Origin of the sequence: Dyadobacter soli, assembly GCF_900101885.1 — a bacterium.
Lineage (GTDB): Bacteria > Bacteroidota > Bacteroidia > Cytophagales > Spirosomataceae > Dyadobacter > Dyadobacter soli.
Genome location: NZ_FNAN01000019.1, coordinates 57,672 through 115,342, shown reverse-complemented (window position 1 = coordinate 115,342; position 57,671 = coordinate 57,672). Strand labels below are relative to the sequence as shown.

Here is a 57,671-nt window from a genome sequence, read left to right as displayed (position 1 = left end):
CCCAGCTTCATTTTAGTCAGCTGTGTTTCCTTGAAGTTCGCGGTAACCCATGGCTTGTGGGTGGAGATAATGCTGAACAGCGACTGTCCGGCTTGCAGGTATTGGCCCAATTGCGCATTCACTTTGGATACGCGTCCGTCGGTCGGTGCGGTGATCACGGTGTAGGACAGGTTCAGTTCCGCATTCGCGATTTCCGCCTGACGAACCTTGATATTCGCATTCGCTACGGCAGATTGTACTGAGGTAGCTCTGGTTTGACGACCGGCTGCTTTTGCCTGACGTTCGGCAGCACCTTTTTGCGCTTCCAATACCGCCAATGCACGTTCTGCTTTTTGTTTTGTCGCTTGCGCCTGTTCAAATTCCTGTTGGGTGATCGAATGGTCCTTGATCAGATTTTCATAACGGGCGAAATCCTGGTTGGCTCTCCATACGTTCACTTTCGCTTCTTCGATCTGCGCCGCTACCACTGCAATGTTTGCTTCGTAAGTAATGCCGCTGGCCGCCGATGCATTGGTCGTTTCGTGTGCGACAGTCAGGCTGCCTTCCGAACCTAACAAGCCCGCTTTCGCCCGTTCGAGTTTGATAACCTGGTCGCGGTTGTCGAGTACGATGAGCGTATCGCCTTTTTTAACGGTCTGGTTATCTTTTACCCGAATCTCGGTCACATAACCTGAAATTCTTGGGATTACCGGGCTGATATCCGAATCGATCTGCGCGTCGTCGGTTTCTTCGTGATGTTGTCCGTGGTTATATTTTGTAAAACCCCAGGTGCCGCCGCCAATAATGAGCACGGCCAGGATAATGAGGAAGCGGTTATTTTTCTTTTTAGGTGCTTCTTCGGTGGTGTTTTTCGTTTCCATATTCAATTTTGAATGATCCGCCGTGGAACGGGGAATTAGTGAATGACTGAATGATTGACCGGGTCGCCGGTGCGATGATTGAATATTTTTGGGAGAATGGAGGAGGGAGGAAAGGGAGGAGGGATTTTTTAACCTGAGGATTCCCTTCCTCCGTTCCTCCATCCTCCCTTTCCTCCCTAATTAATTACGCCTGCTGTTTGCTCTAACTTCTTATACGCTACTACCGCATCGGCTTTCGCGGCTTCGTAGTCGATGCGCGATTGCACCTGAGCCACATCCGCATCGAGCAGCTCGGTGGTGGTTACCAGGCTGTTATCGTATTTATTTTTGGTAATGCGATAGTTCTCGTTGGCCTGATCCACTGCTTTCGCGTACACATCGATCTTGCGCTTGCTCAGCACGTAGTTGTAATAGGCGGTGTTTACTTCCAGATGGATTTTATCGAGAATAATCTGCTCGTTGGTTTTCAACTGGTAAGCCTTCGTGCGTGCCTGTGCGATCTTTGCACCTGATTTCCAGAGCGATGCGACGTCGTATTTAAAACCGATGCCTGCATTTACCGCATTAGGAACGGTAACTACACCCGGGATACTCAATGCGACGTAACCCGCTGAAAGTGCTACACTTGGATACAGATCTGCTTTCGCTACTTTGATGTCGCTATCGGCTGCTTTCTGGCGGATTCCGTTCGCGGCAAAATCCTTCCGGTGCGACAGCGCCGTTTGTTCCCATTCGGCTGCATTACCTTCTTCTTTCAATAGGGCAAAGCTGCTGGAATCGGCTTCGAGCACGGTTTCTTCCGGCAAGCCGAGCAGCAGGTTCATGTTGATGGTGGTAATTTTCAAATCGTTCTGCGCATTCAGCAACGCCAGTTCCACATTCGACTCCTGTAATTTGGCTTTCATCAGGTCGTTGCGGGCAAGCATTCCGTTCTTTTCGCGATTCGTAAATTCCTGTACGCGCTCACGCTCACTGGTAAGGTTTTCGGCTACCAGGTCGACGGCCTTTTTAGCTTTATAAAGGTTACCATAGGCGGCCACGGTGTTTTGAACTACGGCTTCGCGGTCGTTGTCGGCGTCCAGCTTAGCGGCTTGCTCGACATATTTGGCCGATTCGAGGCCGTATTTGAACCGGAAACCCGAAAACAACGGCAGCGATGCGCTCGCCATTCCGTACATCGCCTGATGTACATTCGGCATGCCGCCCGAATTGCCGGTACTGTCGCTACCTTCCTGCTTGATTTTGAGGTTCACATTGGGCGAGTTCACCCGCAGGTACGAACCCGAAACGCTCAGGCTCGGCAGCTGGTTTTCTTTCACCTGACGGATACCCAAACCTGCCAGGTCGATGTTGCTCTGGCTCAGTTTCAATTGCTTGCTGTTTTGCAGGCTCATGGTAATGGCCTCTTCCAGCTTGATCGTGCGTGCGCTTTGTGCGTACGAATGGCCGGCCACAGCAATCCAGACGATCCCGGCTGCCAGACTGACCATTCTTCTAATTCTGGATGTGGTGTTCATTGGTTATTGTTGATTTGAATAAGTTCTTAAGATGTTGGCTCAACTCGCCACGGAGATGCGTCTGAAATTCCTCCTCGCTCAGGTGGCCGAGGTCGTTGATTATCTTGTAAAAATCCTGGGAGGCAAGTGCGTAATTCACTGTACCATAAAGTGTTGTAGTCACCAGGCTCACATTAATATCCTTCTTGAAATCCCCAGCCTCCTGCCCTTCGCGGATCATCCTTCTGATCAGTTCCACATTCCGCAGTTTCAACCCGCGTATATATTCCGTGATCACAGGCGTACGCTCCGACGACAGTTGCTCGCGCAGCATAATGTTGTGAAAGCATTGGTTGCCCATCAGCCGGTCGATCACACTATCGATAAAGACATTGAATTTTTGAAGAGCGGAAAGCTCGCTGGCCATCACCAGTGTTTCGAGCCGGGAGCTCGACTCCGTCATGCGTAGCTGGAAAAGCGCCTCGATCAGCTTTTCCTTCGAACCGAAATAGTAGGATATCATCGAGACGTTCACATCCGCTTCCTGAGCGATATCCCTCACCGAAGTACCGGCAAAACCTTTCTGTGAAAACAGCCGCTCTGCCACTTCTATTATCTGCAATTGTTTCGCGTTGTATTCCATTTAAGTAGGTCATTAACAAGGGATATTTTTCTTCTTTTTGCTAATGACAATACAAAGGTAACCGGCTTTAAAGTAAAAATCAAACGATCGTTTGATTTAGTTAAACAAACGTTTGATTATTAGAAGCAAATATTGGATTAATACCATTAAAGTTTTTTAATCTTATCATTAAAAAACAATTAATAGTTGATTATCAATCAGATAAACACATAACAATGCAACCAGGCAGCTCAATGCAACCCGCTTTTATCATACCAGGAAATTGAGATTTTACTTTATACGCCCCGGGTTTTCGCTCACGAATGCACCCCAGCCGCCCTTCTTGGCCTTTTTGGAACCGGTAGTGCCCGTGGAAGCCGGTGAATTGGCGTGGTACTGATGGCAGATCGCGATCGCGATGCCGTCGGTCGCATCCATGAACTCGCGGCTGAGCTCCATTTTGAGGATCTTTTCGAGCATATAGGCCACCTGCTCTTTAGAAGCATTACCGCTGCCGGTAACGGATTGTTTTACTTTCTTAGGAGAGTACTCTACGATCGGAATGTTGCGGGCCAGCGCGGCAGCCATGGCCACGCCCTGCGCACGGCCGAGTTTGAGCATAGACTGGGCATTTTTACCATAAAACGGATCTTCAATGGCCATTTCATCGGGCAGGTAATCTTCGATCAGCTGGGTGAGGCGTTCAAAGATTTTCTTCAACTTCAACTCGTGCGTACTATATTTGCTCAAATGAATCACCCCGTACTGCACCAGCGAAATCTGCTGTCCTTTGACCGATATCACCCCGTAACCCATCACCTGCGTGCCGGGGTCGACCCCAATAATGACCTTTTCCGAAACCTCCGTTTTTAACATGGTGCAAGATAAGGAACTCTCCATTCCAAAGCCAAAAAGCAATCAGGCAAAGCTGCTCTGGGTAGTCAAACTCGTGGTGACGGCACTGGTACTGAGTTACATTTACCGCACATTCCGGAATGAACAAAAGGGCATTGGAGACATAGGTAGCGTTTTCGGAACGATATGGTCCGTGCAGAATGCGCCGGTGTTTGCAGTAATGCTTTTGCTCGTACCCATTAACTGGGCGCTGGAAAGCCTCAAATGGCAGAAACTCATCTCACGCATTATCCCGCTTTCCTTCCGCGACGCCATGCGCGGCACGCTCACGGGCCTGGCGGTAGGCGTGGCCGTTCCCGCGCAGCTGGGCGATACGCTCGGGCGCGTGGCCGCATTGAAGTCCGACCGCCGGCTGGAAGCGATCGGCGCGGCGCTTATTTCAAATGGTATCCAGTTTTATGTTTCAGTGCTCGCAGGCTCGTGCGGCTGGATTTACCTGAACGACCAGCTCGCTATCCCCGAAACAGCGCGGTCGGTGGTGAATTGCATATTAATCGCGATTGTCTTTCTGGGCCCTGCATTGCTCCCGTTCCGAAAGCAAATCGACAAATGGGAACCTTCGCGTCCGATTTTTGTAAAAATAAAGGGATATTTAAATGTCATAGGGAGCTATACGCCGTCGGAACTGGCTACGGGCACAGGTTACGGGCTGCTGCGTTACTTTGTTTTTCTTTCCCAATTTGTACTCGCATTGTCGCTGTTTGACTTTCAGGTGAGCGTCTTGCAGCTCGCAGCTTGCGTTACATTGATTTTTCTGGCCAAAACATTGATACCGGCAATCAACGTCCTGGGCGACCTGGGCTTGCGCGAATTTACGGCACTCGTGGTATTCGCCCCGTTCAAACTTCCTGCCGAGCAGATCATCGCCGCAACGTTCCTGATCTGGATACTGAATGTCGTGGGCCCGATCCTGGTCGGGATTTTCCTCGTTTGGAAATATAAATGGAAGAAATCCCGATGAGCGGCGCTGCATTTAACTCCTGGATCGCACTGGTTATCTGGATACTGCTGGGCAGTTATGCCGTCTTTACCTTCGCGTTGACTTTCCTATGGGCCAGAATCCGTAAGCCTGCGGCAACAATGAGCATTCCCGCGGACTTTTTGATCACCGTCATCATACCTGTCCGGAATGAAGCCGAAAACATCGTTGCCCTGCTCGAAGATCTCGACCGCCAGACCTTGCCCACCGCCCATTTCGAAGTACTGGTCATGGACGACAGTTCCACCGACAATACCGCCGACATCGTGCGTGCGTTCTCAGCAAATGCAAAGGCACGGATAAAACTCACTCCCCTCCCCGACGAACGCACCTCAGCGCCCAAAAAGCGGGCGATCGAAACGGCCATGACGCTTGCAATGGGCAAGCTCATCGTCACCACCGATGGCGACTGCCGCGCGCAAGCCGGCTGGCTGCACGCGATCGCGACGTGCTACCTGCATACAGGCGCGAAGCTCATCAGTTCGCCAGTCACATTCACGGAAGAAGCCAGCCTCACCGACCATTTGCAAACCGTCGAATTCGCAAGCCTGATCGGCAGTGGGGCGGCTTCGATGTCGGCAGGCTACCCTTCCATGTGCAACGGCGCGAACCTCGCTTACGAGAAGGCCACTTTCCTGGAAGTGAATGGTTACGATGGCGTACGGCACATTGCCTCCGGCGATGACGAGTTCCTCATGCACAAGGTCGCCGCACGGCACCCCGGCTCGGTACGGTTTCTCCGCCACCGCGACGCCATCATCCGAACCGCCCCGCACCGGAACTGGGCCAGTTTTTACCGCCAGCGGAAACGTTGGGCCAGCAAATGGAAACATTACCAGAACAAAACCCCGCTCGTCCTCGCGGTTTACATTTTCGCGAGCAATTTTTCTGCGCTGCTCGCGGGAGGGCTTGCATTAACGGGGAGCATTTCCGCATTTGCTTTTTGGGGCATGCTGGCTTTGAAATGCATTCCCGAATGGTTTTTCCTGGGTTCGGTTCTTAATTTCCTGGAAAAACGAAAGTCGCTCATATTCATCCCGGTAACCCAGATATTTTACTCGCTCTACGTCTGCTTTTTCGGATTGGCTGCCCAGAAGGGGCAATATGAATGGAAAGGGAGGAAGCTTTCGTGAAATATGACTGCCATATAAAAAAGCTGCCAGCAAAATGCCGGCAGCTTTAAGTTTCACATAACGCTATATAAGATCAATTCATTCTACTTTTTGAGCACCTTGGCGGAATGCTTTCCCTCTGCATTTACCACATTCACAATATACATTCCTTGCGCCAAAGCTTGAACATTAACTTTGATTTCTGTTTGAGCGGTCGCCGGCATTGCCTGGTAAACCTGCTTTCCTCCTAGTGTGAATATTTCGATTTTTTTCACCGGCGAGAAACTTTTGACATTCATTTCGTCCTGGGTCGGATTTGGAAAGAAGTCCACTGCCAACCGGGCATCGCAGGTTCCGGCTTGCACGCTGCGGACTGCGCTGTACTCGAATGTCTCGTCGGTATCTACCTGTTTCAGACGATAATAGTAGGTCTTTACAGGTACTGACTCTGATGAAAAAGGTGTGTCGTTGAAACTATATGTGGCCTTGATGGCGTCGTAATCGATCCGGGCAACGGCATTGTAAGTCTTTGCATCTGACGAGCGTTCGACCTCGAAATGCGAGAAATTTTTGGCTTCGGTTACCTTCCATTTCAGTTCCGCATTGCAATTTACATTTTGTACAGCAAAATATGCTAATGTTACCGGTAAAGCTGTTGCAGGAGGAGGCGATGTGTAACAGGTTGAGGTTGACGCAGGATAGGTGATGTTTACCACGGTCGACGGGTTTACAGTCACCCGGATGGTTGCGCCATCGGTACGCAACGAGCCGTAACGATCGCTCGGGTCCTCTACCCATTTGCTGTTTTCCTGCTTAAATCCAGGCCACGCAACGCCATTTCCATTGATATCCACCGCAGCACCGGGAAAAAGAAGGCTGCCTGTAAGCGGCAGGCCGCTGTCTTCCTGGATCACTTTTCCTTCCGAATTGATCCATTCGATTTTTGCCGTCTGGCCGGCGACATCGTAGTTTGGAGTGACATTATAATCCAGCCAGGCCGCATTTTTCACACATTTCGAAGATGCGGCAGCGTCGATTTTCTTTTCAACCGGTTCCGGGATCGATGGGAGGAACGGCCAGAAATGTACTTCGTCGCTTTTGTGTACAAAGCTTTTTGCGATGATTTGTCCGTTGATATTTCCGTTGTTCTCTTTCACCACATCGGCTTGCGGCGCGAAAATGGTACCGCTGATCTGCGCATTTCCGCCTAATGTCAGGCCTTTGGTCGCATCCGGGAAGTTATAGATTACGTAGCTGCCCTGAGGATCTGACAATCCGCCGAAACCGGGGAAGTTGATTTTGTTACCGCCCGTCTGTCCACAGAATGTAGGAAAATCTACGATATTGATAATCAGCGCAAAGTTATTATTCGGTGAAGTTTGTCCCAGTTGCGGGCCTTGCGGAATGCCTTCGATGTTTGAGTTTCCGATTTTATTCCAAACGGCAGCCGAAACGGTCAGAACGTTGATTTTGTTGGGATCGACGATGATTTTAGGGTTGTTGCCGATCACGCTGGGATCCAGGTACGGTCCCATTTTGGCCGATTCGACGATATTACCGTTCTGATCGCGGATGGGGAGGTTGTCCGCCATTTCTTTCAGCTGGTTCGACCGTTTAATAAATGTCGTGAACGCACCGTCGATATCGATCTGGTCTGCGCCCGTTCCGAACACATTTTCACAAACCGGATTAACCAACTCACTAACGCTGGGCGACCAGGTATTGATGTTCGCATTGATCGTGATATTAGGTGTTTCCCAATACTGCTTGTTGTCTTCGGTAATGCGGATGGTTGAAGCTGCATTGTTATTATCCTTGTACCAGACTTTCAGGTTTGTGCCTGATGTGCTGGAAGGGTTGCAGTTACCGATTTTCACGTAGTTGTTACCATTTACCGTGAGGCTTCCACTATTGAGCTTGACCGCCCCGCGAACCGCCAGACCGATCGATGCATTGTTTACGAAAAACACACCGTGCTGATTGTTGAAGCTGATCTGGTATTGATTCGTAGTTACATTCCCACCGACTGCAATCGGGCCTTCGGTTTCGTTGGTTTGCAATGTTGCATCACCTCTAAGGAATATATTGAAACGCCGTGCAGCAGCGGTAGGGCTTTGCGCGGATACTTGATTTGCGATTAACAAAAAGAGTACTAACAGATTTAAGAGGAGAGGTTTGGCAGACATAATGTTGAGTCGTTTTATTTTCTTGCTCAACGAAATTAGACCACCCGTTTCGATCCGTTATTTTTTTTGTGACCACCCCGGGGTTGTTTGGGGTAATATCAACGTTTTCGGGGGTGACAACCTGCCAAAAAATTGCACTAATCGAAGATAATACACACGCATCGACAAAATAGTATTAAGCCTTGCCAAACGTTTTTAATATCAAATTAAGCGCATTAGTTCTACATAAATACCTTAAAAACGCCCAGTATTTCTAGAATTCCGTATTTTACAAACCGTAAAATATTCGATTTCTGCCTTTTAACCTCATTTTAACAACTATAACATTTTCAAGACGCTTTTCAGCACCTATCACAAAGAAGCCGGGCACAGGTCCCGGCTTGTCCAATTATTTGTAAAGGCTTCGTCTACCCTATTTATAGCTCGATCGCTTTTTCAATTCCTTTAATTCGTTCTGCATTTCCTGCAACATGCGCATCAGTTGTTGCATATCCGTCTGCGGCTCGGGAAGTGCCTTACTATGGAAGCTGTAATATTCCCAGAGCTCTATCACCTCCCCGATCGGCACCGTGTAGGCGAAGTATTGTTTATTGAATGATTGAAGCAGCATCGTACCTGCCTCCTGATGAATGGTAACCTGCTTGAATACGAAATCCTGGTCGCCTTTCAGGATCACAATGCAGGGTGTCTCCGGCTTCACGGTCGTCCAGTCCTGCACGTAGCGGGTGATGATATCCGCACCTTCGGGTACCGGCAGCATGGAATCGCCGACGGTCGGGAACATCCGGAACGTTCCGTTTTTAGGCACGGTAGGCAGGTTGAAGCGCGGTAATGTGGCCAGGAACTCCGGGTCGGCGTAACCGGAGCGGTATCCTGCCCGCGCCTGCACGGGTACGTATTCGATGTTCTCCTTATCTTCCTTATCAACCGTAATGGCCAGCACGCGGATCTGGTCGCCTTTCATGAACAGCTCGCTGCCTTCTTCCAGGTCTTTCAGTTTCTGGTCGGAAAGCTTGCTCAGCTCTATTTTAAGAAGGCTGTCGATACTCATCCGGAAATACTCCGAGAAATTGATCAGGTCGTCGACCGTTGGATTGGCCGTCCGGCCGCTTTCGATCGCATTGAGCTTCACCCTGCTGATCCCGAGCTTTTCCGCCAGCGCTTCCTGGCTAAGTTTCTGACGCAAACGGAGGAACTTGATATTGACAGACCAGAAAATTTCCTGCGCACCCATGAGTTGATATTTTTAAAATCAGACATAAGATATTATCAATACCAAAAGTAGCAGCAATTTTTATTTTTCCTACAAAAAAGTGCACAAATAATTTTGTTTAACTATTTTTGAAAAAGATTAAACAAAAAAATGTCGACTTATTCGATACGGGACCTCGAACGCATTACCAGCACCAGGGCGCATACAATCCGCATCTGGGAGCAGCGTTATGGCCTGCTCGAACCGGAGCGTACCGACACCAACATCCGCTTTTACAACGACGACCACGTCAAGAAACTCCTCAATGTGTGCACGTTACTGAACCGCGGGATGAAAATCTCGCATATTAGCCAGCTCACCAACGTGCAGATCAGGGAAGAGATCGACCGCATTATCGCCGAGTCATTGCATACCGACCAGCACGTGGAGGCGTGGATCAATCAGGCGGTGATCGCCATTGCCGCCTACGATGCGCCAACGTTCCATCGAATGTTCGCCGACGCCGTCCAGCGTCTGGGCATCGTCGCTACGTACGAAAGAATCCTTTATCCCCTACTCGTGCGCACAGGCCTGATGTGGACGAAAGACGCATTACTGCCTGCGCAGGAGCACTTTTTATCGAACCTGATCCGCCAGAAACTGTTTGCCGCAATAGACGCGCTGCCAGTACCCGAAGCCGGCGAACAGCAATGGCTGCTTTTCCTGCACGAAGGCGAGGAGCATGAAATCGGCTTGCTTTTCGCCTATTACCTGCTCGTACGTGCAGGCCGGCACGCGGTGTACCTGGGCTCGCGCGTACCTTATGCGGACCTGCAAGCCGCGGCGTCCGACATTACGCCTACACACATTTATACCTTTTTCGTAGCCAACCAGCCCGAACATCGGGCGCAGGAACTACTCGGCCAGCTTGCGCAGGATTTTCCAAACTGCCGGATTTGCTTTTCAGGCGGCGTAGACCGCCCGGATAATACCCCGCATATCAGTCAAATCGAGTCCATAGAACAAATGTTTGAAATCATCGGAACGGATGCCGGACACACCCATTCATAATATTGCAGGTAAAAAGTCGGTCGGCATTATCGGTGCCGGCTTTGCGGGCATGGCGGCGGGCGCTATCCTTGCCGGCGAGGGGCATGACGTCACCGTCTTTGAGAAAAACGATACGATCGGCGGCCGTGCGCGGACTTTTTCTGAAAAGGGTTTCACTTTTGACATGGGCCCGAGCTGGTACTGGATGCCTGATGTGTACGAACGCTTTTTCGAACGGTTCGGACGCAGCACAGCGGACTTGTACCAGCTTCGCCAGCTCGACCCGGGTTTCGCAGTCATTTTTGAAGATAATGCAGCCATCGACATTCCCGCCGATTTCGAGGAGCTATGCCTTTTATTTGAACAAATAGAAACCGGCGCCGCAGAGAAGCTCCGCCGGTTCATCGCCGACGGGGAGTTCAAATACCGCGTGGGAATGGATGACATGGTGTATAAACCGGGCCATTCCATTACCGAATTCCTGAGCCTCCGGCTTTTCGGTCAGGCATTGCAGTTGCAGCTTTTCAGTTCGTTCAGCAAACACGCGCGGCGGTTTTTTAAGGATCAGCGGTTGCTCGCATTGATCGAGTTTCCCGTGCTTTTCCTGGGCGCAATGCCCAGGGACACGCCTGCATTGTACAGTCTGATGAACTACTCGGGCCTCAAACAGGGCACTTTCTACCCAATGGGCGGGTTCGGGAAAGTGGCCGATACGTTTCAATACATTGCCCGGCAAGCGGGTGTGCAGTTCCGCACCTCCCAGGCGGTCGAAAAACTGGAAACTGCTGGCGGGCGCGTAAAGCATATCCATACGGCGGGGCGTTCGGTGCAGATTGACGCCGTGATCGGCAGCGCGGATTACCGGCATATCGAGCAGGCGCTGCTGACGCCCGGGGAGAGGCAGTACGAGGACAGTTACTGGCAGGAACGCACTTTCGCACCTTCTTGCCTGCTATTTTACCTCGGCGTCGACAAGCGCATTGCGAAGCTACGCCACCATAACCTTTTCTTCGACCAGGATTTCGGGCTGCATTCGGAGGAGATCTATAAGGATAAAAAATGGCCTACTGCGCCGCTTTTTTACGTCTGCTGCCCGTCGGTTACCGATCCGTCCGTAGCGCCGGAGGGGCATGAAAACCTGTTTGTTCTCATGCCCATTGCCACCGGGCTGCCCGACCCGGAGCCTATCCGCGAGCATTATTACCAATTACTGATGGACCGGCTCGAAAAATTCGCCGGCGAAACGATCCGCGACCGGGTGGTTTTCAAGAGAAGTTACTGTGTTTCCGATTTCAAAAACGACTACAATGCTTACCAGGGCAATGCATATGGGCTGGCCAACACGCTCCGCCAGACGGCCATTTTCAAGCCCAAACTAAAAAGTCCGAAAGTAAATAACCTGTTTTTCGCCGGCCAGCTCACCGTTCCGGGCCCAGGCGTTCCCCCCGCGATCATTTCCGGCACCATTGCCGCCCATGAAGTTCTCAAATACCTAAACAGCCAGTTATGAAGAGTCTTTTTGATGAATTATCGGCATCGTGCAGCAAGAAAACGACGCAGTTGTACAGCACCTCGTTTTCGCTGGGCATTTACTTCCTGAAACCCTCGCTGCACCGGGCGATCTACGGCATTTACGGGTTTGTACGGCTCGCCGACGAGATCGTGGACAGCTTTCATGGCTACGACCAGGAGGTAATGATGGCGCGCATCCGCAAGGAAACACAGGAAGCCATTCATGAGGAGATCAGTATCAACCCGATTTTGAACAGTTTCCAGCACGTGGTGCATGCCTACGCGATCGAATGGGAGCTTATCGATACGTTTTTGAAGAGTATGGAAATGGACCTGCTCAAAAAGGAACACACGCAGGACAGCTATCAGGAATATGTGCTCGGCTCGGCGGAGGTGGTGGGCCTGATGTGCCTGCGTGTTTTTTCAGAAAACGATACTGCATTATATGATTCATTGAAACCTTACGCCATGAAACTCGGCGCGGCTTTTCAGAAAGTGAATTTCCTGCGGGACCTGAAAGCCGATTATCAGACGCTCGGCCGCACTTATTTTCCGGGCGTGAATTTCAACCACTTTTCTTACGCCGATAAAGCGGAGATCCAACGCGAGATAGAGGCCGATTTCGAAGAAGCGCTGATCGGCATTCGTCGTCTGCCAGCGAGTTCGCGCAGAGGGGTTTACCTGGCTTACTATTATTACAACAAATTATTCCTGCGGATTAAGGAAACACCGCCGGAAAAGGTAATGAATGCAAGGATACGGATCCCGGATATCGACAAGTTCGGACTGATGTTTCGCTCGCTGCTGAGGCACCAGTTTGATCTTTTATGACGTTTTTGTGTTGTAAAGGGAGAATACTCCCACAATACAAAACCTGAAACCCACCATCCTATGAACGACCAAGTTGTGCTGGTAACGGAAAACGACGAAGCCATTGGCCTGATGCCCAAGCTGGAAGCCCACGAAAAAGGAGTGCTTCACCGCGCATTTTCAGTATTTATTTTTAATTCCAAAAACGAAATGCTCCTGCAAAGGCGGGCATTCGGCAAATACCACTCGGAAGGGCTGTGGTCGAACACCTGTTGCAGCCACCCGCTCCCCGGAGAGCCCGTGCACGAGGGTGCCGTGCGGCGCCTGCGCGAGGAAATGGGTATCGAAACCGACCTGGAATTCCTCTATACCTTCCAGTACCGCGCCGATCTGGAAAACGGCCTTACGGAGAATGAATTAGACCATGTTTTCTACGGCGTTACCGACGCCATTCCGGCCATCGACCCGGCAGAGGCAAGCGAATACAAATACCTCTCCGTAGCTCAAATACAGGCCAATATCGCGCAAAACCCGCATGCTTACACCGAATGGTTCAAGATATGCATGCCCGTAATCGCCCGCAGGATCGGAAGTTAACGCAACCAAAACCTTAAAAACCAGCCTTATGCCACACTGGACACTCAACGTTCTCATTACCCTGGCCGCATTCGTGGCAATGGAATGCGTGGCCTGGCTGGCGCATAAGTACCTGATGCACGGGTTATTGTGGTCGCTCCACCACGACCACCACCAGCGCGACGACGGCGATTTTTTTGAAAAGAACGACTACTTCTTCGTCATCTTCGCCACGCCGGGCATTACCTTCCTGTGGTTTGGGCTCGAAGCGGGTTTCAATTACCTGTTCTGGATCGGGCTGGGCATTACCATTTACGGCTTCACGTATTTCGTGGTGCACGATGTATTTATCCACCAGCGGTTCAGGGTTTTCAGAAATACCGATTCGGCGTATCTGAAAGCCATCCGCCGGGCGCACAAAATGCATCACAAACACCTCGGCAAGCACGGCGGCGAATGCTTTGGAATGCTGTGGGTACCGCTGAAATATTTCCGTGAAGCCCAAAAAGCCGTCGCGAAATGAAATTGCTCTATTTGCTGGTCGACCTGGGCGCCATTTCGGTGCCATTATTGGCCTCATTTCATCCCAAAATCAGGCTCGACAAGCATTGGAAGGCACTTTGGCTGGCCATATTGATTTCGGCGGTGCCGTTTATCATCTGGGACAGTTATTTTACTAAAATCGGCGTCTGGGGCTTTACGCCGCAATACCTCACGGGCTTCGGGCTGTTCGGCCTGCCGATCGAGGAAATACTGTTTTTTATCTGCATTCCTTACGCCTGCATGTTTACCTACTATTGTTTTAGGCTCTGGAAGGGACATTTGCATTTAAATGGAACAGAAATAGTTACCTCCATATTTATAGGCCTTTGCCTCCTGCTCGGCCTGCTTGGGGCGGGACGGTACTACACATCGTCCGCGATGAGCTGGCTTGCTATTTTTCTGATCTATTTAAAATGGCAGGCCAAGCCGACATGGCTGGGGCTATTCTATTATTCGCACCAGTTTCTGCTCATTCCGTTCGTGATTGTGAACGGCATACTCACCGGTACGGGGCCTGAGAAACCGGTTGTGTGGTATAATAATGCGGAAAACCTCGGCGTACGTATCCTCACCATTCCCATTGAAGATGTCTTCTACGGAATGCTGCTCCTGCTGCTGAATGCATTTCTTTTTGAGTATTTCCTCCAAAAATCGGAAAAGAAAAAGCTTTCAGAAAACCTCCCCGTGCGTGAGCGAAACGAGCTTTGACGTGAGCCAGGGCATTTTACCGAGCATTTTTAACGCCAGATCGGTGGTGCGGCTTTTGCCGAAAAGCTTTTGTAAATGGTAGCCCGCCCTGATCCGCGTGCCGAAAGCGGCATTCCAGGTACGGTGGTAGTTTTCCAAAGCCGATTCGTAGGTCTGGTTTCCGGTAAAAAAAGGAAGTAGTTGTGCGACAAGCAATTTCGAGGCGCGCATGCCCATACTCATGCCATTGCCACAAAGCGGCGTAATGGAGCCCGCCGCATCACCCAGCAGGAAAATACCGTTTGAATCGGTTTGCTTTTTGTGGAACTGCACATTACTGATTACCAATGGCTGCGCATTTACAAAGTCGGAATTTTTGAAATAGTTTTTCAAAAAAGGGTTTCGGAATAAAACCGCGTCTTCCATTTGCTTTACGTCCTTACCATTTTGAAGCAAATTGCTTGCGGTAGTGAGGTAGCACAGGCAATGCCAGTCGCGATCCACTATGGAAATCCCGCAATACCCGTCGCTGAAATTATGCAGCTCGATTCGGTTGGCGGGAAAATCGGTTTTGATATGGTATTTAACGCCGATATAATTCTGGTTATCGGTATCGAATGCATTAGTTTCTGAAAGCTGAATGAATTGCGGCGCGTATTTCCCGTAACTTCCGCACACTACTTTGGAAGTAAAATCCCCGGCGGAAGTGCGGATATGAAAACCGTCGGCCGCATTCCCGTGCACGTCCGTAACACGACATCCCTGCATCACGCGCACGCCCTTACGCGAGGCTATTTCAAAAAGGTAATTATCGAGGCTATACCGGCTGATACCAAAACCACCCATTCCGAGCTGGTGGTTCAGCATAAATCCGCGATCGGAACTGATGCCGAGGTAATCGATTTTGGGCAATGAAAGATCAGCAAGCGGCAGTCCCAAACTTTCCAGGAAAGGCCAGCTTTCCATTGAAATATATTCTCCGCAAACCTTGTGGAACGGATATTTATTCTTTTCAAAAACCACCGTCGAAATGTCCCTGTCTGCGAGTTGAATGGCCAGACAAAGCCCCGCCAGGCCGCCGCCGATGATGGCGCATTCGAAATGTTCAGTCTGCGTTTCCATAAACGATCACTTCATGCCTGAATGCCCATTTGTTACGCACGGAAAATCGAGTGGCACCCGATTGTTGCAGTATTTCCAGCCATTCTTTCTTTTTAAAACCCCTTAACACAGAAAGCGGTGCGTCGTTTTTGACTAAGTATGATTTTGAAAAAAACCTCGTCAAAGTTTTGATCGAATAATGCGCCACCGGGTTCCTTTCCAGGTCGTTGATCACCAGGATCGCCCGGTTGCTCAACGCAAATTGCACGAGTTCAACCAATTCGGCATTGGTAAGATGATGACAGAAAAGACAAGCGTGGATGATATCGACCTTCGCCAAATGCCGGTAAGTGTTGCGGTAATCGTCGCAAATGAGCGTTACGCCGCTGTTTTTGAGATTTTCTTCGGCATACGCTATGCAATCCGCCTTCAAATCGACGCCGTAAAGCTCAATATCAAAGCCGGTTTTGCGGTTCCATGCGGCAATGCGTTTGAGCGTATCGCCTCCGCCGCAGCCGATATCGACGAGCGCATAACGCCTCCCCTTTTCCAGAATACGTTTCAATGCATTGAACGAAATGTCATAACCGCCGAGCCAGTGGTTGATAAAATCCAGCTCCCGGAGGTTTTGAAAAAGGTCCGCGGAAGGGATATCATCTGCATCGAGCAGCTCCTTTTGCAAGCTTCTATGCCTGAACATAGCGCAGCTGCATGGTTTCGATGCTCAGCCCCGGGCCAAATGCGGCCGTGAATATGCGATCGCCAGAATGTTCCGGTTTTGCTTTTTCCAATACTTCTTTCAGGACAAACAGCACCGTCGGCGACGACATATTTCCGTAATTTTTAAGGACATTATAGGTAGGACCGAGCAGACATTTGTCCAATTCCAGAGCGGACGCAAAATCATCCACAATGCGCTTTCCCCCGGGATGTACCGCCCAGTGCCGGTAATCCTCCGGTTTCAGCCCTACCGCTTTGAGCATAGGACGGATATTCTCGCGGATCAGATCGGGCACATAGGACGACAAATTCATGATAAAACCCGTCTCGGAAAGCTGCCATGCCATATCCGAATAGCCATTATGCAATACCATCGAATTGAAGCCGTCGATTTTGACCGGGTGCAAATAGCGGTCGTCGGGCTGCGACGATACCAGCAATGCGGCCGCGCCGTCGCCGAAAATCATGTTGGAGAGCAGGTAATCGTCATTATACCGCTTCTGGAAATGGATCGTACAAAGCTCGGTACACACGACGAGCACCTTTGCATTAGGTCGGCTTTTACAGATCGCATCCGCATTTTTCAATGCAAGAATGGCCGCATTGCAACCCATAAAATTGACGCTGCTGCGCTCGATTGTCGGATTTAGCTTCAACTCCCGCATCAGCTCGACGTCCAGGCCCGGCGCGAAAAGTCCCGTACAGGTGACGGTGATCAAGTGGGTAATGCTCTTTTTGATATTTTCAAAACCAGCTATTTGTCCGATGGCTTTTATCGAAAGCGCGGTCGCATATTTCTGGTAAAGCTGCATGCGCTCCGAAAGCGTCGGCTCCGGCATTAATGCGGCATTCCGGTTGAAAAACGTGAATTCTTCGGGCTTTTTATTGAAATCGGGGATTACGGAATAGCGCTTGTCGATGCCCGTTTTGCTGGCGACGATCCTGATTTTCCGGCGGGTATTCAGGTCGTCGGTCGAACGCAGGTAGAAATCGGTGAGCGTTTCCTGTGCATAACCATATTCGGGAACGGCTGTTTCAATAGAGGATAGATAACTCAATGGAATTCTGTTGATAATAATTAAAACGATGAAACAACTATTCATACAAATCGCCGCTACCCAGTTCATCCGCATGGTATTCCTGAAATTGGCCTGCCGCCGGTCTTTCCAAACCAACGTAAACCATATCCCGAACCAGATCACAATGGGGACGAAGAACACCTGGACAATGTAAAAAATCATTCCAAGCTCCCTGGTCGTAAAGTACAAATAATAAAACACATTGCAGAGCACAAACATGGCCGCCGTGAAGGCAAAAGTGCCGATATAGCCCAATTTGTAGCTCAATGTGATCACGCCGTCGCGCTGGTCCTGCTCGTGCTGGTATACCTGCGTGAGCGGGTACGCGCCTGCGATCTGGAAGGAGCAGCCCAGTAACACGAAGATATTGGCCGTGTCGAGCCGCAACGCTCCGCCCGAAATGCCGGCAATCGACATGTAATAGGTAAATGCTCCCTGAAAAATCACCACCGTCAGAAAACCGATGAAGGGGTACCTTTTCAGCCTGATCTGCCGCGAGCTATACGCCCTCGATGCGCCGATATACAGCACCATGCACAATGCGAACAATGTATTTACGAAAACGAGCGCCAGAACGGTTGCGGCGACATCCAAAAAAATGGTGAGGTAAAAGAGCTCGCGGGTGGGCAGCGGCGGCTTTTCCAGTCCGCCAATGCTGTCCTCGTCCCGGTCGACGTAGCTGTTATAGCCGTTACTGGCCGGATAAACCAGGAAATGGATGATCAGAAAACTCCACAACGCCTGCCTGTGCACCACCGTCTCGGCCTGGCTGTAAGCGAAAAGAAACAGCGGCGCGAGGAAGAATGAGAACGGGATTCTCAGGAGTTTGACAGTGTTGCGGATGGATGATGGCATGGGGCCAAGATAGCGAAAAAAGCGAGATGACCGCCGACCACTGACCGCCGACCGCCGAAAGCGTGGCATGCGGCCTGGCGGCCTGACCATAGGCCTGCGGCCTGACCATCGGCCTGGCGGCCTGACGATGGGCCTGGCGGCCTGACCATAGACCATGTTTTCGTTGCTATCGTATCCAGACTTCATGGTCGATGGTCAGCTGCGCAGCAGCAAATGGTCTATGGTCGACCATTCGCGGTCGGCGGTCGGCGGTCGGCCGTCAGCGGTCAAAATGCCGATCGCTACCCTTCACCACGGGTCGTAATGCGCAGCTGATGCGTATTAAACACCTGCGAGTTAGCTGCGACGCTTTTGGTGAGAAAAACGCTTCCGCCTATGACGCTGTTTTCGCCGATGACGGTGTCGCCGCCGAGAATGGTCGTCCGCGCGTAGATAATGACGTTATCGCCTACCGTCGGGTGGCGTTTCGTATTGTAAAGTTCCTTCGCAACCTGCAATGCGCCGAGGGTGACGCCCTGGTAAATACTCACATTCTTCCCGATCACCGAAGTAGCGCCAATCACAATGCCGGTACCGTGGTCGATCATGAACGGGACGCCTATCGTCGCTTCCGGGTGGATATCGACGCCCGTTTTGCCGTGCGCATATTCTGTGAGAATGCGCGGCAGCACCGGAATTTGCAGAATGCTGAGGTTATTGGCGATCCGATACACCGCGATGGCGTAAAAGCCGGGATACGACACGATCACTTCGTTCACGCTCGTCGCGGCCGGGTCGTATTCGTGGATTTTGCTGGCGTCCAGGCGCAGGTTTTTGTAAATCGTTTCCAGCTCATCGTAAAAAGAAGCTACTTTTTGTTCGATAGCAATCTTTTTAGGATCGAGGTAACTGAGCAGGATGTTTTCGAGATCGATCTGATTTTTCTTTAAAATACCTTCATAGGAGGTCTTTTTAGGCAAATTATTGCTGGGAAAGAGAAAATGGATCAGGTCGTCGAGCCAGGCTGTGGCATCATGCCAGGAGGGAGTCGCCTCCCACTCGGCATGATGCGTTTTTTTAAGAAGATCGATGAGAGATGATGGCATTGGGGTGGTTTGATGAGCGGATTAGCGAGATGACCGCCGACGGCCGACCACCGACCACCGATCGCGCGTTGGTTCCGTAGGACGGTCATGCTCAGCGACTATCAGGTAATGTCTCTTGTAGTCTAAAATTGGTCTTTTGCGTTGGAAGTCACACACGAACGATCGGCGGTCAGCGGTCGGCCGTCGGCGGTCAACTCACCTCCTCTGCCCACTCAACCGGTGCAGCGTCCCCACCAACACATCTACTTCCTCGCATGTATTATAAAATGCCAGCGAGGGACGTACGGTGGTTTCCAGGCCGAACCTTCTCAGAATGGGCTGTGCGCAATGGTGGCCGGAGCGTACGGCAATGCCTTCCTTGTTGAGCGCAGCACCTACTTCTTCGGTTTTGTAACCATCCAGAACAAACGATAGTACCGATGCTTTCTCCTTAGCGGTACCGATCAGGCGCAAACCGGGCACATTTTTCATCAGGCCCGTCGCATATTCGAGCAGAAAATGTTCGTATTGGTGGATATTCTCAATACCGAGCCGGTTGACATAATCGAGCGCCGCACCCAAGCCCACGGCATCGGCGATATTGCCGGTGCCTGCTTCGAAGCGTGATGGTGCATTATGGTATTGAATATGCTCGAATGTCACGTCCACAATCATATTTCCCCCACCCTGCCACGGCTGGGTTGCATTCAGGATGTCCTCTTTTCCGTACAATGCGCCAATGCCGGTCGGTCCGAATACTTTATGCCCGGAGAAAACAAACCAGTCACAATTCAGGGCGGTGACGTCCGTGCGCAAATGCGAAACGGACTGTGCGCCATCCAGTAGCACTTTCGCGCCCGCAGCATGTGCCATTTCGATGATCTGTTTCGCAGGCGTTACAGTTCCCAAAGCATTCGAAACCTGCGTAAAGGATACGAGTTTGGTTTTGGGGTTCAATAGTCCGGCGTATGCGCCTAGGAGAATCTGGCCGTCGTCGTCTACCGGAATCACGCGCAGTACCAGTCCTTTTCTGTCTGCTAACTGCTTCCAGGGAACAATATTCGCGTGGTGCTCCAAGTGGCTTACAATGATTTCGTCGCCGGCATGCAGGTTTTGGTCACCCCAGGTTTTGGCTACGAGGTTAATGGCCTCCGTGGTACCGCGCACAAATACGATCTCATTCACCGAACCCGCATTCACGAATGCCCTCACTTTCTCACGCGCGGCCTCGTAGGCGTCCGTTGCGCGGGCTGCGAGCTCGTGCGCGGCGCGGTGGATATTGGAATTTTCGTGTTCATAAAAATAAGTGATCCGGTCGATCACCTGTTTCGGCTTCTGGGTAGTGGCTGCATTGTCGAACCAAATCAGCGGCTTGCCATTCACGCGTTCCCTGAAAACCGGGAAATCGCTCCGTACCCGGTTCACATCGAAGGGTATCCGCCCGATCGGGCTCTGCACGGCACGGCCCAGCTGGTCGCGGTCGTTACCGACGTGAATGTTGCTCAGCGAAAATGGCGAATAGCTGTGCGGCAAAAAGTTAGCGGCACCGGGGATATGCTGTTTTTCTCCGAAATTTTCATTCAGAAAATAGTAGGACGGCAGCGATGGCGACGCGCCTGAATAAGGCAAACGCGCAGAGCTTCCCGGCGACACCCCAACCCCGGCAACTGACGGTGGTACATGCCCATCCGTAAAGTGCGGATCGGGCAGGCTCGTTTGCGGTTCGTCCAGGTTAAAATCCTGATGCGAATGCGAGTTCGATAGCGATTGCCCGTCTCCGAACTCCTGCTGAATGATACCCAGCATTTTCTGCGCCCTCGGGTGGTCTTCGAGGTTCGGCGAGAATACGGGAGATGGCATTTCGCCTGGTAATGCCTTGAAAAACTCGTTGGCGAGCCGCTCCAAAGCACCTGAATCGGGAAAATTGCCAGGAAGACCGCCGGGGAGTCCGTCCGTCAGTCCGTCAATATCTGTACTCATGGTAGTTACCGATTTCTACATCTTCCAAAACCGCAATCGCGTCGTCGACCAGCACGGCCAATGAGCAGTAGAGCGACACCAGGTACGAAGCAATGGCCTTGTCGTTGATGCCCATAAAGCGGACAGAAAGGCCCGGCGACTGCTCACCCGGCAGACCCGGTTGGTATAATCCCACTACACCCTGGCGACTTTCGCCGGTACGGAGCAAAAGGATTTTCGTCTTGCCGTTTTCAATGGGCACCTTGTCCGAAGGAATCAGCGGAATGCCTCGCCATGTGATGAATTGGGAACCGAAAAGCGAGATCGTCGGAGGCGGAACGCCTTTGCGCGTACATTCGCGACCGAATGCGGCGATGGCCTGGGGATGCAATAGGAAGAAACCGGGCTCTTTCCATACCTTGGTCAGCAGGTCGTCCAGATCGTCCGGCGTGGGCGGTCCGAGGCGGGTCGAAATTTTCTGCTTGTCGGCCACGCTGGCAAGCAATCCGTATTCGCCGTTGTTGATCAGCTCGCTCTCCTGGCGCTCTTTAATGCTCTCGATCGTCAGGCGCAGCTGCTCGCTGATCTGGTTGTAAGGTTTGCTGTACAAGTCAGACACGCGGGTATGCACGTCGAGCACCGTTTGCACGGCCGTCAGGTTGTATTCACGCGGGTTTTCGACATAATCGATAAAAGTATGCGGCAACTCGCGCTCATCGCGACGGGAGCAATCTACCTCCGCCGTGCTGCCTTCTTTCACTTTGTTGAGGCGGTACACGCCCGACTCCACGGGGATCCAGTTTAGCAAATGCGTAAGCCAGCGCGGCGTGATCGCCTCGAACTGAGGCACCGTACGGGTTGCGATCGCCAGTTGCCGTGCTGCCACGTCACCGAGCGCAGTTTGATTTTGGTTTAACTTGGCCATTCTGTATTTGATTATTAATGAGAAACGAGCTGTATGGCGCCACAAAGCATTGCCAGGGCGCGGCCGGATTAGCGACCACAAACATACGTGAACTATAAATCAGGCATTTAAAGAACCACAGAACCTGCCACCAGCCCTTTTCAAGCCCATTTCCCAAATCGGCCGGCACCCGTAGATTGTACCAATTTAGTGTTTTCATATCTCAAATACCAGAAATAAAATTCGCCGTTTCACCAACTTCCCAGATTAATATTTGGCATATTTTCCTATCGTTTTAATAGAATTCGTGGATTGATCGATTTGGCAGCTTACCACTAAAAATATTCTATATTAATTCGATAGACTTTATATTATATTATCTTTTTTCTTAGCTTTGGACTTCTCAATCTATCATTTCACTATGCAAGCGGGCAATCTGATCGATATTTACAAGAACGAAACCATCGCAACGGAGGCATTCAAGGATTTCAGGTTACGGCGTGGGATCGTCTGCAAGAAATGCGGCGGTACCCATCATTACTGGCTCGCGCCCAAAGAGCAATTCCAGTGCAAGCAATGCCGGTTCCGCACCACATTGCAAAGCGGAACCGTGCTTGAAGGCAGCAAGCTTCCGATCTCGTATTTTTTCATCGCGGTATATATGATCCTGAAAAAGGGCAACACCTTCACGATCCAGGACTTCCAGGAAGAAACCGGCCACAAGTACTATGAGCCGCTTTACGATTTCATCCGGAAAGTACGGACATACCTAAACGCGAATGATCCGAACACTGTCCTCATTGATCTGGTGGAGCTGTTCAATTACCATCTGGTCAGTCGGAAGTTTCCGGAGCGGGCGGTGCATGATTAATAGTTTATTTTGAAGCTGTTTTCGGCATACAAAACTTCACCACCCTTGATTTTCACGTACGCGCGAAATGTAACCGCGTGCGTGCCCGCAGGGAAACCGATATTTACAGTTTCCGTGATCGACCCCTGCTTTGGCTCACCCTTAAACTTCACCACCGGATTGGGGCCGTCGAGGACTGGCTCCATGAAAGTCGGTTCAACTTGGAACAGGTATGCCATCCCGTACTCTTCGATCGGCACATTCCCTATTTTTTCGAAATTGACATTAAACTTCTCGACCAATCCGCCAAGCGGATGCAGAATAGCCTGGCCTGTGCGTATGTCGGGCATAATCTTCTCCTCCGGCTTGACATCATTCTTATGCGAATGCTTCGTGCAGGAAAGTGTGATGATACCGGCCAACAAAATAATCAGCCAGGAAAACCGGCGTGTACAGTTGAAATGTTTTTGATTGATAACCATAATTGCGTCGCATTTTTCGCAATTATAATATCACCAATCACCGATCCCCCAACCTATCCACCAAGCGGCAATCGCTCGTTTATTAAACGGCTTACCGAGGCCTAGAAAGTCTTGTTTACCCGGTTGGAAGCGTAGCGCACTTCACCACCGGCCACTTTCGCGTAGGCGCGGTAGGATAATGTGTGCGTACCTGCCTGCAAACCGATGTTGAATGTCTTTGAATTTGCGCCCAGCTTCGGGGCTTCGGTGAATTTTGCCGTGGGGTAGGCGCCGCCGATGACGAGGTCTACCGCGGTGGTATCGGGCAAAAACGCATACACAATGCCGTATTCCTCGATCGCTACATTGCCCAGGCTTGTGAAATTGAGGTAGAAATTGTCGATCGCGTCGCCTTTAAAAGTGGCTATACCAGTTGTCAACTCGGGAAGTGCCCTGGTCGGCGCAGGCTTGGGATCGTATTTCGGGGCGCAGGAAACGGCAACGAACATCATCAGCGCGCCGGTCAAAAGAAGAAGGTTTTTACAGTTGGTGAGTTTTTGAGTGAAAGTCATAATGTTTGTTACAGCAATTTTATTTAAATCTAAATCTTTGGCCCGCACGGTAACCGTACGATAACAGGTCAACGACCAGGCGGCCTCCGGTTATTATGAAACGACGCATTTATTTATAAACTTCCTTTAAGTCCTTTTCAAATAATGTATAAGGATCGTGATAAAACTTCACGAAATCAGCCTCGCTGACCTGGCCGGGGAAGGGAGCGTAGTAATGCGTGGGACTTTTGGTATCGTTGCGCCATACGAGCACGTAGGCCAGCTGCAACTTGTCGGCTTTCAACGTTTTCAGTAATGTCTCCGTCCACCAGGCAGGATTGGGAATGCTTTCCAGGCCTGTTTCGGTGAATGCGGCCAGCTTTCCGGCTTTCAGGGCATATTCCGAGACTATTTTGAGCTTTTTCACGCCTGCTTCGAGATTGTACTTGCCGTCCCGGCCGAAATCGCCGTAGTTGTCCATACCCACCATATCCACCCATTCATTGCCCGGGTAACGTTCGAGGAATTCGTATTCGGAGGTGAATTTATTGTCAGGGGAAAATGCGTAGATGAAATTGTGCACGCCCAGCTGGTCGCGCAGGTATGAGACCGTGAAACGCCAGACGGCGATAAAATCCTCCTTCGAAGTATGCCCCTTACCCCACCAGAACCAATCGCCGTCGAATTCGTGGTATGGCCGGAAGATCATCGGGGCCAGCGTGCCGTCCTTGCCTTTGACCGAATGGGCGAAATCGGCGATGGTTTTGAGGATCAGCTTATATTGCTCGTGATGCGAACCGCCCGGCTTGATGAGCGCCATCGCAGGCTTTGAAACGCCATCTTTCCAATAAAATCCGCCTTCCGACGCCGGATTGGCGAAATGCCAGGCCACGGTGGTAATGCCGCCGCGGTTGTAGGTCGCCACCACATTCTTGCGCAATGCCTCCGCGGTTTTAGCGATCTCCTCCGCGGGCCGTCCCGACAGCCCCATAAAATCGATGCCGATAACCGCCGGATGCGAGCCCGTCACCGATTTTACATCCGAGCGCTCCGCATCGCCCGACCAGCCGTGGCCGTATTCCGTGGCGTGCTGATGACCAAAAAGAATGTGTTGTTCAGAAAGCTTTTTGAGGTTTCGATAGAGCGCCGCCGTCTCAGGCGTTGCTTTTGGATCGATTTGCGCTGTTGCGGCTGCGATGCAGAGCAATGCAGTTAACAAGCTCATTACAAGACTTTTCATGCGTGTATGGTTCAAAATTTGAGATCCTACAAAGATGAGAAATAAATAATAGCTACCAATCGACGCATTTACCCTATCAACTCCGAATAAAATTCGAAATTATCTTCCTTTTCACGAACTCTTGCGAACTCATAGTTGTAATAGAAGAACTATATTCAAAATATAAGCCATATTTTTGAATATAATTCTATTTGAACCCAATCACACAGTGTATGAACGGTACAGATATTGTTCTGGACAAAACCGACCTCAGCATTCTCCGCCTCATGCAGGAGAATGCGCGTATGACGAACGCCGACCTTGCGCGTGAGCTGGAAATGGCGCCCTCGGCGGTGCTCGAAAGGGTCAAGAAGCTCGAACAGAAGCAGGTGATCGTCAAATATACGACACGTATCAGCCCCGTTGCGCTGGGCCAAACGTTGCTAGCATTCATTGCCATGAAATCGTCGGAGGGAATGGGTAGTAACAACACCGCCAAAGAGCTGGCAAAAATTCCGGAAGTACAAGAGGTTCACCACATTGCGGGCGACGACTGCTACATGGTGAAGGTCCGCACGGCCGATTCTGCGTCGCTCATGGAACTGATGCGTAACAAGTTCAGCAAAATCCAGAATATCACGTCCACACGCACCACGATCGTCCTCGAAACGGTCAAGGAAGAGCAACAATTAGTTATACCAGAAAAATGAAGTAGCCATGCAAACATCAACAAAAGCGCCGTCAACATTCATGGTGGTACTGGCATTCGCCACCGTTTACATCGTGTGGGGATCCACCTATTTCTTTATCCAGCGAGCCCTGGAAGGCTTTCCGCCGTTTTTCCTGGGCGCATTCCGCTTCATCATCGCCGGTGCATTGATGCTCGGTTGGAGCCTGATGCAAGGCGAAGAAGTATTTTCCTGGAAAGTGATGAAACCCGCCGTCGTGACGGGTTTATTGCTGCTATTTGTCGGTAACGGGACTATTATTTGGGTAGAACAATTCCTGCCTAGCGCAATGGTCGCGATTATGGTGTCGTCCGCGCCGCTGTGGTTTGTGCTTTTGGATAAGCCGAAATGGTCGGAAAACCTCAGCAACAAATCCACCATCGTAGGCCTGGTAATCGGTTTTGCAGGGGTGATATTGCTGTTTTATGAAAAAATAATGGCTACCATGTCCTCGATGAACAGCAGCCGCGACCTGTTTGCGATGGTACTCGTCGTGTTCAGCTCGATGGCCTGGGCGGGAGGTTCATTGTATTCCAAATATAACTCAGTATCCAACTCCGCCACCGTCAATTCTACCTGGCAAATGCTGGCTGCCGGCATTGCGTTCATCCCTGGCACGTTTCTATCCGGCGAATGGACGTCCATTAATCTTTCGGCCATCCCGACTAATGCCTGGCTATCAACCACTTACCTTATCCTCGTAGGTTCGATCGCCGGTTTCAGTGCTTATGTGTGGTTGTTAAAAGTGCAGCCCGCCACCAAAGTGAGTACTTATGCCTACGTAAACCCTGTCGTAGCCGTGCTGCTGGGCATTTTCTTCGCCCACGAAACTATCACGCCCTTGCAGATTTCCGGGTTGATCGTGATTTTGGGCAGTGTACTTTTGATTAATTTACACAAATACAGAAAGCCCAAGCAGGTTGCTGCTACTTGCTGATTGGAATACGATATAATGTTAAATGCCGCGGGAATATCATTTCCGCGGCGTTTTCGCTTGTAAGGGAGCTCCATCCGGAGCTGTCTCGTATTAACTAACTCTATTTTCTACAAACAGGGTGCCGCGCTGCGGCTTATTTTCAACAACACAATGAGCCATCCATCACCCGTTCAACTTCCGAAATGTCGCGGTTTCGGCGGATCAGCGTCATGATTTTTTCGAAATCGATCAGTTGCGAAGCTTCGAATGCAATCACGCCTACGAAACTTTTGCCTCTGCTGATGAAGTTCAGGTGCTTGATCTTCGCCCCGTTTACAGATTCCACACTGGAAGTGATTTTGTGCAGATTCCCGGCATTCCGGTAAATGATCCGGAGAAAAAAGGTTTTACTCATTGGTCTTGATGGTTATGTGGTTTGTTGAGAATATTTTTTTTGACCGCTGACGGCTGACGACCGACCGCCGATTTGTTGTTCTGACTTCGGCGGTCGGCGGTCCTACTATCATTACGCCCTTAGCTACCGTTTGGTGCCAAAGCAGTACATTAAATTTTGTTAAAATTGAAATAAGAGGAACCTGAATTCCGTCGTGAGGCCCTCTCCTTTTCGCGCAATTATCCCCAGCTCGCGATCTCTTTCCAGCCTGCCCGCCCCGATACGGCCAGGTCCGACTCATAGATCCGCGTGATAGCGTCCACCACCACATCGAGTTCTTCGAATGTATTGAATTTGGAAAACGAAAACCGCACATTCTCCTTGTCGGTCTCGCACGCAAACGCCTGTATCACATGCGACGTACCCCCGCCCTGGCAAGCGCTCCCGCCCGACACCGCAATACCGATCTGATCCAGTTTTGCAACGATACTGCCCGTACTCAGACAGGGAAACGAGACATTCAGCACGTTAGCGACGCTATTTTCGATGTATTTGCTCTCGCCATTGTAACAAACCCCCTCGATCCCGCTTATCGCCAGCTTCGATACCAGGTATTGTTTGAACTTACACATTTTGGTTTGGGTCGCTTCCAGGTTACGGTATGAAACTTCCAACGCTTTGGCAAGTCCTACAATGCCCACCACATGCTCCGTTCCACCGCGCTGGCCCCGCTCCTGCCCTCCGCCGTAGATCAGCGGTTTGAGTTTATGTTTTTGATTGATGTAAACGAATCCTACGCCTTTTGGCCCGTGAAACTTATGCGCTGAGCCCACCAGAAAATCGATATCCGCCTCCTGCAAATTGAAATGTGCCTTACCCATGGTTTGGGTGGTATCTGTAAAAAACACCGCATTGTACCGCCGAGCCAGCACGCCGATCGCGTGAATGTCGGTAATGTTGCCGATCTCGTTGTTCCCGTGCATGAGTGCAATGAGCGTGCGTGGGTTTGCGCGGAGGAGGTTTTCGAGGTGGTACAAATCGACATTGCCGCGTTCGTCCAGTTTCACGAAACTGGTTTCGATATCGCCGTCCTTCTCGTGGCGTTTGAGCGTTTGCAGCACCGCCTTATGTTCGATGCGGCTTGTGATGACGTGGTTGAGCTCATACTCCTGAATCGCGCCCGACAATGCCAGGTTAATGCCTTCCGTCGCACCGGCAGTGAAATAAATCTCCTCCGGCGAAGCGCCCAGTAGCCCGGCCACCTTGCGGCGCGCATTGTCAACGGCTTCTTTCACTTTCCTGCCGGCGCCGTGCGCCGACGAAGGGTTTGCATAATGTGTCGTCAAAAACGGCAGGATCGCCTCGATCACTTCCGGGTCCAGGGCGGTCGTAGCCGCATTATCCAGATAAATTTCCATGTGTCTCTGGTTTGTTGTTGATCAAAGTTTGTTGGCGGCAAGGCACAGGTCACCAAGGCCAGAACAACCTGATTAACTGCGCAATACCTGATTCACTCAGTGGTTGGATTTTCAGATTTATCAATAGAATTAGGTTGGGGCACCTTGACGAGTCACAGGTTGCCAGAAGATCACAGAGCCTAACCTCTCCCTTCGTTCTCAATAAATCTACAAATTCGATAGACAAAGATTGATAAAAGATTTTTAGAATGCAAAAAACGAGGGCGTTTTTTACACTTGAAATTTGAACGAGGGCGTTTTTTTGATATTTTTACCTTCGTTCTCAAAACGCAGGTAAAAAACGCCCTCGTTCTTCCTATGCAATACAGTCCATTAAAACCATACGATAATCTGCCTGATTTGCCTCCAAAGGGCAAAATGGAAACGAAAACTGTATTCAAAAAGGTAATTTCGGCCAGCAGGGCATTATCGGAATTGAAAGGAGCTATCACGAACCTGCCCAATCCGCTTCTGTTTATCGACACGATCAACTTACAGGAAGCGCAGGCCAGTTCGGCCATCGAAAATATCATCACCACGCAAGATGCGCTTTTTCAGGCGTCCATTGTCGACAAGAATATCGAGGACGCCCCCACGAAAGAGGTAATCCATTATAAAGATGCCTTATGGTATGGCCTGGAAGAAATCCGGAAAAGGCCTATCCTGACGACCAACCTTTTCATTGCCATCATGCAGATCATCAAGGAAAACCAATCGGGCATCAGGAACATCCCGGGCACTCAACTCAAAAACCCCGCAACGGGCCAGGTGATTTACACCCCGCCCGACAGCGAAGAGGTAATCCGTAAAAAACTCGCGGCACTTGAACATTTCATCAACATCGACGACGACCTCGACCCGTTGATCAAATTGGCATTGATACATTACCAGTTTGAAGCAATACACCCGTTTTTCGATGGTAATGGGCGCACGGGCCGCATTATCATGCTGCTTTACCTGAAACAATGCGGCTTGCTGGATTTGCCCGCGCTCTATTTGAGCAGCTACATTCTTAAAAACAAGAACGCCTATTACCTCAACCTTCGCCACGTCACAGAGAAAGCTAACTGGGAAAACTGGATCCTTTACATGCTGGATATGATTGAAGTTACGGCGCGTGAAAGCCGCACCAGAATCGAGCATATTGCGGCATTGATGAAGGAAATGGGAGAAGAAATACAAAAAACGCTTCCGAAAATTTATTCCAAAGATTTGCTGGAAGTGCTTTTCCGGCTGCCCTACACCAAAAGAAGCTCGCTGGAAAACGCGGGACTGGGTAATATCAAAACCGTCGGGAACTACTTGAAAAATCTCGAAGAAAAGAATTTCCTGCAAAGCGTAACAGTCGGGAAAGAGAAACTCTACCTAAACTTCCGGCTTATGAACGTACTGAAAAGTTAGAGCGGCGCTACTCTTCGCAGCCGCTTGCACATCCATCCCGCCACTTTGCTCATTTGATTGCTTTTTCAGCGGGACAAAGCCTAGTTTGCGCGCAATACTCATCTGCAAACTAAACCTCCCGGACTTTGGCAAATGCTGCTTCATTAAAATTGCTGGCGCTTGAACGGCTGCGCGACGCGGAATGCCTCATCGCAAACGGCCATGTTGCCGGGGCTTATTACATTGGAGGTTACGCGATTGAGCTGGCATTGAAAGCCGTCATTTGTAAAAAGCTGGACATTGAGATGTTTGATAAAGAAGTCGTTCCGGGATATATTGCCAAGGCGTTTATGATACACAATCTGATGGATTTAGTAATCCTGGCTGGGCTGAATAATGATTTTCAAAAAGTTTGTGCAGAAGACGATTCTTTCTTTGACAACTGGTCGATGGCCTCCAAATGGTCGGAACAACGTCGCTATGATTTGCCTTGCGATGTCGAAACCGCTGAAATGTTTGTAAATTCACTAAAAACTGTTCTGTTATGGCTGCAACTGCATTGGTAAAAGCGCTTCAAGATGCATTTCGCTCAGAAAAGAAAAACGGCTTGCTAGTGGACGCTATCGGCCTTGCCCCGGCGTATCACGGTATGGGTAAAGACTGTTACGTTCTTGGCGTCAGTGCCCCCTCGCTTACAGGTTTGCATGACTTTGACCAAATCACCAGGATTACGAAGCTATTGTTCACATACCTATCGTTCGACGAACGAAGAATGATTAATCGCGTCCGTGTTTTCAATAATATCGAAGAGTTGGACGATCATAAGTATAACGATTTCGATGATTATCCCTACGAAGGCTATTTCGGCATTCAAAGAAAACTACCTCAGCTATACCCGATAGACTAGTGCATTCCAGAACGAGGGCAAAAAATTGAGAAAAACGCCCTCGTTTAAAAAACGAAGGTAATTTTTACCCTCGTCTATTTCACCTCTTGCTTCAATTCCACATACCGCTTCCGCATCGCTTCCAACCGCGCCTTTTTAGAAGCCCGCTTCGCGAGATTAATGGTTTCATGCGGATCTTTTGCATTGTCATAAAGCTCCTCATACCCGTGGTCGGTGTAAAGCATGTATTTCAAATCCGTACTCACGACGCCCTCCACTTTCGGTAAGCGCGGGCTGCCCAGGTAGGTATGTTCGTAGAAAAAGTCCTTGCGGGGCCGCAGTTTCTTTTGCTCCACGGCAGTGAGGTCGTAGCCCTGCATATCCAAAGGAACGGGAGCGCCGGCGAATGCTAGTATTGTAGGCGCGATGTCGATATTCAGTGCGAGTTGTGAAGAGGATCTGCCCCGAAGCGCTTTCGGCAATGCCCCGCCCGAAATGATCAGCGGGACGCGGATGGATTCTTCGTAACCAAACCATTTCCCTTCCAGCCCGTGCTCACCCAATGAAAAACCATTGTCACCCATGAAAATAATAATGGTATGCTGGTCGATTTTCAGGTTTTTAAGCTGTGCAACCATGTTTCCAACCACTTCATCAACACCCGAAATGAGCCGGTAATAGTCGCGCGTGGTTTGTCGGCGAAGTTCGGGGGTGGAAAGAAGCGGCTTCCAGCGATCTCGGCCGATGTTCTGGTCGGTGCGGAAGAATGCCGGGAGGCTGTCCCAGTATTGCGGCGCGGCGGTGAGCGGGTCAGGGATGGGTGTATTTTCATACAATGCCCTAAAACGCTCCTGGACCGGATATTTGGGCGGATTACCGTCGAGTTCGTGCGGCGCTTTGAAGCTTACCGAGAGGCAAAACGGGGCATCGTTAGCGGCAAATCGGTCGAGAAATTGCGCAATGTCCTTGCCCACGCTGTCGGTGTGGTGAATAATGCGGCCACTTTCATTGACCAGTTCGTATTGCGGCTGCCCCTCCTTTTTGGCTGCCCAATAGTCAAAAAGGGTATCGGGCTGGTTCTTCACGCCTATCCCGAATTTGCCTATAAAACCAACCTTATAGCCCGCTTTTTTCAACAATGCAGGGTAAGTATTGGCCAATGCACCGGGTTTGAAGTCTGTATTGAAATCATTGATCCCATGCCGCGACATATACTGCCCGCTCAGCAAACTGGCTCGGCTAACCATGCAGATAGCGGTTGTAACATGCGCATTTCTAAACAAAATCCCCCGCCCGGCGAGCGCATCGAGGTGCGGCGTGCGGATTACCTTGTTACCCATAGCACCGAGCGCATCCCAGCGGTGATCGTCGGTGAGGAGAAAAATGATATTGGGCCTCTTCGTCTCCTGCGCGAGCGCCGCACACGTGTACGCAAGCGCCAGCGCGATGATGATCAATGTCCTTTGCATATTTTACAAACCACTAACCCCGGGTCATTTACCCGTTTGCTCCGCTGCTTCCGGATAGCCTTTTTTCAACAAAACAGCTAGCTCATTAACCGTTATCACAAAATTCTTGTCCTTCGCGAGGTTCGTGAACTCACCGGGGTCTTTCTGGTGATCGTACAGCTCGGCACCGGCCTTGCCGCCGTCCCATTCGGTGTAGCGGAAACGTTCCGTGCGTACGCTGCGGCCGAAAATCTGGCCTCTCCTAACCTGGGTATAGGCAGGTTTATTCCAAACAGCGGATGGATTTTTGAGCAACGGCGTCAGGCTTTTCCCCTGCAAATTCTGTTTCGGGTCGAGCCCGCAGAGTTCTGCCAGCGTAGGATAAATGTCCACCAGTTCAACTGTGCGGCCGGATGCCTTTCCTTTCGTGCCGCCGGGTACCGAGATAATGAGCGGCACGCGGGCGGAGTTTTCAAAAAGACTCTGTTTCATCCACTGCCCGTGCTGGCCCACATTATAGCCGTGATCGCTCCAAAGCACGATAATGGTGTTGTCGGCGAGTTTCAGCTTGTCAACGGCGTCGATCAGTTTGCCTACCTGCGCATCTATGAACGTAATGGTCGCGTAGTAGGCACGCAATGCTTCGCGGCGCTTTGCCTCATCGAGGCCCCAATGCGGTGGTTTGGTAAACAATGCGGCTTCGGGGACATCGTCGAGGTCGTTCGGGATTTCTTTGGGGAGCGGCACCTGGTCAACCGGGTACATATCGAAGTATTTTTGTGGCGCCACGTAAGGCGTATGCGGCCTGAAAAAGCCGACTGCCAGGAAAAACGGCTCATTCTTTTTCTCGGTCATGATTTTAATGGCCTCGCTGGCGATCATGCCGTCGGTTTGCTCCTCGTCCGTCCCCTCCGTGGCACGCCAGGCCAATGCGCTACCAAGCCCGCGGTCGGGTGTAAGGTTTTTGATCAATGGCTCCTCGGTTTTGTCGCGGCCTTTCGGGTTCACGCGGTAGTTCCAAGAATCAGGGTCGTCGAGCCCGTCGGTGCCGATCTGGCCGGGCACGCCGTAATGATATATTTTTCCTACCCGCGCACTGTAATAATTGTTGTTCTTAAAGAGCTGCGGCAGCGTAACGATATCCGGCAGATTCTTGCGAAAATGCGTCTGCAATTCATAAATCTTCGTCACATCTGGCCGTTGACCGGTGAGTAACGACGACCGGCTCGGGCTGCACAGCGGAAACTGCGTATAGGCCCTATCGAACCGAATGCCGCGTTTGGCCAACCGATCGATGTTCGGGGACTTCACAAATGTATTTCCGTAAGTGCCAAGGTCGTTGTTCAGGTCATCAACCGCAATGAACAGGACATTGTATTTCGGCCTAGCCTTATCGTCGTTGCCCGAGCCTGCCGATGCAGCAAAAGGAGTGAGTGAAAATGCCGCCAAGGCTAGTAATACGTATTTTTTCATCATAAATAACAGTTTAAACTACTCCTTGCCCTCCTTCACCGTGGGGGCATCCTTGGCATTGATTGCCGGCAACGATTTTGCCAGTTCGCTTTTAACGGCCGCATATTTCGCATCACCTGCCAGATTCTTCCATTCCTGCGGATCGGCATCGTGGTCGTAAAGCTCCTCCGAACCGTCGTTGTAGCGGATATAACGGAATTTTTCAGAACGCACGGCATGATTTCCAAAACCATGTGTAGTGATGGAATGATGGCTCCATGCGGCTGCCGGATTTTTCAGCAGCGGCACAATGCTGTGGCCTTCCACCCCCTTTTTGGCGGGTAATTCACACAATTCGGTGAGCGTCGGGTAGATGTCCATCAGGTTCACCGTACGTTCGGAAACACCATTCTCTTTCGACAAACCCGGTGCGTAAACGATAAACGGAACCCTCGAAGCCTCTTCCCACAATGCAAACTTCCGCCAATGCTCCTTCTCGCCCAGGTGCCAGCCATGATCGCCGAAGAAAACGATCACCGTATTTTTGGCATACTCACTTTTCTCCAAAGCATCCAGCAAGCGGCCAATCTGCCCATCGGCAAACGTAATGCTAGCCAGATACCCCTGAACGGCCTTTTCCCATTGCTTATGCTCTAAGATGAATTTGTGGTCACCCTTCGGCTTGGCGATTTTCACACCCGCGTCCGGGACGTCCTGCAAGTCGTTGGCAACGGTCTCAGGGAGTTTAATGGAAGAAAGCGGGTATTGGTCAAAATACTTTTGCGGCACATACCAGGGCAAATGCGGCCGGGTAAAGCCTACTGCCAGGAAAAAAGGCTTTTCATGTTTGTCGTTCAGGAAACCGACACCCTCATTCACCACCTTATAATCACCCATATCTTCATCCTGCACATTCACAGGGCTCCAATCGAAATGGGCAAAACCATTCACCGGTGCCTGCGGCGGCTCGGGTGACTTGGGAATGCCGAAGTAGGACGGCCAGGAGGCCTTGTCGTTAAATGCATTGTGGAAAATCTTGCCGGCACCTTTCACCTCGTACCCGTTGGCAGTGAAATACTGCGGAATGGTCACGGCATCCTTCAAAACAGGTCGCCAGGGCTGGTTATTATGGTAAACCCCCGAACTCGACGGCCGCACGCCTGTGAGCAGGCTCGCGCGCGACGGATTACACGCAGGGGCGGAGCAATATGCCTTTTTGAAAACCACTCCCTTTTTTGCCAGCTTGTCGATGTTCGGCGTTTTAATGCCCGGGTACCCGCCAAACGGCCCGACCCAGTCGTTCATATCGTCGACGGCGATGAAGAGGACGTTGTATTTCGTGTTTTGGGCAAGGGAGGGATGCATTGCCGCAGCGATTGCCAGCAGCATCAACCCAAAAGCAATGCGATAGTTTTTATTTTCCATTGCCTGCATGAGCACCGTTTTTGGCTTTGTCGTAATCATAAAACCATTTGAAAGTCTTGTCATACTCCTCGGCGCCTACGCGTTTGTACCATTCTTCGTACTTGGCCACAAGCTTTTTGGCGATTTCCGGCTGCTTGTCAAACTGGTCATTCAGCTCCGTGCGATCCTTCTCTACGTCGTACAACTGCCATTTTTCAGTCTTTTCGGCCACGAGCTTCCATTTGCCGTCGCGAATGGCGCGGTTGCCTTCGTGCTCCCAGAAAATCGGGTTTTTACGGTTGATAGACTTGCCCGTAAATGCCGGTTTCAAGCTTGTACCTTCCAGCGGCTGGATGGTGTTGCCGGCATAAGTCGATGGATATTTGGCATTCCCCAAATCCGCCACCGTGGCCATAATATCGATAATATGAGCCGGCTGGCGTTCGAATTTCCCATTGCGCGACGCCGGAATACCCGCCGGCCATGAAATAATGCCGGGCGAAGAAATACCGCCTTCATGTGTGTGGTGCTTGTAGGCCCAGAATGGCGTACAAGCCGCTTCCGCCCATCCCTGACCGAGAAAAACAGTCGATTTCGCAGTGCCTGGCTGGTCGCCTTCATAACGGCCTTCGATACCCGGCTCGGCATTACCGCCGTTATCGGACACGAAAAGAATGACGGTATCATCAAAAACACCGCGTTTTTTCAGGCCCGCCACCAGGTCGCCGATGCTTTTATCGAGGCGGTAAATCACGGCCGCGTAAATCGCCATCATATCGTCGTAGCGCTTCTTCTCCGCGTCGCTCAGGCTGTCCCATTTCTTTACATTCGGATTAACGGGCGGCAGTTTCCACGACGGGTCCACGAGCCCGAGTTTGATCTGTTTCTCATAACGTTCCTGACGCAATTTTTCCCAGCCTTTCAGGTATTTGCCACGGAATTTGGCAATATCCTCTTCCGGTGCCTGCAACGGGAAATGCGGTGCATTGTGCGCGAGATAGAGCATAAATGGCTTCTTTTCCGCCACGGCTTCGTCGATGAACCGTAGCCCGTAATCCGTCCAAAGGTCTGTCGAGTACCAGTCTTTCGGCAGCTTGTCGGAGTCGTTCGGAATCTCCTGGCCGTTCAGAAACAGTTTTGCATTGTTACCGCTTCCATAATAAAAACCTCCCGCCGGCGCATGCAGCGAGCGGTCGAAGCCGCGATTGGACGGGTACACGCCATGCTGGTGCCCTACGTGCCATTTGCCGGTCATTGCCGTAAAATAGCCGGCGCTTTTCATCACTTCGGCAATGGTCACGCTGTTATGGTTCAGCTGGCCGCGGTAAGCCGGATGGTCGGCGCCCTTGTCGTCCATCATATGCCCGATGCCCGCCTGATGGCTGTACACACCCGTGAGCAGGGCAGCGCGTGTAGGGCAGCAACGTGCTGTATTGTAAAAATTAGTAAGCCTCACGCCATTCTGGGCGAGTTTATCGAGATTAGGGGTCGGAATTTCACTGCCGTAACAGCCCAGGTCGGCATAGCCGAGGTCGTCGGCGAGGATCACGATCACATTGGGTTTCTTTTGGGCAAAAACAGCTTGCGCAGTGAATGTAACGGCCAGCAAAAACAGCCAGCTGATTGGTTTTTTATACATATACATTGAGTGGTTACTTCCAAAAAAGAGACTACCACGGCAGCAATCTCTGGCACCAAAAACATAACCTTCATTCATATACGCAACCCAGCGCATATGCGAAACCCTACCCCCATCATTCAAGCATTGACAGGCATTTGCAAATGTACCCTCTGGAAATGGTGGCTATTTCCGGTCGGCAGGATTTTCAATAAAACAATACTCTATATATTCGGTAGGTAAAGTAAATTTAAGAATCCCAATAATGCAAGGCTGACCACGCATTATCGGGATTTTTTGATGTTTAACAGGGAATGGAATGCGGTTAATCCGCTTTGGTCACTTTCAAATCGGTAAAATGCCCCAGTGTACCGGGCCCGATCCACAGGCCTACGCTTCCGCGGTGGTCTTTTCCTTGTTTAAGATCATTCACGATCAATGTCGGCTGAGCGGCGCCATTGACGTAAAATTTCGCCTTGTCGTCTTTCACTTCAATCTTCACTTTCGTCCATTCGGCCGGCACCAGATCGGCATAGGACTCATATTTCTCGGGCGTTTCCTTGCGCAGCTTTTCCCACGGAAACCCCGGCATCGAAACATATTGAGCGGAGTGATTCCTGCGCACCTGGTCGTCGGCACGGCCGTTGGTGGGGCGGATGTAGAAAAGCTCCATTTTAGAAGTATCAGCGGCCACGCGGAATGCTATCCCGACAAACCCACGGGCACCTTCGCCCGAGTTCGCCTTGGGCTGCCCCGAGATCGTGGCTTCGATGGTACCGTTGTGAAAATCAATGTCTTTCAACACGGCCACTGTTTTTTCATTGATGGGCGCTTTGGGCATTTCCACTGCAATGGCCGCTTTCCCTTTGTAGTCGGTGGCGGTGGCGGTTACCTGGTAAGGCGTAAGCGAAGCAGGTTTTAGCGCGATGTCCTGGGCATTAGCGGACGCAAACAAAACAGACAGGGCAAATGAAAGCCCCAGGCTGGTGGTTGTGATTTTTTTCATGGCTCGTTTTAATGTAAAAAATGGAATGGTTATCAAACACATAACCATTCCAAAACTACTTACTTACCGGTATTTTTCCCAGCGGCCCGCTCGGCTCTTTTCTTGATATGGCTGTCGTCCGAAGGCATTCGCTGGACGAGCGGCGGCGGCGTATCGCCTATCTTCTTTTTGTAGGCTTCCAGCGACGCCAGCAGCTCTTTCGCTTTCGCCGGGTTAGCTTTCAGCAGGTTGTTCTGCTCACCAATATCATTTTTTAGGTTAAAAAGCAATGTATCCGTCGCCTGAACGATCACCGCACTACCGACCTTCACATCCTTCTGCGGCAGCCTGATCTTCCAGTCGCCCTTGCGGTAAGCTTCGATAATGCCATTGGAATAATAGGCAAATTCATCGCCCTTCCGTTTTCCGGCACCAAAAAACACCGGGCTGATGTCCTCCCCGTCGAGCGGCTTTTTAGTTTGTGTTTTCTGGCTGCCCGTGAGGCTGATAATGGTCGGGTAAAGGTCCAGGTGCGAGGCAAGGTCGTCGTAAACGGTTCCGGGTTTGATCTTGCCGGGCCAGTAGGCTACTGTCGGTACGCGCTGCCCGCCTTCGAAAGTAGTGCCCTTACCCTGCCGTAATGGCCCCGCCGAGCCTCCTTCCACATCGAAGATCAGCCACGGCCCATTGTCGCTCGTAAAAACGACCAGCGTATTCTCTTCCAACCCATTCTTTTTCAATGCATTCACCACTTCTCCAACGCTCCAATCCAGCTCCTCGATCACATCGCCATACAGCCCTCGTTTGGATTTGCCTTCGAATTTCGGCGAAGCGTAAATCGGCACGTGCGGCATGTTATGGGTAATGTAGAGAAAAAACGGCTTGTCCTTGTTCTGACCGATAAAGCGTACGGCCTCCTTCGTGTAGGTCTGCGTGATGTATTTCTGATTGACCTTAATGCTGTCCACATCATTTCCGCGCAGGTACGCAACGCCCATCATGTCGTTGCTGTATGGAATGCCGTAATACTCGTCGAAACCATTTTGCAAAGGCAAAAACTGCCTGTGATGGCCCAAATGCCATTTCCCGAAGATCGCGGTGCGGTAGCCATTGCCCTTCAACGCCTCGGCGATGGTGACCTCTTCGGACGGAATGCCGGTGAAGCTTTCCGGAAAAAACACATGGTCGATCCCGAGCCTGCGTGGGTAACGCCCGGTAATGAGCGCCGCGCGCGTGGGGCTGCATACGGGCGAGGAAGAATAAAACGAGGTCAGTTTGATACCTTTCGCGGCCAGTCCGTCGATATTCGGGGTGCGGATGTCCGTAGCGCCGAATGTACCGATGTCGCCATACCCGAGGTCGTCGGCGAGGATCACGACGATATTGGGCTTACGTTGGGTTTGTCCGTGGGCCGTCAGCGCTGCCAGGAGTACCGCCGCGCCCATTAGTAATCTTCTCATGGAAGGATATTTAAATGTTACTTTTCCTTTTGTAATAAACCCACTTTCTCCTGATTCTCCTCCTTCTGCTCGATCACCAGCTGCTTCACTTTTCCATTGAATGCAAAAGTGCCGGGATAATCTTTGGTAACGGGTGAATTGAGGTCTTTTCCAACGCTGAAACCATCCGACGAAGCGGTAGCAAGGTATTTTGTACCAACACCCGCGTGCTCGGCCGCAGTCTCACCATTGACCAGCAATGTCACTTTTTTATCGGCAGAAAACGTAATGCGAACGGTGTTACGCCCTTCTTTCAGGGCTTTGGAAGAAGTTAGTACAACCTGTTTCAGCCCGTCGTTGAGCAGGTAATGCAATTTGTTTTGCTTAATAAAAAGACTGCTTCCGCCCAGCAGGCCACCATTCGCGAAAATCACGCCCTCCGCATTCTTACCCGTTTCGACCTCGGCAGTAATTTCCACCGGCCCTTTTCCGATGTACACCCGCGTTTTAATGGTGGTACCTTCGTAAATGACCGTTTTAAGACGAACTGTCGGAGGCGTAAGCCCTGCGCGGAAGTTTTTGAGCGGGTACACCTGGTATTTTTCAGCTTCTTCATCAAAGAGCTTCTTCAATGCTTCCAGCTTTTCGGGATGTTTGGCGGCCAGGTCGTTGATCTCGTTCCAGTCTTCATTGATATTGTACAGCTCCCATTTGTCGCGTTTGAAATCCGCGATGAAATTGATATCGGTCGTCTGTTCGCCGAATGTATTGCGCGGGTGGTAAACACTCGCCTTCCAGCCGTCCTTGTAAATGGCCCGGCCGCCGTGCAGCTCGTAATACTGCTGCGTGTGCCGCGACGCCGCCTGTGCGTCATTAAGCGAATACGCCAGCGACGTGCCATGGAACGGCCATTGTTTGTAGCCATTGATTTCCCCGGGCACCTTCACGCCGGTGAGCTCGATGGTAGTGGGCAGAATATCAGTCACGTGCGTGTATTGCGCGCGCAGGCCGCCTTTATCGGTAATGCCTTTCGGGTAATGCACGATGAGCGTGGTATGGGAAGCCCCCTCGGCATTCACATCGCTTTTCCAGTAACGGAACGGCGTGTTGGTGGCCTGTGACCAGCCCAGCGGATAGTTGGGATAGCTATATTCCGTACCCAGCTTGTCGTACTGCGACAGAAGGAACCGGATATCATCCCCGGATGACTTCTCGGCCGTGCCCGCCGTGCCGGTGTAAGTTCCTTCCTTGCTACCGCCGTTATCGCCGACGACCAGGAAAATCAATGTATTATCCAGCTGGCCAATTTGTTGCAGGTAATCCGTTACCCGGCCGATTTCGTAGTCGGTGTAGGAAAGAAATCCGGCATACACTTCCATAAACCGGGCATAAATCTTCTTTTCATCGGCCGAAAGCGAGTTCCAGGGCTTTATACCCGTCTGTCGCGGAGGCAGTTGCGTACCCTTCGGCGCCAGTCCGCCGGCGAGTTGCCGTTGAAAAACTTTTTCGCGGTATTCATCCCAGCCGCCGTCGAACTTGCCTTTGTATTTGTCGCTCCACTCGCGCGCTACGTGATGCGGTGCGTGCGCGGCGCCGGTGGCGAGGTAGAGAAAGAATGGCTTTTCCGGGTCGGCCGACTTCTGGTTGGCAATGTAGGAAATTGCCTTATCGGACAATAATTGGTTCAAATGTTTGGTATTAGGCTCAATATCGATTGGTGAAGTTTCCTCAACCAGCTGCGGATGCCACTGATCGGTAGCGCCGCCCAGGAAGCCGTAAAAATGCTCAAAACCGCGACCGGTAGGATAGCGATTATAAGGACCTGCGATGGTGAGGTCACGCGGCTGGTTACCGTGCCATTTACCCAATGCGAATGTATTGTAGCCGTTTTCCTTAAAAATCTCGGCCACCGTCCCCGCCTCGAACGGGATGTTTCCATTATAGCCGGGCGCTCCGATACCGAGTTCGGCGTGGTGGCCCATCGCCACCGCGTGCGGGTTCCTGCCTGTGAGCAGGGATGCGCGCGTGGGACTGCAAATGCCGGTTGTATGAAAGTTGGTATAACGCAAACCGCCTTTCGCCAGCTTTTCAAAATTGGGTGTCTCGATCAGCCCGCCGAATGCGGACGTCGCTCCGAAACCCACATCGTCGAGCAGGATCCATACCACATTCGGCGCGCCTTTCGGGGCTTTGGGCTGCTGCTGCCACCATTGTTCGGTCTCTTCGATCGTTTTGCCGACCTTCCCGCCGAACGGCTGGATCGGGTCGTGCTGCGCCGAAACGCGGGTAAAAACGGCTGCTCCGAGCACAAGCATGCCCAACCGCTGCCTGCTCAGGGCGGTTCGTAAATATTGTTTCATAAGATTTTTGGAATGAATGGGTAAGAAAAACGGGCACAACATGATGTCGTGCCCGCTGGCTTGCAAACCTTACTTTACAGCCTGAAATCTTTCCAGTTTCTCCTTCTCGTCGGCCAGGCGCTTGGCGTCGGCTTTGAGGTAACCGAACTGGTGAAGGTCTTTATCGGCATTCGCCGCTACCCAAAGCAGGAACTTCTTGGCTTCGGGGTTTGAATTGTTTTTGGCTATGGAAAAATGAATGTTTTCAACCGGCACATTCTTCACTTTTTCAGCTTCCAGCGTCGCAATCACCTGGTCCAGGTTTTCCAATGCTTTCTCTTCTTTTGAAACCCGGCCATTGCCGTCCAGGTCTACGGGGATGATAGTCAGCCCATCCAGCGGCTTGCGGCTTTGCAGGTCGTACGCAAGGCCGGGCGTGGTGTACGTAATGCCCGTTTCGTCTTTCAAAAGCGCTTTGATCAGATGCTCGTCGGCGCCCGCAATGGCTTTTCCTTTTATATTCTGCTGCTCATAACCGAAATATTTCGCGAAAGTGAGCGGCGCACCGGCTTTTTGAAGGCGCGTATAAATCGTGTACTGCGTCGTCAGAGACTTGTCTTTTTCCGCATAAATATCATGGAAGAAAATCTGCTTGTAAGTCTTCTCGTTCAGTCCTTTGTCGGCATATTCTTTCGCAAACGTCGATTTTGCGTTAGCCACCGGCAACAATGCATAACGACCGATCGAAATATACTCCCGGCTGTCCTTCACTTCCTTTTCCTGGTCATAAGCCTCGATCAGCAAGTCATATTTTGCAGGATCGCTGATCGTCCGCGTTTCGATCACTATCTGCGCCTTTGGATTGGCTGCGGTGTACTCCTTGATCCATTTATCGACCAATGGATAGGCGAAACGCACACCGGTGATGATCACTTTGTTTTCGCTGGTTTCCTGTGCGAATGCATTGGGAAAAGCGGCCAGCGCAAGGCCTGCTGCCAGAAAGATTGTCTTAAAGTTCTTCATGATGTAAAAAAGTGATTGAAACCGCGGGCCAATCTACCCACAGCTAATGAATGATATGTAACAGGGTGAAAATCAGAGGCGGCTACCATGCCGTCGTCAAAGACAGCTCAACAACAGCAACAGGATGCGAATGCGGGGGAATAACCGGAAGAGCCCACCATAGGCACAATAAAACTGCGCGAAGAATAACGATCCATCGATTTCATGTTTGAAAAAGATTGTGGTATTGATTCCATCTGCTGGTGGTTAACAGATAAAATCTACTAATTTGATAGACAAAGTAAGTTTAAACAAATCGAAAACGCAAGAGTTGCATTGAAATTCGTTGAAAATTGGGGAATTGAAGTGATTACCAGACTACTCTCAGGCCTTCGCTGGTATATTTCCGGATGTTTTTATCAATGGTTATGAGCGAACACTCCTGGTGAAGCGCCTGCCATATCAGCATCCGGTCGAATGGGTCTTTGTGGTGAGATGCGGTAAGTTTATAGAAGGAGGAGCAGAGGTCAGTGGAGAGCGGAAGTATCTGAAATTCGGCATCGATGGAAGCGTCAACGAAATCTTCTGGCGTGAATCCATCAAGGGCAAGCTTCCGTAGCGAACGCTTCAATGAAATCTCCCAAAAACTAAGCGTACTGACAACTATTTGATTGTTCGTGTCTTGCAGAATTCGTTGTACGTTGGCTGATAGTTTGTGCGATGCTGTATGTGCCCATATCAAAGTGTGTGTATCGAGCAGGTAATTCATAATCCAAGAAATTCTTCTTCTGTAATTTTGAAATCGTCCGCAAATGTTACTGTCCCTTTTCCTTCCAGAATCCCAAGCTTTCTGGAACGGCTACCAGTCACCTCACCGGGAACAAGATAAGCTTTGACGGTCTTCTCGCTTCCGAAGGTGATCCCAATCCTCTCTCCTTTCGCGAGCTCTTTGAGCACTACCGAAGCATTTGCCTCGATCTGATCTGCGCTGATCGTTATCATGGTCGTGAATGTTTGATTAATGACTCAATTTACAACATCCCAGGCAGCATTGTCAACAAAAACAGCCACTAATGTCCCAACGGCGCCATTGCATTATCAACCGCCGGCGACTTTTGCTTTTTCCTGCTCCATTTCTTAAAATCCTGCCAGATCGCCTCGGGATACAGGTTGATTCCGTAGCTGTAATAAAATCCGCTGAAACGTTCGCGGAATTCGCCGGAAGACAGCGCGTTGCGGTAACCGACCTGGGTGTTGATGCCTGCCCAGCGCAATGCGCGGTACTCACCATAGACGCCCACTTGCAGGGGGATGAAGTAATCCTTGCGCGAGCCGGAAGTAATGCCGTCGAAAAGATCGCGGAAGCGGGTGCTTTGGTTACCGATGCCTATTTCCAGCGGCGTGGAGAGTACCCAGCGCTTGTTGCGGATGGCCGTGTGCCAGTAGGCGAAATTGGCAAAACGGACGTCGGTAGCGGTGTAGTAGGATAGATTTAGCGGGTCGGGGAATATCCTGCGCCAGTTGACGAGCCTCCGGGCTGCATTGTAGCCAAGCCAGTAGTAGCCCGCCGTAAGCCGGTTGCGCTTCTCGCCGAAGGTAATGCCCGCATTGACGCCGAAAATATTGATATGCTTCCGCTGGATAAATGTCCCGCGCGCATCGAAATTGAAAAAGAGCTTGATTTTGTTTTGCGAAGAACCCGTGTCCTGCGCGACGGAAGTCATGGGCGCTGAGATAGTGGAATCGGATTGGGCGTGCGCAATGCCTGATCCTGTAAGAAGCAGGGCCGAAAGTAGTAAAATGATTTTGTCGGGGCGCTTGCGCGGTTCTAGGAAACCGTATTTCATCTGGACTGCAAAACAAAACGGCATCGGGCCTGCTTCGCTTTTGTCTTGTCAGGACCACCGGGGTATTGCAAAGTGTAACGTAAAACCGGCGAAAGAAATTTACGGATTAAAGAAATTTAATCCCGGGAGGTCAATTTACCCGTTTGGTAAGCGCGTCCAATTCACTGTCAGTAGGTGTTGCAGAAGGCACGCCATTGGCAGGAATATCGATTTTAGCAGCCCATGCGATAGCATTCAGGACTAGTTTGCGAAAGTTGTCGTTCTGCCAGTTCTTGTGCATATGCCCGCCCGTGAAGCCAAATCCCCGTCCGCCATCGGGCCGTTCGAAGGCCCACGCGAGCGTTTGCATTTCCTTTTTTGTGATCACCGCCTCGCGAACAGCCGGGTTGCCGGAATGCGTCCCGTCGGGCTTGTCGAGGGTGGACTCAGGCGGTAGTGCTTGTAAGATGGGCGTTATGCCTTTCATGCCGGGCGCGAAACGCATGTGATAATACCATTCGTCGAGAATAGTGAAAGGTTTTACGCCGCGCGCGACGGGATGATCGGGGAATCTTGCGAAACTGGCTTCCCACACGGGATTTACCGACCAGTTGGTTTCAAAATACCCTCCTATCCACCTCATAAAGCGTTCTCCACCAGCCCTCGCGTCCACTTCGAGGGAAAAATGCAGGTTCACAATGCCGGTGCCCTTTGCAATAAGTTGCTCCATTTTCGCCGCATGAACGAGTTCCAGATGATCGCTGCCTCCGCCGTCGAGGTAAAATACAATGGCGTCGGCGTCGTTCAGCACCGATTCGTCTTCCGGCCAGCCATTCCGAATGATAATGGCTTCGGCACCGGGCAGGCTGTCGTTGAGCGCTTTGGCAAGCAATGTGCAGCCGCCATTATGCTCGTGCTCGCCTTTGCCGTGGCTGTCCGGGCCTGAAATGAGTACGATCTTTCTGAGTTGTTGTTCTTTGTTACCGGCAGTTTTCGCCGGATTTTGAGCAAACAATGCCGTACAAAACAGCATTAATGCCAGTATAAAGCCATATTTCCTGTCCATCGCATTTTCAAGTTTGGTAACGGCTTCGGGCAGGAAGCCTGAATGAATTTGCTTTGGAGAGTATAAAAATCACGCCATTGGTTACTTCATGGCGAGACTAATGAGCTCCGCGGTGTTCTTTACGTTGGCCTTTTTCATGATACTTGCGCGCTGGTTGGCCACGGTATTGGAGCTGATATCGAATTTTTCGGCAATGTCCTTGCTGCTCATACCTTCCGTGAGGCATTTGAGGATCTGCTGCTCGCGGGGGGTAATAATTTTCCAGATCGATTTCTCCTGGACTTCCTCCTGCGCGGGACGCGCGTCGGGTACGCGGGCGAGCTGTTTGAGGAGATTTTTGATGATCACCGACGATGCATAAGGCGGGAAATAGAACTCTCCTTTCGCAATGGCGCGGATCGCCCGGAGCATTTCGTCGCGACTGGTGTCCTTTTCGAGGTAACCCGAGGCACCACTCAATGCGGAAGAAAGCATGTAATCGGAGTTGTTGTGCATGCTGAATACGAGGATCCGGGCAGATGGAAATACGGGCACAATCTGCTTGATCACGTCCAGGCCAGGCATGCGGGGCATCGTGAGGTCGAGCAGGATGACGTCGGGCTTTACTTTTTCGACCATATCCCATACCTCGTCACCATCCGACGCTTCGCCGGCAATGATCAGGTCCTCTTCATCTTCGAGCAGGGTAATAATGCCCTGCCGCACAACGGAATGATCGTCTACAACTAAAATCCGAATAGGCATACGCGGTCAGCTAATCAGCAATAAGTCATTATAAATCAACCTGAACGACCAATCTCGTACCGCTGTCCACCTTTGAAATGATCTGTATTTCGCCATTCAGAAGCTGGGTGCGCGTGCGGATATTTTCCATCCCGTTGCGGGTCAGGAACTGTCCTTCTGACTTTAAATTACTAATTAAAAATCCTTTTCCGTCATCGGCGATTTCCAAAACAATGCGATTCTTACTTTGTTCCAATTTTATCTTGATCTGATCCGCATTCGCATGTTTCACGGCATTGTTCAGCGCTTCCTGGGCAATGCGGTACAGTCCGATCTCCATCGGGCGGCTCATCCGGATGCGTTCGTTCGTCTCTCCTTCGAACAAAACTTTGATTCCCGATAAGTCTGCGGCCTGCTGGCAAAGCAGCTTCAATGCCGATGCCAGCCCGAAATCGCTGAGGACCGAAGGCATGAGATTGAACGATACCTGCCTGGTTGTCTGAATGATATCCTGAATGAGCGTCACCAGCTGCTCGAAACGCTTCTGGTGTTTTTCGTCGTGGAACTGCACGGCTTTCAGTTTCTCGGCGTGCAGTTTCAGGCCGGTCAGCATCTGGCCGATACCATCGTGTAGTTCCAATGCAAACCGCTTCCGCTCCTCCTCCTGTCCCTCGATCAACGCGCCTGCCCTGACGCGATCTTCGGCCAGTTGCAATTCATACTTTTCTTCTTCAAGCCGGAGCAGCTCTTTTTGCGTTTCAACCAATTGAATATTAGCTTCTTTCAACTTCTGATTGGAAAGCTGCAATGCATCTTCGGACTCCGTCAGCATCCGCACGACGCGGCGGGTTGTGTTTACTACCGGCCTGAAAATCAGCAATCCTTCCGCTACCAGCACAAGGATCGTCATCAAGTCCAGTATCCACTCGATGCGTTCCAGATTTTCGAGTCGTTCAAAACTTTCTTTATCAAACTGGAACACAATGCGATTCATTTGCGCCAGAAACTGCGGCTCGCCGGCGAGTACCTGGGCCAACGCCTGCTGTTTCGCGTCCAGCCCGGAGCTATCGCGATTGATAATGCTTAAATTTTGATAAATGCGGTTAAAAATGGGAGCCAGCTCGTGGAACATGGTGTCCAGCGGCTGGCTTTTCCAGGTAACGAAACCTTTTTCGACGGGCAATTTTCTCGATACGAGGTCTTCGTGGCTGACTTTCCACAAGGTGAGCAGTGAGTCGAAACTCGCTGAATCCCGGTGCCCGATGTCATTGACCTTCAACACGGCAAGCTTTGTAAGCCGCTGACTGAGCATGCGCTGGCGGCCCGCGACGTTTACCAGCCGGCTATCGTGATTGAGGTTCCGGATCGTACGCCTGATCAGAAACAGGCCGCTCACGGTAAGCAACGCCACCACACACAATGCCACTACATAAAACCGCGTCAGGCTGCCGGCTACGCGTTTGTCTAGTCTTTCCATTTGCTAGCCCTGAGGCTGATATCCAGTACCGATAACCCAGGGTTTAAACCCTGGGTTATCGGTACTGGGTTGGTAGATCGTCTCCGACCGGACGGCGCGGCCTGCGTTACAAGCCGACGTAGACCCGGTTCTCCTTCACCATCACGGGGAAGGTGTTGATCCGGTACTCGTCGTCGTTCAGGCACTGTCCGGTTTGCAATGAAAAGGTTTTTTTATGAAAAGGACAAGCCACTTTCGGTTCTTCGGCGTGGCTGCCGATCATTCCCCGTGAGAGGGCCATTTGCTGGCGGTGCGGACATTGGTTGTCGGTTGCATACCATTCGCCTCTTCTCGCGAAGTTGTAGATGGCAATCTGCTTGCCACTGATAAACGCACAGCCTCCGCCGTCTTCGGGGATATCGTCGACGTAGCATGCCATGTGCCAGGTTACTGCATTGATTGTGTCGGTGATCGTTTCCATTTTGCTGTAAGGTTGATCGTTGGGGCACCCAGGGTTGAAACCTTGGGTTAAAAATATGTTGCTTGCTTTCTGTTGCTTTTGCTTTTGCTTTTGATCCCCGGGTTAAAAACCGGGGCAAGGGGATGCTATTTTTGGAAAAATTTATTATTCCCGAAAAATTTATCCATTTCCGTTGGCTTCAGCCGACGGGCAGATGCGGCATCCGGGATTCCATTCCGGAGAATTTTATTTCCGAAAAATTTATCCATTTCCGTTGGCTTCAGCCGACGGGCAGATGCGGCATCCGGGATTCCATCCCTGAACACTACGCCCATTCCGTGGCGCGCTTCTGCTCGCGCATGCCGGCGAATGTGATGCTTGGGTCTTTGATCGGCGTGTTCACGAAATGCGTGAAGCGTTTGCGGAGCTCGGGGCTTTCCACTACTTCGCGCCACTCGCATTTGTAAACGTCGATCAGGTTTTGCATGTCGCGTTCAAGCTCTTCTGCAATGCCCAGCACGTCGTCTACTACTACGGCTTTCAGGTAGTTCATGCCGCCCTCCATTTTGTTCAGCCAGGTGGCGGTACGCGTCAGCGGATCGGCGGTTTTGATGTAAAACATTAAAAAGCGGTCAATCAGGCGCAGGCAGGTTTCTTTATCTACGTCTGTTGCCAGGAGCTGGGCGTGCTGCGGTTTGGAGCCGCCATTGCCGCATACAAACAGGTTCCAGCCCTTTTCGGTAGCGATAATGCCAAAATCCTTGCTCTGTGCCTCGGCGCATTCACGTACACAGCCCGACACCGCCGATTTCAGCTTGTGGGGCGAGCGGAGGCCTTTGTACCGGTCTTCCACTTCAATTGCGAATGACACCGAATCCTGCACACCAAAACGGCACCAGGTAGAACCCACGCAGCTTTTTACGGTTCTCAAAGACTTACCATAAGCATGGCCGCTTTCAAAACCCGCATTGATCAGCTCTTCCCAAATCTCCGGCAAATCGCCCAGGTGCGCGCCGAAAAGGTCGATGCGCTGGCCGCCGGTGATTTTGGTATACAAATTATATTTCTGCGCTACCTGGCCGATCACGATCAGTCTCTCAGGTGTAATTTCCCCGCCCGGTATACGCGGAACGACCGAATAAGTACCGCCTTTCTGAATGTTCGCCAGATAACGGTCATTCGAATCCTGCGCCACCGCACGGTCTTTCGTGAGGATATTTTCATTCCAAAGGCTGGCCAGCACCGAGGCAACGAGCGGCTTGCAGACTTCGCAGCCATCGCCCTTACCATGATGATCCAGCACTGTCCCGTAGGTTTTCAACCCATTCATTTTCACCAGATCCATCAATTCCTGACGGGAGTAATCGAAATGCTCGCAGATTACATTGCGTACATACACACCTTTTTCCTTCATCACCCCCGAAATGAGGTCTTTCACCATGGGAATGCACCCGCCGCAGCCTGTACCAGCCTTGCAGCATTTCTTCAACGCATCCACGGTATGGTGCCCGTTTTCGCCTACTTCGTGGCAGATCATGCCTTTTGTAACGGCCTCGCACGAGCATATGAGCGCGTCGTCGGGCAGGCTCATCACGCCCGCGCCCGCTTCCTCGCCCCCGCGGGAGCCCAGGATCAGGTCTTCCGAATCGGGAGGCAGAATGGTCTTGTTCTTGCAGGTTTGCAGGAGCATATTGTATTGCTCAGCCTCTCCTACCAGGATACCTCCGAGCAAAGTCTTACCGTCGGTACTTACATTGATGCGTTTATAAATGCCTTTGGCCTTGTTTTCGTAGCGTATCGTGCGGCAAGCCGGCTCTTCCACGAACGGGTCGCCGAAGCTGGCCACGTCGGTACCGATCAATTTCAGCTTGGTCGACATATCATAAGGCAAAAATTCCTTTTCGCCACCGGCAATCATCGTCGCCACCACGTCGGCCATTTCGTAACCCGGTGCGATGAGACCGTAGATCATATGGTGGGCCAATGCGCATTCGCCGATCGCGAAAATGAATGGATCGGAGGTTTGCAGCTGGTTATTTACGACGATGCCGCCTCGCGGGTGCGTTTCCAGGCCAGCGATTTTAGCAACCTCGTCGCGCGGGCGGATACCTGCCGAAATCACGAGCATATCCACGTCCAGGAAGCTGTTATCGGCAAACTGCATTCCTTCGATGCGGTCAGCGCCTTTGATTTCCTGCGTGCTTTTAGATAAATGTATTTGCAAGCCAAGCGATTCGAGCTGGCTTTGGAGCATACGCGAACCGGCGTCATCAATTTGCCTTGGCATGAGGCGCGGGGCGAATTCCACCACGTGCGCTTCTTCCAAACCTAAGTCCAGCAATGCCTTCGCGGCTTCCAGGCCGAGCAAGCCACCGCCGAGCACCGCGCCTTTTCTGGCCTTTTTAGCATACGACTGGATCAGTTCCAGGTCTTCGATTGTGCGGTACACAAATACCCCGTCCTTTTCGACACCCGGAATCGACGGAACGAATGCCCCTGAGCCGGTTGCCATTATAAGGTAGTCATAATATACTACATGCCCATGGTGCGAACGCACCAGTTTCTCCTCCCTGTCGATATCGACTACCGGGTCGGACAAAAACAGCCGTATCCCATTCTCTGCATACCAGTCGACACCGGCCATAGAAAGGTCATCTGCTGTCTTACCTGCAAAAAACTCACTCAAATGTACTCTATCGTAGGCCGCACGCGGCTCTTCGCCAAATACGGTGATAGTGAAATCCTGTCCATCTTTTTTTCTTGAGAGGAGCTTTTCACAGAATTTGTAGCCCACCATACCATTGCCAACTACGACGATCCGGGTGTTTGAAACAGCTTTCATAGTAATTAATAACTATTGATTTGTGAAAACATAATTATTTTGTTGCACTATTTTAATATTATGTGTGTGTTATCATTATTTCGATAAGTCAAAAGTAAATCGCGTTTTCTTAAATTCCTAACTTTTAATTCGCATTTATGACTAAAAACAAACATAATTTTTGGCAAAACGATTGTTTTATAAAATTTGACTAGTAAATTTGAACCAATAATTGATATAGTTACAAAATACTATATATAGTACATTTCTAATATTCACCCTATTATATATAAGAGATGGAAGCGAAACTGACACTAGTAGGAGCTGGCCCTGGCGACAGCGAACTGATCACACTCAAAGGCATGCGCGCATTGCAAACTGCGGATGTGGTACTATACGACGAGCTAGCCAACGCGGCTTTCCTGGAATTTGCGCCAGCCCACGCATTGAAGATGTATGTAGGTAAGAAAGTAGGGAACCCTTCCTTCTCGCAGGATGAGATCAACGGATTGATCGTCCGCCTGGCCCGCAAACGCGGTCATGTAGTGCGGCTCAAAGGCGGAGACCCGTTCGTGTTCGGTCGCGGCCACGAGGAAATGGACTATGCGCAGGATCATGGGATCGCCTGCGAAATGGTGCCCGGCATTTCCAGCAGCATTGCAGTACCGGCGTCGCTGGACATCCCGGTGACGCGCCGAGGGGTAAGCGAAAGCTTCTGGGTGATCACCGGTACGACACAAAACGGCGAGCTTTCGGACGACCTCCGGCTGGCGGCGCAATCCCGGGCGACGGTGATCGTGCTAATGGGCTTGAATAAACTGGAAGAAATTTGTGCGCTATACAAACACTTCGGACGCGGCTATTTGCCCATGGCCGTGATCCAGAACGGCACCCGGCCGGACGAAATGAGCGTGGTAGGACAGGTTTGGGAAATGCCCCGCCTTGTACGCGAGAGCGGTATCGGCACGCCGGCGATTATGGTAATGGGCGAAGTGGTGGCATTGAGCCCCGCTTATGCATTGGAATACCTGCAAAATATGCAGATGGCATTTTGACCCGCATCGCTTTCACTCCAACCTAAACATAATCACAATGAAAAACGCTCTCCTATTGCTGGGTATCATCGTGGCGGGCCTGCTGGCCACCACGCGGACAATGGCGCAGTTCAGCCTTTCGGGCCAGTTACGGACCCGGTCGGAGCTACTCGACGGACAGGGTACGATGCTTTCCAAAGGCGAAAAACCGGCCTTTTTCACTTCCCAGCGCACACGTTTGAACGCGGGCTACAAGGGTTACCGGACGCAGTTTTTCGTAGCGGTGCAGGATGTGCGCGTATGGGGGCAGGATGCTTCGACCAACAACCGCATTACCAATTCGGCGCTGAACGGGCTCATGCTGCACGAAGCATGGGGAGAGATAAGCCTGCTCGATACCAACCAGACAAAACTGGGTAAAGAGTTTGCATTGAAAATCGGGCGGCAGGAATTGCTCTACGACGACAGCCGCGTGCTGGGCAACCTCGACTGGCTGCAACAGGCACGGCGCCACGATGCGGCATTGGTGAAGTACGGTTTCAATGGTTTTACCGCACACCTGGGCGTTGCGTATAACCAAAACCGTGAGCTTAAAACCGGTACTTTATACGATGGTGTACCAGTGGGTTATCCGGCAGGCACCAATGGCATCGGGACAATGTACAAGTCATTGCAATTTTTGTATTTGGGTAAAAAATTAAAGGAGGGAACTGCTTCTTTCCTCGTAATCAAGGATGATTTTCAAAAGTATGCGCTGGATACGGCGGGCGTAAAAAAACTGACCGGCGGCGTGCGCAGCCGTGTGACCTTCGGGCCATATCTGCAAACCAAAATTGGTAAAAGCTGGACGCTAACCGCCAATGCCTTTTACCAGGCCGGCAAAGACAAAGACGGTGCATCGCTGAGCGCCTATATGTATTCTGTCCGGGGGATGTATGCGATGAACAGGGTATTTTCCATTGGTCCCGGCTTCGACTACACCTCCGGCACAGCTACCGGTTCGACCAAAAACCACACATTCGACCCGCTTTACGGCACGCCGCACAAGTTCTGGGGACAAATGGATTACTTCTATGCGGCCAATGCATTCGGCAAAGGCGGGCTCTCGGACCTTTACATTAACACGACCATCAAGGCTTCCGAAAAGCTCTCCATCAACACCGATCTGCACCATTTCGCAAGTGCAGCGACTGTAAGGGTAGCTGATAATCAAAAACTTTCATCCGGCTTCGGCGAAGAGCTCGACATTATTGCCAACTACAACCTGACGAAGACCATCAGCTTCCAGGGCGGCTACTGCGCATTCTTTTCCACCAACAGCCTGGCGCAGGTGAAGGGCGTGAAAAACCCGCAGAAAATGTCCAACTGGGCTTACCTGATGATCAATATCAAACCTGAATTCCTGAAATAAGTCTGTCACAACCAACCATTTCAAACTCTTATTACTATGGAAACGACCAATAAGCCGCTTGAAAAACTCAACATATTCAGCTTCAAGGGCGTGCAAATGCGCACTTTCCACCTGACCTGGATGGCGTTCTTCCTTTGTTTCTTCGGATGGTTCGGACTGGCTCCGTTGATGACTGTCATCAAAACCGACCTGGGCCTCACCAAACCGCAAATCGGGAACATCATCATCGCCTCCGTGGCCGCAACGGTCATTGCACGTATCGCCATCGGCAAGCTTTGCGACTCTTGGGGCCCGCGCAAAACGTACACGGCATTGCTCGGCCTCGGCTCCATTCCGGTGATGACGGTCGGTTTGGTGAACTCTTATGAAGGCTTCCTGCTCTTTCGCCTCGCTATCGGTGTGATCGGCGCGTCGTTCGTCGTGACGCAATACCACACTTCGGTCATGTTCGACAAGAAGATCGTCGGAACGGCCAATGCAGTGGCCGGCGGCTGGGGTAACCTCGGCGGCGGTATCACGAATATGGTAATGCCCCTCGTATTTGCGGCATTCGTAAGCGCTGGTTACCTGCCCGAGTCAGCTTGGCGGATAGCGATGGTAATTCCCGGTGCGGCATTGCTCGTTTTCGCTTTCGTGTACTACTTCTTCACCAAAGACACCCCTGCCGGCAACTTCGAAGACCTGGCCATCGCCAACCCCAAGGCTGCCAAAGCAAAAGGCACATTAGGCATCGCCATGCGCGACCCACGCACATGGGCATTGTTCCTCGCCTATGGGGCATGTTTTGGAATCGAAATCACTTTCGACAATGTGGCTGCATTGTATTTCTTTGAAAACTTCAACACCTCACTGGCAACAGCGGGTATCCTGGCAGGTACGTTCGGATTTATGAACATTTTCGCCCGGGCCGTGGGAGGTATCGTAGCGGATAAAGTGGGTAACAAATGGGGTATGCTGGGCAAAGGTCGTTTGCTGGCCCTGCTACTCGTGATGGAAGGTATCGGCATCGCATTGTTCGCGCAGAGCGGCAGCATTGTCGGGGCGGTGATTACCATGCTTTGCTTCGCGATGTTTTTGAAAATGGCAAATGGTGCTACTTATGCGATCGTGCCTTTTATTAATCCAAAAGCGATCGGTTCCGTGAGTGGTATCGTGGGAGCTGGCGGTAATGTAGGGGCTGTACTAGCTGGATTTTTGTTCAAATCGAGCGCCATTACCTACTCGCAGGCATTCATGTACATTGGTGTAGCTATCGCGTGTGTCGCTGCCATTGTCGCATTAATCAATTTTGAAAAGACACAAACAATTACAGCAGAAACCGGCCAATTGGAGCCCGTGCCCGTTGATTAAAATCAACGGAAATAGATACCCCCAACCCCGGGTTTTAACCCGGGGATCCAGAGAAAAAGAAAGATTGAACTCAATATTAATTCCATTCACTCATTCACTCATTAAAAAATGAAGCCATCCCCAACATCCTACAAATCGACCTGCTGTTACTGCGGCGTAGGCTGCGGGGTCGTGGTGACGAAAGAGAGTAACGGCCAGCTGAGCCTCGAAGGCGACAAAGAACATCCTTCCAACAAGGGAATGCTCTGTTCCAAGGGTATGAACCTGCATTACACGGTGATGGACCAGTCCGACCGGCTGCTCTACCCGCAGGTGCGCCTCAACCGCTCGATGCCTTTGCAGCGCGCGACGTGGGACGAGGCATTGGAACGCACGGCGGCTGTTTTTAAAGCATTAATCAAAAAATTTGGACCCGATTCGGTGGCATTTTATGTGTCCGGGCAATGCCTCACGGAAGAATACTACCTCGTAAACAAGCTGATCAAAGGTTTCATCGGGTCCAACAATATCGATACCAACTCCCGCCTGTGCATGAGCTCGGCGGTGGTGGGTTACAAGCTGTCACTGGGCGAGGATAGCGTTCCCGTTTGCTACGACGACATCGAAGCGGCCGACGTCATGTACGTAACCGGCGCTAACCCGGCCTGGTGCCATCCCATTATCTGGCGGCGCGTAGAAGCCCATAAAACGGCAAACCCGGCTACCAGGATTATCTGCGTGGACCCGCGCGTAACCGATACCGCCCGGTCTTCCGACCTGCATTTGCAGATCCGCCCGGGCACCGACATTGTCCTCAACAACGCGATCGGCCGTTTGCTGATTGAAAATGATTATCTCGATGAGCGGTTTATTGCCGACCACACCGATGGTTTCGAATTATTCCGGCTACAAGTAATGCAGCGCACATTGGCGGAAGCGGCCGACATTTGTGGTGTCCCTTCCGCCGACATTGCCTTAGCTGCCGAATGGATCGGCCGTTCGAAAGGCTTTCTCTCCTTCTGGACCATGGGATTGAACCAGTCGGTAATTGGTGTAAACAAAAACCTCTCGCTCATCAACCTGCATTTAATTACCGGAAAAATTGGCAGACCCGGTAATGGGCCATTCTCGCTTACCGGCCAGCCGAATGCCATGGGCGGTCGGGAAACAGGTGGCCTTGCCAACATTCTTCCGGGCCACCGCGAAGTGGTGAATGCCGAACACCGCGAGGAAATGGAGCAGTTCTGGAACACGCCCGTCCGCATTGCCGACAAACCCGGCCTTACCGCGACCGAAATGTTCGAGGCGCTGGCGGATGATAAACTGAAAGCCATCTGGATCATCAATACCAACCCTTTGGTAAGCATGCCGGACATGAACGCCGTGGAAAGCGCATTGAAAAAATCGCGTTTCGTCGTAGTTCAGGACGTTTCCAGCCGCGCCGATACCGTGCATTTTGCCGACGTGGTACTACCCGCCGCCGCCTGGCTGGAAAAAGACGGCAGCATGACCAATGCCGAGCGCCGCATTACCTATCTGCCCAAAGTCCTCGATGCCCCCGGAGAAGCATTGCCCGACTCCGAGATCCTCTGGCGTTTCGCCCAGAAAATGGGTTTTGAAAAAGCATTTAATTACAAAAATACCTCGGAGGTTTACGATGAATACGTAAAGGTTACCAAAGGAACGACTATCGACGTTACGGGGGTTAGTCATCGGTTACTGAAAGAAAAACGCAGCGTCCAATGGCCATTATCGTCGCTGGAAGCGATGCAATCTGAGAATGTAACCCGCCCTGGCACCAAACGCCTCTTCACCGACCATCAATTTTACACCAAAAACAAAAGGGCCCAGATACACCCAGTACCCGACGAAAACCCCTCAGAACCCACCGACAATCAATTCCCGTTGGTTTTAACCAACGGCAGAATCCGTGACCAGTGGCACACGATGACCAAAACGGGGCGCGTCGCGAAACTGAACAAACACATTCCCCAACCTTTCCTGCAAATACACCCCGAAGATGCCCGCGAGCGAGGCATTATGGAAGGCGCCCTGGTAACAGTGAGCGGGCGTCGCGGGGAGGTGCGCGTGAAGGCGCAGATCACGAGCGACGTGCGCAAAGGCCTGTGCTTTTTGCCGATGCACTGGGGTAAAATATTGGGAAGCAACCTCGTCCGCGCCAATAACCTGACGAGCCCGCTGGTTGACCCAAAATCCAAGGAGCCCGATTTCAAGTTTTCTGCCGTACAGGTTAGTTTATATCAAAAACCATTTGAAAAAATCATCATCATCGGCGCCGGATCGGCTGGACTTGGGTTCATCAATACCTACCGCCAGCTCAATACCGACGATGAAATCCATGTTTTTTCCAAAGAAATATATCCGTTTTATAACCGGGTAATGCTGCCCGACTATATCAGCGGCTCGCAAACCTGGGAACAGCTCGTGAAGCTACGCGAGGACCAGTTTGCCGAAAACCGCATTACGGTACACAAAGGCGTGAGCATTATGCATATCGACCGGAAGCATAAAACCGTGATCGACAGCAATGGGTTGGAACACCGGTACGACAAGCTCATCCTCGGCATGGGCAGCAAGGCGTTCATGCCCAAAGGCGTGCCCAACCTGCCGGGCATTTTCAACATGCGCTCGCGCCTCGACGCGGACGCATTGTTACCTTTTTTAAAGCAGCCCAATCCACATGCGGTGGTCGTCGGCGGTGGAATCCTCGGACTGGAACTGGCCGCGTCTTTCCGCGAAATGAATGTACGTGTGAGCGTTGTTCAGCGAAGTG

At 51.2% G+C, this 57,671-nt stretch carries 51 protein-coding genes and 1 riboswitch (2 of these 52 cut by a window edge); of the genes, 18 read left to right on the top strand and 33 right to left on the bottom strand.

Annotation, left to right across the window (positions count from 1 at the left end; genetic code table 11):
* From BLQ88_RS27850 to ruvC, 4 genes are all read right to left on the bottom strand, one after another.
* A protein-coding gene (locus BLQ88_RS27850; protein WP_090156292.1) for an HlyD family secretion protein crosses the window boundary here: on the bottom strand, positions 1-860 show its 5' portion. 241 nt of this gene lie to the left of the window's left edge; only the first 860 of its 1,101 coding nucleotides appear in the window; the start codon lies at positions 858-860; its stop codon lies beyond the left edge, outside the window.
* Positions 861-1,036: 176 nt separating this feature from the next.
* Positions 1,037-2,377 (bottom strand): TolC family protein, encoded by a 1,341-nt coding sequence (locus tag BLQ88_RS27845; protein WP_229212902.1) that lies wholly within the window; start codon positions 2,375-2,377, stop codon positions 1,037-1,039.
* Positions 2,355-2,999 (bottom strand): TetR/AcrR family transcriptional regulator, encoded by a 645-nt coding sequence (locus tag BLQ88_RS27840; RefSeq protein WP_090156290.1) that lies wholly within the window; start codon positions 2,997-2,999, stop codon positions 2,355-2,357. The genes BLQ88_RS27845 and BLQ88_RS27840 overlap by 23 nt, the downstream gene beginning before the upstream one ends.
* A gap of 270 nt (positions 3,000-3,269) precedes the next feature.
* Positions 3,270-3,854, bottom strand: a complete 585-nt coding sequence (ruvC, locus tag BLQ88_RS27835; protein ID WP_090156373.1) for a crossover junction endodeoxyribonuclease RuvC — start codon at positions 3,852-3,854, stop codon at positions 3,270-3,272.
* Here ruvC and BLQ88_RS27830 point away from each other — a divergent pair.
* Together BLQ88_RS27830 and BLQ88_RS27825 are read left to right on the top strand one after the other, a co-directional pair.
* Positions 3,853-4,854, top strand: a complete 1,002-nt coding sequence (locus tag BLQ88_RS27830) for a lysylphosphatidylglycerol synthase transmembrane domain-containing protein (RefSeq protein ID WP_229212901.1) — start codon at positions 3,853-3,855, stop codon at positions 4,852-4,854. The genes ruvC and BLQ88_RS27830 overlap by 2 nt on opposite strands.
* A complete protein-coding gene (locus tag BLQ88_RS27825; protein ID WP_229212900.1) occupies positions 4,836-6,005 on the top strand; it encodes a glycosyltransferase in 1,170 nt (389 codons plus the stop codon). The genes BLQ88_RS27830 and BLQ88_RS27825 overlap by 19 nt, the downstream gene beginning before the upstream one ends.
* Positions 6,006-6,088: 83 nt before the next feature.
* Here BLQ88_RS27825 and BLQ88_RS27820 read toward each other — a convergent pair whose 3' ends face one another.
* Positions 6,089-8,128, bottom strand: coding sequence for a choice-of-anchor A family protein (locus BLQ88_RS27820; RefSeq protein ID WP_229212899.1), 2,040 nt, complete (start codon positions 8,126-8,128; stop codon positions 6,089-6,091).
* A gap of 454 nt (positions 8,129-8,582) precedes the next feature.
* The gene (locus BLQ88_RS27815) at positions 8,583-9,404 is read right to left on the bottom strand and encodes an XRE family transcriptional regulator (protein WP_090156287.1); all 822 of its coding nucleotides are present in this window, start codon (positions 9,402-9,404) and stop codon (positions 8,583-8,585) included.
* Between the two features lie 129 nt (positions 9,405-9,533).
* Between BLQ88_RS27815 and BLQ88_RS27810 the strand changes: the two genes are divergently transcribed.
* From BLQ88_RS27810 to BLQ88_RS27785, 6 genes are read left to right on the top strand one after another with little or no spacing between them, the layout of a single operon-like run.
* Positions 9,534-10,433, top strand: coding sequence for a MerR family transcriptional regulator (locus tag BLQ88_RS27810; protein WP_090156286.1), 900 nt, complete (start codon positions 9,534-9,536; stop codon positions 10,431-10,433).
* The gene (gene crtID, locus BLQ88_RS27805; protein WP_090156285.1) at positions 10,411-11,922 is read left to right on the top strand and encodes a bifunctional phytoene desaturase/3,4-desaturase; all 1,512 of its coding nucleotides are present in this window, start codon (positions 10,411-10,413) and stop codon (positions 11,920-11,922) included. The genes BLQ88_RS27810 and crtID overlap by 23 nt, the downstream gene beginning before the upstream one ends.
* Positions 11,919-12,755 carry a phytoene/squalene synthase family protein gene (locus BLQ88_RS27800; protein ID WP_090156284.1) on the top strand — a complete coding sequence of 279 codons (837 nt, stop codon included), beginning with the start codon at positions 11,919-11,921 and terminating at the stop codon, positions 12,753-12,755. Before crtID ends, BLQ88_RS27800 begins: the two co-directional genes overlap by 4 nt.
* A 60-nt stretch (positions 12,756-12,815) precedes the next feature.
* Positions 12,816-13,331, top strand: coding sequence for an isopentenyl-diphosphate Delta-isomerase (gene idi / locus BLQ88_RS27795; RefSeq protein WP_090156283.1), 516 nt, complete (start codon positions 12,816-12,818; stop codon positions 13,329-13,331).
* 28 nt (positions 13,332-13,359) lie between these two features.
* The gene (locus tag BLQ88_RS27790; protein WP_090156282.1) at positions 13,360-13,833 is read left to right on the top strand and encodes a sterol desaturase family protein; all 474 of its coding nucleotides are present in this window, start codon (positions 13,360-13,362) and stop codon (positions 13,831-13,833) included.
* Positions 13,830-14,561: a lycopene cyclase domain-containing protein gene (locus tag BLQ88_RS27785; protein ID WP_090156281.1), complete on the top strand. Its 732-nt coding sequence runs from the start codon at positions 13,830-13,832 to the stop codon at positions 14,559-14,561. The genes BLQ88_RS27790 and BLQ88_RS27785 overlap by 4 nt, the downstream gene beginning before the upstream one ends.
* Here BLQ88_RS27785 and BLQ88_RS27780 read toward each other — a convergent pair.
* From BLQ88_RS27780 to BLQ88_RS27755, 6 genes are all read right to left on the bottom strand, one after another.
* Positions 14,523-15,662, bottom strand: a complete 1,140-nt coding sequence (locus tag BLQ88_RS27780; protein WP_090156280.1) for an NAD(P)/FAD-dependent oxidoreductase — start codon at positions 15,660-15,662, stop codon at positions 14,523-14,525. The two genes, BLQ88_RS27785 and BLQ88_RS27780, sit on opposite strands and share 39 nt — an antisense overlap.
* Positions 15,646-16,341 (bottom strand): methyltransferase domain-containing protein, encoded by a 696-nt coding sequence (locus BLQ88_RS27775; RefSeq protein WP_090156279.1) that lies wholly within the window; start codon positions 16,339-16,341, stop codon positions 15,646-15,648. Before BLQ88_RS27775 ends, BLQ88_RS27780 begins: the two co-directional genes overlap by 17 nt.
* Positions 16,328-18,295, bottom strand: a complete 1,968-nt coding sequence (locus BLQ88_RS27770; RefSeq protein WP_090156278.1) for a UbiA family prenyltransferase — start codon at positions 18,293-18,295, stop codon at positions 16,328-16,330. The genes BLQ88_RS27775 and BLQ88_RS27770 overlap by 14 nt, the downstream gene beginning before the upstream one ends.
* 281 nt (positions 18,296-18,576) lie before the next feature.
* Positions 18,577-19,380, bottom strand: coding sequence for a serine O-acetyltransferase (locus BLQ88_RS27765; protein WP_090156277.1), 804 nt, complete (start codon positions 19,378-19,380; stop codon positions 18,577-18,579).
* Between the two features lie 195 nt (positions 19,381-19,575).
* Positions 19,576-21,339 (bottom strand): family 2A encapsulin nanocompartment cargo protein cysteine desulfurase, encoded by a 1,764-nt coding sequence (locus BLQ88_RS27760; protein WP_090156276.1) that lies wholly within the window; start codon positions 21,337-21,339, stop codon positions 19,576-19,578.
* Entirely contained in the window at positions 21,323-22,243 is a 921-nt protein-coding gene (locus BLQ88_RS27755) for a family 2A encapsulin nanocompartment shell protein (RefSeq protein WP_090156275.1), read from the bottom strand. Before BLQ88_RS27755 ends, BLQ88_RS27760 begins: the two co-directional genes overlap by 17 nt.
* A gap of 400 nt (positions 22,244-22,643) precedes the next feature.
* Here BLQ88_RS27755 and BLQ88_RS37695 point away from each other — a divergent pair, with 400 nt between their 5' ends.
* On the top strand, positions 22,644-23,093 hold the full coding sequence (locus BLQ88_RS37695) for a transposase (RefSeq protein WP_090156274.1): 450 nt from the start codon (positions 22,644-22,646) through the stop codon (positions 23,091-23,093).
* Here the strand turns inward: BLQ88_RS37695 and BLQ88_RS27745 are convergent.
* The 3 genes from BLQ88_RS27745 to BLQ88_RS27735 form a co-directional block, all read right to left on the bottom strand.
* Positions 23,090-23,554 (bottom strand): hypothetical protein, encoded by a 465-nt coding sequence (locus BLQ88_RS27745; protein WP_090156273.1) that lies wholly within the window; start codon positions 23,552-23,554, stop codon positions 23,090-23,092. The genes BLQ88_RS37695 and BLQ88_RS27745 overlap by 4 nt on opposite strands.
* Before the next feature lie 101 nt (positions 23,555-23,655).
* Complete coding sequence (locus tag BLQ88_RS27740) at positions 23,656-24,105, bottom strand: hypothetical protein (protein ID WP_090156272.1); 450 nt, start codon at positions 24,103-24,105, stop codon at positions 23,656-23,658.
* Between the two features lie 109 nt (positions 24,106-24,214).
* Entirely contained in the window at positions 24,215-25,324 is a 1,110-nt protein-coding gene (locus BLQ88_RS27735; RefSeq protein ID WP_374754777.1) for a glycoside hydrolase family 26 protein, read from the bottom strand.
* 212 nt (positions 25,325-25,536) lie between these two features.
* Here BLQ88_RS27735 and BLQ88_RS27730 point away from each other — a divergent pair, with 212 nt between their 5' ends.
* Together BLQ88_RS27730 and BLQ88_RS27725 are read left to right on the top strand one after the other, a co-directional pair.
* A complete protein-coding gene (locus BLQ88_RS27730; RefSeq protein ID WP_090156270.1) occupies positions 25,537-26,013 on the top strand; it encodes an Lrp/AsnC family transcriptional regulator in 477 nt (158 codons plus the stop codon).
* 7 nt (positions 26,014-26,020) lie between these two features.
* The gene (locus BLQ88_RS27725; RefSeq protein ID WP_090156269.1) at positions 26,021-26,968 is read left to right on the top strand and encodes an EamA family transporter; all 948 of its coding nucleotides are present in this window, start codon (positions 26,021-26,023) and stop codon (positions 26,966-26,968) included.
* A 139-nt stretch (positions 26,969-27,107) separates the two neighbouring features.
* On the opposite strand, the gene BLQ88_RS27720 is transcribed toward BLQ88_RS27725, so the two are convergent.
* Both BLQ88_RS27720 and BLQ88_RS27715 read right to left on the bottom strand, forming a co-directional pair.
* The gene (locus BLQ88_RS27720) at positions 27,108-27,362 is read right to left on the bottom strand and encodes a hypothetical protein (protein WP_090156268.1); all 255 of its coding nucleotides are present in this window, start codon (positions 27,360-27,362) and stop codon (positions 27,108-27,110) included.
* 218 nt (positions 27,363-27,580) lie between these two features.
* A complete protein-coding gene (locus BLQ88_RS27715; RefSeq protein ID WP_090156267.1) occupies positions 27,581-28,759 on the bottom strand; it encodes a cysteine desulfurase family protein in 1,179 nt (392 codons plus the stop codon).
* Between the two features lie 114 nt (positions 28,760-28,873).
* Positions 28,874-28,967: riboswitch (SAM riboswitch) on the bottom strand.
* Positions 28,968-29,176: 209 nt separating this feature from the next.
* Here BLQ88_RS27715 and BLQ88_RS27710 point away from each other — a divergent pair.
* The 3 genes from BLQ88_RS27710 to BLQ88_RS27695 all read left to right on the top strand — a co-directional run bounded on the left by BLQ88_RS27710 (position 29,177) and on the right by BLQ88_RS27695 (position 31,085).
* Positions 29,177-30,199 carry a Fic family protein gene (locus tag BLQ88_RS27710; protein WP_229212898.1) on the top strand — a complete coding sequence of 341 codons (1,023 nt, stop codon included), beginning with the start codon at positions 29,177-29,179 and terminating at the stop codon, positions 30,197-30,199.
* A 125-nt stretch (positions 30,200-30,324) separates the two neighbouring features.
* Complete coding sequence (locus BLQ88_RS27700) at positions 30,325-30,744, top strand: hypothetical protein (RefSeq protein ID WP_143016945.1); 420 nt, start codon at positions 30,325-30,327, stop codon at positions 30,742-30,744.
* Positions 30,723-31,085 (top strand): hypothetical protein, encoded by a 363-nt coding sequence (locus BLQ88_RS27695; protein WP_090156264.1) that lies wholly within the window; start codon positions 30,723-30,725, stop codon positions 31,083-31,085. Before BLQ88_RS27700 ends, BLQ88_RS27695 begins: the two co-directional genes overlap by 22 nt.
* 74 nt (positions 31,086-31,159) lie before the next feature.
* Here BLQ88_RS27695 and BLQ88_RS27690 read toward each other — a convergent pair whose 3' ends face one another.
* The 16 genes from BLQ88_RS27690 to nirB form a co-directional block, all read right to left on the bottom strand.
* A complete protein-coding gene (locus tag BLQ88_RS27690; RefSeq protein WP_090156263.1) occupies positions 31,160-32,533 on the bottom strand; it encodes a sulfatase family protein in 1,374 nt (457 codons plus the stop codon).
* A 24-nt stretch (positions 32,534-32,557) separates the two neighbouring features.
* Positions 32,558-33,988: a sulfatase gene (locus BLQ88_RS27685; RefSeq protein ID WP_229212897.1), complete on the bottom strand. Its 1,431-nt coding sequence runs from the start codon at positions 33,986-33,988 to the stop codon at positions 32,558-32,560.
* A 15-nt stretch (positions 33,989-34,003) separates the two neighbouring features.
* On the bottom strand, positions 34,004-35,428 hold the full coding sequence (locus tag BLQ88_RS27680; protein WP_229212896.1) for a sulfatase: 1,425 nt from the start codon (positions 35,426-35,428) through the stop codon (positions 34,004-34,006).
* The gene (locus BLQ88_RS27675) at positions 35,379-37,007 is read right to left on the bottom strand and encodes an arylsulfatase (RefSeq protein ID WP_090156261.1); all 1,629 of its coding nucleotides are present in this window, start codon (positions 37,005-37,007) and stop codon (positions 35,379-35,381) included. Before BLQ88_RS27675 ends, BLQ88_RS27680 begins: the two co-directional genes overlap by 50 nt.
* Before the next feature lie 304 nt (positions 37,008-37,311).
* Positions 37,312-37,992, bottom strand: a complete 681-nt coding sequence (locus BLQ88_RS27670; RefSeq protein WP_090156260.1) for a hypothetical protein — start codon at positions 37,990-37,992, stop codon at positions 37,312-37,314.
* 59 nt (positions 37,993-38,051) lie between these two features.
* Entirely contained in the window at positions 38,052-39,431 is a 1,380-nt protein-coding gene (locus BLQ88_RS27665; protein ID WP_090156259.1) for a sulfatase family protein, read from the bottom strand.
* 17 nt (positions 39,432-39,448) lie between these two features.
* Positions 39,449-41,770, bottom strand: coding sequence for an arylsulfatase (locus BLQ88_RS27660; RefSeq protein ID WP_090156258.1), 2,322 nt, complete (start codon positions 41,768-41,770; stop codon positions 39,449-39,451).
* Positions 41,771-41,839: 69 nt separating this feature from the next.
* Positions 41,840-42,772: a type 2 periplasmic-binding domain-containing protein gene (locus BLQ88_RS27655; protein ID WP_090156257.1), complete on the bottom strand. Its 933-nt coding sequence runs from the start codon at positions 42,770-42,772 to the stop codon at positions 41,840-41,842.
* Positions 42,773-43,121: 349 nt separating this feature from the next.
* Positions 43,122-43,520 carry a type II toxin-antitoxin system VapC family toxin gene (locus BLQ88_RS27650; RefSeq protein ID WP_090156256.1) on the bottom strand — a complete coding sequence of 133 codons (399 nt, stop codon included), beginning with the start codon at positions 43,518-43,520 and terminating at the stop codon, positions 43,122-43,124.
* Positions 43,517-43,753, bottom strand: a complete 237-nt coding sequence (locus tag BLQ88_RS27645) for a hypothetical protein (RefSeq protein ID WP_090156255.1) — start codon at positions 43,751-43,753, stop codon at positions 43,517-43,519. Before BLQ88_RS27645 ends, BLQ88_RS27650 begins: the two co-directional genes overlap by 4 nt.
* A gap of 68 nt (positions 43,754-43,821) precedes the next feature.
* The gene (locus tag BLQ88_RS27640) at positions 43,822-44,598 is read right to left on the bottom strand and encodes a hypothetical protein (protein ID WP_090156254.1); all 777 of its coding nucleotides are present in this window, start codon (positions 44,596-44,598) and stop codon (positions 43,822-43,824) included.
* A 130-nt stretch (positions 44,599-44,728) separates the two neighbouring features.
* Positions 44,729-45,643, bottom strand: coding sequence for a ThuA domain-containing protein (locus BLQ88_RS27635; protein ID WP_090156253.1), 915 nt, complete (start codon positions 45,641-45,643; stop codon positions 44,729-44,731).
* A gap of 81 nt (positions 45,644-45,724) precedes the next feature.
* Entirely contained in the window at positions 45,725-46,387 is a 663-nt protein-coding gene (locus BLQ88_RS27630) for a response regulator (protein WP_090156252.1), read from the bottom strand.
* A 28-nt stretch (positions 46,388-46,415) separates the two neighbouring features.
* Positions 46,416-47,843, bottom strand: coding sequence for an ATP-binding protein (locus tag BLQ88_RS27625; RefSeq protein WP_090156251.1), 1,428 nt, complete (start codon positions 47,841-47,843; stop codon positions 46,416-46,418).
* A gap of 106 nt (positions 47,844-47,949) precedes the next feature.
* Positions 47,950-48,303 carry a nitrite reductase small subunit NirD gene (nirD, locus tag BLQ88_RS27620; protein ID WP_090156250.1) on the bottom strand — a complete coding sequence of 118 codons (354 nt, stop codon included), beginning with the start codon at positions 48,301-48,303 and terminating at the stop codon, positions 47,950-47,952.
* 304 nt (positions 48,304-48,607) lie between these two features.
* Complete coding sequence (nirB, locus tag BLQ88_RS27610; RefSeq protein ID WP_090156248.1) at positions 48,608-51,124, bottom strand: nitrite reductase large subunit NirB; 2,517 nt, start codon at positions 51,122-51,124, stop codon at positions 48,608-48,610.
* 275 nt (positions 51,125-51,399) lie between these two features.
* Between nirB and cobA the strand changes: the two genes are divergently transcribed.
* From cobA to BLQ88_RS27590, 4 genes are all read left to right on the top strand, one after another.
* A complete protein-coding gene (gene cobA / locus BLQ88_RS27605) occupies positions 51,400-52,158 on the top strand; it encodes a uroporphyrinogen-III C-methyltransferase (RefSeq protein ID WP_090156247.1) in 759 nt (252 codons plus the stop codon).
* Positions 52,159-52,195: 37 nt separating this feature from the next.
* Positions 52,196-53,548: an alginate export family protein gene (locus BLQ88_RS27600; RefSeq protein ID WP_090156246.1), complete on the top strand. Its 1,353-nt coding sequence runs from the start codon at positions 52,196-52,198 to the stop codon at positions 53,546-53,548.
* A 36-nt stretch (positions 53,549-53,584) separates the two neighbouring features.
* On the top strand, positions 53,585-54,898 hold the full coding sequence (locus tag BLQ88_RS27595; RefSeq protein ID WP_090156245.1) for a NarK family nitrate/nitrite MFS transporter: 1,314 nt from the start codon (positions 53,585-53,587) through the stop codon (positions 54,896-54,898).
* Positions 54,899-55,006: 108 nt separating this feature from the next.
* On the top strand, positions 55,007-57,671 hold the 5' portion of the coding sequence (locus BLQ88_RS27590; RefSeq protein ID WP_090156244.1) for a nitrate reductase. It continues 878 nt past the right edge of the window; 2,665 of the gene's 3,543 nt are visible here — the first part of the coding sequence; it begins with the start codon at positions 55,007-55,009; the stop codon falls past the right edge of the window.

Bases quoted from the DNA above. Each gene is read 5' to 3' on its own strand.
- BLQ88_RS27775 (WP_090156279.1), bottom strand. From the start codon at position 16,341: ATGTTCAGGCATAGAAGCTTGCAAAAGGAGCTGCTCGATGCAGATGAT.
- BLQ88_RS37695 (WP_090156274.1), top strand. From the start codon at position 22,644: ATGCAAGCGGGCAATCTGATCGATATTTACAAGAACGAAACCATCGCA.
- BLQ88_RS27675 (WP_090156261.1), bottom strand. From the start codon at position 37,007: ATGTATAAAAAACCAATCAGCTGGCTGTTTTTGCTGGCCGTTACATTC.
- BLQ88_RS27720 (WP_090156268.1), bottom strand. From the start codon at position 27,362: ATGAGTAAAACCTTTTTTCTCCGGATCATTTACCGGAATGCCGGGAAT.
- BLQ88_RS27790 (WP_090156282.1), top strand. From the start codon at position 13,360: ATGCCACACTGGACACTCAACGTTCTCATTACCCTGGCCGCATTCGTG.
- BLQ88_RS27665 (WP_090156259.1), bottom strand. From the start codon at position 39,431: ATGAGAAGATTACTAATGGGCGCGGCGGTACTCCTGGCAGCGCTGACG.
- BLQ88_RS27625 (WP_090156251.1), bottom strand. From the start codon at position 47,843: ATGGAAAGACTAGACAAACGCGTAGCCGGCAGCCTGACGCGGTTTTAT.
- BLQ88_RS27810 (WP_090156286.1), top strand. From the start codon at position 9,534: ATGTCGACTTATTCGATACGGGACCTCGAACGCATTACCAGCACCAGG.
- BLQ88_RS27715 (WP_090156267.1), bottom strand. From the start codon at position 28,759: ATGGAAATTTATCTGGATAATGCGGCTACGACCGCCCTGGACCCGGAA.
- BLQ88_RS27780 (WP_090156280.1), bottom strand. From the start codon at position 15,662: ATGGAAACGCAGACTGAACATTTCGAATGCGCCATCATCGGCGGCGGC.
- BLQ88_RS27735 (WP_374754777.1), bottom strand. From the start codon at position 25,324: ATGAAAAGTCTTGTAATGAGCTTGTTAACTGCATTGCTCTGCATCGCA.
- BLQ88_RS27730 (WP_090156270.1), top strand. From the start codon at position 25,537: ATGAACGGTACAGATATTGTTCTGGACAAAACCGACCTCAGCATTCTC.
- BLQ88_RS27655 (WP_090156257.1), bottom strand. From the start codon at position 42,772: ATGAAGAACTTTAAGACAATCTTTCTGGCAGCAGGCCTTGCGCTGGCC.
- BLQ88_RS27725 (WP_090156269.1), top strand. From the start codon at position 26,021: ATGCAAACATCAACAAAAGCGCCGTCAACATTCATGGTGGTACTGGCA.
- cobA (WP_090156247.1), top strand. From the start codon at position 51,400: ATGGAAGCGAAACTGACACTAGTAGGAGCTGGCCCTGGCGACAGCGAA.
- BLQ88_RS27800 (WP_090156284.1), top strand. From the start codon at position 11,919: ATGAAGAGTCTTTTTGATGAATTATCGGCATCGTGCAGCAAGAAAACG.
- BLQ88_RS27815 (WP_090156287.1), bottom strand. From the start codon at position 9,404: ATGGGTGCGCAGGAAATTTTCTGGTCTGTCAATATCAAGTTCCTCCGT.
- BLQ88_RS27755 (WP_090156275.1), bottom strand. From the start codon at position 22,243: ATGGCCAAGTTAAACCAAAATCAAACTGCGCTCGGTGACGTGGCAGCA.
- BLQ88_RS27645 (WP_090156255.1), bottom strand. From the start codon at position 43,753: ATGATAACGATCAGCGCAGATCAGATCGAGGCAAATGCTTCGGTAGTG.
- idi (WP_090156283.1), top strand. From the start codon at position 12,816: ATGAACGACCAAGTTGTGCTGGTAACGGAAAACGACGAAGCCATTGGC.
- BLQ88_RS27600 (WP_090156246.1), top strand. From the start codon at position 52,196: ATGAAAAACGCTCTCCTATTGCTGGGTATCATCGTGGCGGGCCTGCTG.
- BLQ88_RS27740 (WP_090156272.1), bottom strand. From the start codon at position 24,105: ATGACTTTCACTCAAAAACTCACCAACTGTAAAAACCTTCTTCTTTTG.
- BLQ88_RS27595 (WP_090156245.1), top strand. From the start codon at position 53,585: ATGGAAACGACCAATAAGCCGCTTGAAAAACTCAACATATTCAGCTTC.
- BLQ88_RS27770 (WP_090156278.1), bottom strand. From the start codon at position 18,295: ATGCCATCATCCATCCGCAACACTGTCAAACTCCTGAGAATCCCGTTC.
- BLQ88_RS27765 (WP_090156277.1), bottom strand. From the start codon at position 19,380: ATGCCATCATCTCTCATCGATCTTCTTAAAAAAACGCATCATGCCGAG.
- BLQ88_RS27630 (WP_090156252.1), bottom strand. From the start codon at position 46,387: ATGCCTATTCGGATTTTAGTTGTAGACGATCATTCCGTTGTGCGGCAG.
- BLQ88_RS27785 (WP_090156281.1), top strand. From the start codon at position 13,830: ATGAAATTGCTCTATTTGCTGGTCGACCTGGGCGCCATTTCGGTGCCA.
- BLQ88_RS27745 (WP_090156273.1), bottom strand. From the start codon at position 23,554: ATGGTTATCAATCAAAAACATTTCAACTGTACACGCCGGTTTTCCTGG.
- BLQ88_RS27830 (WP_229212901.1), top strand. From the start codon at position 3,853: ATGGTGCAAGATAAGGAACTCTCCATTCCAAAGCCAAAAAGCAATCAG.
- BLQ88_RS27640 (WP_090156254.1), bottom strand. From the start codon at position 44,598: ATGAAATACGGTTTCCTAGAACCGCGCAAGCGCCCCGACAAAATCATT.
- BLQ88_RS27845 (WP_229212902.1), bottom strand. From the start codon at position 2,377: ATGAACACCACATCCAGAATTAGAAGAATGGTCAGTCTGGCAGCCGGG.
- ruvC (WP_090156373.1), bottom strand. From the start codon at position 3,854: ATGTTAAAAACGGAGGTTTCGGAAAAGGTCATTATTGGGGTCGACCCC.
- BLQ88_RS27680 (WP_229212896.1), bottom strand. From the start codon at position 35,428: ATGATTACGACAAAGCCAAAAACGGTGCTCATGCAGGCAATGGAAAAT.
- BLQ88_RS27635 (WP_090156253.1), bottom strand. From the start codon at position 45,643: ATGGACAGGAAATATGGCTTTATACTGGCATTAATGCTGTTTTGTACG.
- BLQ88_RS27840 (WP_090156290.1), bottom strand. From the start codon at position 2,999: ATGGAATACAACGCGAAACAATTGCAGATAATAGAAGTGGCAGAGCGG.
- BLQ88_RS27825 (WP_229212900.1), top strand. From the start codon at position 4,836: ATGGAAGAAATCCCGATGAGCGGCGCTGCATTTAACTCCTGGATCGCA.
- BLQ88_RS27660 (WP_090156258.1), bottom strand. From the start codon at position 41,770: ATGAAACAATATTTACGAACCGCCCTGAGCAGGCAGCGGTTGGGCATG.
- nirD (WP_090156250.1), bottom strand. From the start codon at position 48,303: ATGGAAACGATCACCGACACAATCAATGCAGTAACCTGGCACATGGCA.
- crtID (WP_090156285.1), top strand. From the start codon at position 10,411: ATGCCGGACACACCCATTCATAATATTGCAGGTAAAAAGTCGGTCGGC.
- BLQ88_RS27685 (WP_229212897.1), bottom strand. From the start codon at position 33,988: ATGATGAAAAAATACGTATTACTAGCCTTGGCGGCATTTTCACTCACT.
- nirB (WP_090156248.1), bottom strand. From the start codon at position 51,124: ATGAAAGCTGTTTCAAACACCCGGATCGTCGTAGTTGGCAATGGTATG.
- BLQ88_RS27695 (WP_090156264.1), top strand. From the start codon at position 30,723: ATGGCTGCAACTGCATTGGTAAAAGCGCTTCAAGATGCATTTCGCTCA.
- BLQ88_RS27760 (WP_090156276.1), bottom strand. From the start codon at position 21,339: ATGAGTACAGATATTGACGGACTGACGGACGGACTCCCCGGCGGTCTT.
- BLQ88_RS27670 (WP_090156260.1), bottom strand. From the start codon at position 37,992: ATGAAAAAAATCACAACCACCAGCCTGGGGCTTTCATTTGCCCTGTCT.
- BLQ88_RS27690 (WP_090156263.1), bottom strand. From the start codon at position 32,533: ATGCAAAGGACATTGATCATCATCGCGCTGGCGCTTGCGTACACGTGT.
- BLQ88_RS27710 (WP_229212898.1), top strand. From the start codon at position 29,177: ATGGAAACGAAAACTGTATTCAAAAAGGTAATTTCGGCCAGCAGGGCA.
- BLQ88_RS27650 (WP_090156256.1), bottom strand. From the start codon at position 43,520: ATGAATTACCTGCTCGATACACACACTTTGATATGGGCACATACAGCA.